Consider the following 57,671-nt stretch of genomic DNA (forward strand, 5'->3'; position numbering starts at 1 on the left):
TGGATTAAATCCGAGCACTTAATTTGCTATGCTCAGTTTAATCCGGCGAGGGTGGTTCAGTTTGCCCGGCTCATCCAGCCAATGCAAAGGACATACCGGCTACTCCAGCACCAATTATCGCAAGCCTATCACCCTTTTTTATTTTTCCAGTTTCAAACGCTGCATAGAATATGTTTAGCGCCCTTAATTGTTGGTTATACACCGTCATTCCAGGTTGAAATATACCTAATAATACATCCTCTGTTTTCGGAACGATGAATTGCTTTAAGTATTCTTCTAGCTCTGCTGTCTTCAATATTATTAAGTTAATCTCTAATAAAAAGGTTTAGATAAGCTGCAAACCCATTTTCTCATTTCTTTTCATGGTTGTTTACAAACATGCGTGTCTAAATATCAAACTCAATAAATATAACATTTTCTGTACATTTTTACTTACCTGTAAAGTCACAAAAAACATGTAAAAGTTTTAAACACAAGGTTCCTAAGAATTAATCTTTTGTAGAAACCAAAAGCTCCCGTATATCCACATCCAGAATTTGGGCAATTCTTTTGAGGTCTTTTAGATGTGGTTGAGATTTGTTATTGCAAATTGAAGTTATCGTATTTGGGTTTCGTTCCATTTTAACCGCCAATTCTTTTTGGCTCACCCCTTTTATAACAAGCACTTCTTTTATTCTATTTATTCTTTCAGCCATAGCCTAAAGCTAGGTATAATCAAGACTTTGAGCAATAAGGTGATTTTACAGATATAATCCAAAATAGTAAAAACATTGTTTTAAACAATATTAATATAATTTTAAAGTATAAAACTAATTTTCATTTTTATAATAAAAACCTATATTTATATAGTTTTCACCTGTATTAATATGTAAAAAATTAATAAAATAGTCCCAAAATGAGCTTAAAAGTAACTGACCTACATCCCCTACTCTCTTATATTGAAGAATGCCACGAAGGAGACCTTCTTTCTTTTTCTAACAGTTTGGACAAGGCTATTTTTATGTTCCACTTTCTTGTTAAGGATAACTTTACTGATTTTGAAAGGCAAAATTGCTGTCATGTTTTAATGGAACTTAAAGAGGCCGTTATGGAGATTTACCAAAAGAATAGCAAAAATGAATATTGATTATTGTAATTGTTAAACAACACTAGCTTTTATGATTCTCAGAATAATATGGGCTATTCCTCATCATCGATAGATGCTATCAATTTTAAACCAGAATTATCAATTTGAAATTCCATTATTTTGAAATCTGGGCTTGCAATATCCTCAGATTGAGGTAACTTCAATTCGAGATTTTTTAAATCCGAAAAGTCGGATTTTAAGTCCATTTTATTAAGCCCATCTGTAGCAAGTTTTGCCAATCCTTTCTCCAAACCTGGAGGAATATTATCAATTTCCAAATAAGTCATTGCAAAATTAATATCTAAAGGGAAATCTTCCTCATTTATGATTAAAGGAACTAGTTCAATAACAGTACTTTCAGCGAGTACAATAGTTCTAGTAAAAAATTTACTAAACCTTAACTTCACCCTAAAATTGCAGGAAATTGTATTATTTTCTGTAAAAGAAAAGCTCTCTAGCTTCTCCAATACTAGTTCTCCCTTCTTTTTATACTTGAGTTTAAGAGGTATTATTCTAGGGTGGGCAAGTACACTATCAATCAATTGTATTAAGAAGCTATCTTTTACATAAAATTCTGCATCAATGTTTTTAATTTCTGTAGACGGTGAATTTGGAGGTGAAGGAAAGTTAGTGGCATTTAATTCACTTAACCCTAACGGTAAATCAGAGAGGCCATCTAATTCTCTATCAATTTTAACTATAGATATTATTCCAAGAACAATGAATAGTGCTATAAGAATACTAATTATTATCTTCCTCATTTATTTTCGATTTTGCTTTTAGAATTAAATAATCATCGCTAACAAGTATGGCCATATCATCAGAGTCAATTTTAACCTCCTCATCAATCTGAAAGTCTAAAAGACTTGTAATATCGCTTTCAATCAAAGGTTCTTGAAACAATTCTTTCTGAACATACCAAGCAAGGGCTCTATCCATATCTGGAAATGAATGTTTCATATTAAAGAAGACCATTCTCTGCCCCATTTTTAATATTAATTTGTCACCCTCGCTAACGATGTATGGTAGTAATTGAATTTTAGCTGATTTAATAGTAGCTGAACCTGTCAAGTCTCCCTCATAAGATATTGTTCCGTTTTCAATTTGAAGTATCAGACTATTAATGTTTTGTTTGAAATCCAATGTTCCGCTTCTAAAAACAACATAGTTGTTAGGGTTTTTTGGAACTTTTTTACCGTCCACTTCCTTTGTGTCAAAGTAAAACTTCTGGTTCATGAACCTTTCTATTACCACCTTCGCATACCGTTTAGAAAGTCTGAGACGAATATCTTCAGTTTCCATCCCTAGTTTTGGATTATTCACAATTGGAGGAAACCCATTCACTCCTAGACCAAGATACGTAGCTAGATTCTCAGTAAAATCTCCTAAAAGTACTTTAGCCTCAAAATTTAGTTTTAGAACATCTATAATTGAATTTTCGACAGTTCTCATTGGCAACTCTGTTTTGCTATTAAAATCAGCAAATTCATCACCTAAACCTTGAGACCCTTTGACTTCAAATATTCCAAAGTTAACCCTCCATTTACCTTCCGGAGTTAGTAAATTAAGGGCATCACGCTGTATACCTCCAAATACTTTTTTTACAGAATTGAGATCATTTAATCCTTGTTCCCCTATTTCAACGAAGGATCCTCCAATGTCACCTTGAATTTTTAGACTTCTTCCCTGAAGTTTAAGACTTGTGTATAAACCCTTTTTTGTTAATTCTTCCATTTCCTTGTAAGCTTCATTTACAAATGGCGGCGTGTGTTTTTTAGTAGTCCCTTCAGGCAATGGCACAAGTGGGGCGATAGGGTTAATTTCGACTGGCCCAATTTTAATTGTGAATTGAGCATTGGTATTGGAAAAAGTAAGAACCAATAGTAATAAGACTAATTTTTTCATTTTTATATGTCCATTTGGTTAACTTAAAAGTAGAACAAGCATTATGGTAATGATATACCCTTAAATGGGTATTTTGTTTGGGGGAGTAAACTGTAGGAAGTCAATACTTTGAGGAGCCTCAATATAGAAAATGATTACCAAAATCTATTACACAAAAACCTTAGAAATTCTGGGGTTTTTATCCATTTCATGCACTTTTGCTCCCTACCCTACGGGTTTTTAGGCAAAAAAGCATTCCATTACCTTGTTAAAGAAGTTTTTGAGAAGAAATTTTTAGAAAGTGCAATACAAACTTTCGCTTTTACCAAAGCTCAAGTTACACCTGCCTGCCGGCAGGCAGGTAACGCAAGAACATTATAGTACAAATGCCTTTGTTCAGTTTTTAGCTGGTCTTGGTGTAATAATTGGATTTGTTTTAGCCTTCACTTGCTTTCTTATCAAATATTTCAATGCCTTTCTGGATGACTAAATTGGTAGGGATGGTCACTTTTCTACCATCGTCAGTTTTCATAAAAAGGTAAAAGGCGCTAATGTCTTCTACAACTCCGGTCCAGTCAAAATCAGCATCCAAAATCCGAATTCTGTCCCCTAGACGAAGCGGATGGCTAAAAAACAAGATGACACTGGCAGTTATGTTGGACAATATGGACCATTGCGCAAAAAAGCCGACTCCCAATATGGCAAGTACAGAAGCCATGAATACTGCAAAGTCCTCCAGTTGCACTCCCCAAATAATAAGCAAGATAGTGATGGAAATGAGGTAAATCACAAGATAGCTAAAATAGAACACTACCTTTCGACTATTGACATTTATGGCGGCCAATCTGCCAAAGCGTTTGATGGCACCTTTTACAATGGAAATAAGTAAGATTGTACCTGCAATCAATATGATGGTTACCAGTATTTCGGTCTGATAGTTGGCCATATTTTATTTTTTACCCGCAATTGAAGGTAGTACAAAAATCAATAGCATTTAACAGATTCCGACGGATTACTTTTTGAGCAGGTACTGCAAAAGTTGATAATATTCCCGAATGCAAAAAACAGAAACCGAAAACGACTAAAATTCACTTTTATGGATCCTTCAACTTTATAAATAATAGGATCATTAAAATATTATGGTGCCATTTATGGAGATATAGTAATTTAATTTTTGGCAAATGCCGGTACCACGGTTTCAAAAATGGGCTTCATAATTTTGTCATCATCCCTGTCAAAACCTGAAATGACCATGGTCAAATCCAATTCTTCCACAACGATAACACGCTGTCCACCGCCTCCCCAAGCCAAGGTCATATCATAGCTTTTGTTCCCAACCTGTACTGGAGTATAGTACCAAAAATATCCATAACCATAATTCTTGGGCATCCAATCTATGGCAGGTCTTACAATACCGCTGGTAGCTTTTTCTAGGTAGGCTGCAGAAATGAACTGCTCCCCATTCAATTTACCCCCGTTTTGCACCAAATGCCCAAACTTGAGCATGTCACGGGGCATAATACGGGCCTGCCATCCCGCTTGTGGCAAACCACTGGCATGATTGGACCATTGGTAATTGGTAATACCGAGTTTGTCAAGAAATTCTTCCTTAATAAAGTCCTCAACCGTACCGGGCACCACGGCGTCAATGACCGTCATGACCATCATGGGATTAAAATTGCCGTATAAATAGGTCTGGGTCTCCTTGGTTATGGGAGCACTACGTTCCAGAAGTGTCTGTACCAGCCCCTGCCCTTTCAAACGAACGGAATCGTTTTCTACCTCTTTCCATTTTTCGTTGTCGATGGTGAGTCCCCCCTGCATGGTCAATGCTTTATGAAGGGAGATTTTATCAGCTCCTGCTGTGAATTTTGTAGGGTCTAGGTCTTTCAAGAAATGAATCACGGGTTTGTCTAGATCCTCCATGCTTAAATATCCCAGCTCAATGGCCCTTCCCAACACCAAGCTGGTATACCCTTTTACCGCTGAGGCCTGTCCGTGTGGCAAATTGACACGCCCCTTTCTGTAATAGGATTCATAGACCAGTTTGTTCTTGTGTGAAATAAGCAATGCATCGTAATTTCCATAGGTACCCTTAAAAATCTCCTGAGATACCTTTAGGATTGCATTTTTATCAGCTTCAGAAATGTCCAACTTCCCTACCGCTATACCATCTTCCCTATCTTCCGGAGCTTGGGTAATATAGGGGTTGTTTAGGTGCGGAATGGACCAGAACGAGACCTCCTTGCTATCCCTTGAAATATGATTCATTGCAGATGACAACCAGGCAACACTGCGAACCGCCGTCATGGGGAAGGCCGTACCATGGTCACCATCTATTACTTCTTTATATACGGACAAACCGCCATCCCTTCTTTCATTTAATAGCTTAACGAACGCATCGATAGGTTCCACCACCGATTCTTCTTCTAAGGAGCCGTATGCAATAAAAACATTGGCATTTAGACTTGAATTTTTATTGGACGACTCATAGGGCCCAAACTTGGTGTTGAGGTCCTTTAAGTAATCCAGTTCACCTCTCACCGTTGGACTACCAATAATGTAATTGTTAAAGGTGTCAGGTTGACTTAGTAGTATATAGGCTCCAAATTCACCGCTCAGTGAGTATCCAAAATAGGTGCGACTGTTTGGGTCGGTGCGGTAGGTTTTATCAACATAGGAAATGACATCATTGCGAATAAAATCCAGATGATCATTGGCTTGGCCAAATTGATATTTGTTTTGAATTTCCGGATCGCTGTGTTTGGTCATGGAGTAATCACGAAACCTACTAACATGGTCTCCCCTTTCGTTTTTCAGGTCTTCATTGATATCCAATTGCCAGGAAATTCCAACCAGGATAATATCTTCCAACATGAATTCTGTAGCTCCGGACAGCATTTCGCGATGCCACACGGCATCTGTATAATACAGGACAGGATACTTTTTATCCGGGTTCTTGGCATAATCTTCTGGCAACTCTATATAAAGTTCATAGTTCCGTTCTGTTTTTGTGTCTTTTATAGGAACTACCTGGATCTGTGGTAATACCAAGGAAGCGCTCATTGATGCTGTTGCGGTTTCTTTTTTGCCATTCTTCTGGGCAAAGGCATTGTTTGCTAGCACAAGAAGAAGTGCTAGTAGCCCTTTGGTTATGCTTTTCATTGTTTTATTTGTTATATCTGAACGATAAAACTACCGTATAAACCCTGCCGGAAATTGGAAACAGGACAAGCCTATCGATTAAATGATGAAATCACTTCATCATTGATATAAGCGTTTTGCAAGAAATTATGAAGGTTTGTGTTTGAACGTGGTACTTTTGTCCTTAACCGTAAGAGTTTATGTTGCAAAAGTCTTTGAAGAATACCATCCTCATTAACCTGGGTGCCTTTGTATTGGTGCTCACCCTTGAGCTATTGGGTGGATGGATGCACATAGATAAATATGACTCGCTTTATGCCTTTTATTTATGGGGACTTAGTTATACTATAAGTATCATGACAGTGATCTGGATAAATCATTTTATCCTTATCCCCTATCTTTTTGATAAGAAAAAATATGTTTTATACGGATTCCTACTTATTGGAGCCATATTTCTTGGAGTGAGTATTAAAATATATCCAAAGTTCAACTGGATCGGTATTACTAAAATGTCTTCTTTTCTTATTTACACTACAGGTACTGGTATGGCCGCTTTCTTTTTAAGGAGAAGTGCACTCATACAAAGACAAAAGGAAGAAAAAGAAAAATTGCAAAGAGAACTGGAATTGAACTACCTAAAGGAACAGGTAAACCCCCACTTTTTATTCAATTCATTGAATAGCATTTATGCCCTTTCCAGACAGCAATCCACAGAAACTCCTGAGGTCGTGATGCAACTTTCGGAATTAATGAGATATCAATTGGAAAGTGCTAAAAAGGACTTTGTTTCGCTGAAAGAAGAGTTGGAGTTTATTGAGAATTATTTATTGCTAGAGGAAAAACGGTTGAGCAAACGGTGTGCCATTGAATTTTTAATTGAAGGAGAATTGTCAAATTATAAGATAGCACCAATGCTGTTAATACCGTTTGTTGAAAATGCGGTTAAACATGGGGCCCAAGCCACCAATGCACAGAGTACCATTGACGTGAATGTTTCCATAAAAAATTCCAGGCTTTATGTTCATGTTGTAAATTCAAAACACAATGTGGCAACCCAATCGACAAGAATGGGAACGGGACTCGAAAATGTAAAGCGGCGACTGAATTTATTATATCCCAATGCTCATGAATTAAAGATCAGTGATATGGAGGCGGCATATCAAGTAAATTTAACGATTGACCTAACAGAATAGTAGGAATGATGAAAATTGCCATTGTTGATGATGAACAATTAGCACGGGAAGTGCTGGAAGAGTATTGTTCCAAAATAAACAACTTTGAATTGGTCCTAAGTACCGGGAACCCGATTGAGTTCGTGAATTTTATTCAGCAACATAAAATCGACCTGGTTTTTTTGGATATTGAAATGCCGGAACTCAACGGCATGGGAATTTTACGTTCCATGATACAATCCCCTAAAGTGATTTTAACAACGGCATATTCCGAGTATGCCTTGGAAAGCTATGACTTTGGGGTGTTCGATTACCTATTGAAACCCATAAAACTTGAACGCTTTTTACAAGCCATAAACAAAGTTTCAACTTCAACAATAGCAGAACCCAAACCGAATAAGAAACAGGAAGAACTTCGGATAAAGCATGATGGGTTGCCGATTGCCCTTCCGTTGAAATCAATTAGCTACATTCAAAGTTTTGGGAATTATTTGAAAATTTTTACGGATGCCAGAATGTATCTTATCTCGGATACACTTATTAATATCACTACCCTGTTACCAGAAAATTTTCATCGTACGCATAAATCCTATATTGTCAATTTGGACAGAATTACAAAAGCTACCCGAACCCATTTACTGCTTGAGGATAAAAAGATTCCTGTGAGCGCTATGTACAAGGTGGTTGTTTTTGAAAAATTGAAAGGTTTGGCGAAGCCGTAAATACACCTCCCTACCCTCCTTCTTCGCTTTTCAAGCTTCGAAGGATTCGCTAGGTTCGGCAGAAACCGTATTTACTCGCATAGCTTTGTTTATAAATTGATTCCCTTGAACCCTAAAGGGATTCTTTACCTTTTTAAAGCGTACTAGTAATTGCATGCTTTAACCTCTTTATTAATTCATAAATTTCTTCCTCGGTGTACGTAGCAAAACCAATTCTAATTGCATTGTGCCCTAATTTGGCTGCATCATACTGCCGCCAATCTCCAATTTCCAATCTGTGTTTTCTTGCCGCTTCGGAAATGGTATCCCAAGAATGATCCGGATGCAACTTTGTCCAAACCGCCATACCGCCCTTTGGTATTTCAAACTGAAAAAAACCTCCTAATTCATCGTTTAAAAGTTTACAGAACAGATCACGTCGTTGCTGGTAAATTTTCATCACTTTACGAATGTGCCTATCCAAATCGCCAGACTTTATAAAGCTCGCGAAGGTCAATTCTAAAAGCGCATCGCCCTGTCTATCTACATAACCCCTTAATTTTGCGGCTTCATCCACAAACTCTTTGGAAGCAATTAAATACCCAACCCTGAAAACTGGGGCGACCGTTTTACAAACAGAACCAATGTAAATTACGTTACCGTTGGTGTCGTGACTTGCCAATGGTAGAATTGGAGCATGATTGTAATTAAAATCATAATCGTAATCATCTTCAATAATCGCAAAATTATAGTACTGTGCCAGGTTTAAAAGGTGGATTCTTCTTTTTGCAGAAAGCGTTACCGTGGTTGGATGGTGATGATGGGAGGTTACATATACCGCTTTTATCTGTTGTCGTTTACATAGTTTTTCAATGTCGTCGGTTACAAGGCCATTTTTATCTACCGAAACGCGTTCCAATTTTGCTTGTTGATTTAAAAAAGTGAAATCAGCGGACACGTAATTGGTATTACCGACCACTATAATATCTTCCTTTTGAAGCAAAAGTTTTGCCGACAACCAAATTCCCATTTGACTGCCACGGGTAATCAACACATTTTCCTTGGTAATGTTAAGCCCCCTGGTCGAATTCAAATATTCCACCAACACATTTCGTAAGGTCTCATTACCATAGGTAGAACCATAGGACAAATGTTCGTATATACTTTTTTTAGAAGAAACACTTCTGTACGTCCTTGCAATTTCATCAATGGGAGTTAATCTGGTATCCGAAATGCCATCATTCAGGTACATAAAGTCTTCCCGCTTTTCTGTGGGTATTTTTGGTAGGATACTGGTCTTATAAAAAGAAAAATCAGCATTCTTATTTACACCAAATGCTTCATCATCATTTAATTTTTGCTGATGTAGCACAGGTAAATTACGATGTACATAAGTTCCCTTTTTAGGAATACTCTCAATCCAACCCTGAAGCAATAACTCTTCATAACAAGCCACTATTGTTTTCCTGTGCACGTTTAACTGCTCTGCCAATGTTCTGCTTCCAGGAAGTCTGGTATTGGGAGCTAACTTTTGGCTTTTGATCAATTGAATAATTTGATTGGACAATTGAAGATACAGCGCCTGATTGCTTTTTCTATCAAATTGAATACTGGTTTTAAATGGAAACATCTGGACTATTAATTATATCCATTCTGGACGATTATGACAGTCCACAAATATATTACTTTCGAGCTATAATATCATAAAAACACTAAAATGAAACCTTACAGGTGACTTTGATGTACTTATAGTTTTTGAGGCAATTAATAAATATAATATGTTAGAAATAAGACCCAATTGCGAGCACTGCAATAAAGATTTGCCAAACACCTCGACCGAGGCAATGATTTGCTCCTATGAATGCACTTATTGTAGCACCTGCGCTATGGAAATATTTGAAAATGTATGTCCCAGTTGTTCAGGAAATTTTGTTCCACGCCCCATAAGGCCACAAAAAGAAATTGAGCAATATCCTGCTTCCATCAAACCCATATTCAAACCTAAAGATTTAAAGAAAGCTAGGATTAAAATAGCTCGATATAAAAGCATTCCTCCAGAAAAAAGATGAGTCCATTAATAATTGATACCATAGGTTATGCAGCATTGGTTATTAATCTGTATTCAATGTCCACAAAGGGCGAATACAAACTGCGATTGATTTCACTGATAGCAAACATAGGCTACATTATCTATGGTTTATTAATTAGTGCCGCGCCAATAATAATAGGGTGCACCATAGCAGTGTTTTTGCACGGCTTTCACTTAAGAAGATTACAAATAAAAAAACAGCAATGATCAAAATAAAAACAGCTAACGAGGCAGATCTTGACATATTGGCCCTTTTGGGAAGAGTAACATACGCTGAATCACACGGTCATTTTATTGATAATAAAAACGACTTGTCGGCCTATCTCGATGAAGCTTTTTCAGTCGAAAAAACCAAACGGGAAATTAACAATCTGAAGCATCTGTACTATATCATTTATGTTAATGACCTACCCGTTGGTTATGCCAAATTGGTAGTAAACGCATTTCACAAAAATGTGGTCTCACAAAACAATTGTCGATTGGAAAGAATCTACATTTTGAATGACTTCATACCCTTAAAAATTGGACAACACTTTCTAAATTTTATTGAAAAGAAAGCCAGAGCTCTGCAATTGGATACGATGTGGCTTTCAGTTTACATAAAAAACAATAGGGCCATCAGATTCTATCATAGAAATGAATTTAAGAACGTTGGAGAATTAAATTATCTAGTCAACGGTAAAGGTTATGAAAATGCCGTTTTGTCAAAAGAGTTATAAGCATGAAAGAATATCCAAAATCTAAACTAAACAGGGTAAAACGCGGTCATAACAGAGCCACTTATGATGTTGAAATTATAAACGCCATTTTAGATGCTGGTTTTATAGGCTATGTAAGCTACATGTATAAAAACAGGGCAATTTCATTACCCATGGGGTATGGGAGAAAGGACAACAAAATTTATTTACACGGTTCCCAAGCCAACAGAATGTTGCTGGCATTATTGGAGGCCAAAGAAATGAGCCTAACGGTAATGCATTTAGATGCTTTGGTTCTGGCACGATCTGGTTTGCACCATTCTGTAAATTATCGCTCTGCAACCCTATTTGGTTCAACAAGGAGAATTGAAGATGCAACGGAAAAAGAAGCAGCGCTGTTCTGTGTTATGGAACAAATGATGAAAGGACGTTGGGACGAGATTAGGCCAATGGACCAAGAAGAATTGGACAGAACCATGGTGGTAGAAATGACTATTGAGACAGCATCAGCAAAAATAAGGGATGTAGGTGTTGCGGACGAACCAGCAGATTACGATTTAGATGTTTGGGCCGGTTTGGTACCTTTAAAGCAAATAGCGGAATACCCAATTGCTGACAAAGGTTTACCCCAGCAAATGGAAATTCCTAAACATGTATTGGAATATTATCAGCAAAATCAATGAACTATCACAACAAACGGTTTAGAGTAGTTGAGAGCACAGCAAATGCAGAAACGACCGAAGAAACCATATTCGCATACCAGCAAACAGAAAATATTATAACATCTGAATATAAAGGTGGAAATATCTTAAAAGGGCATTTAATCGGATTAGTAGACAAAGATGGATCTATCGATATGCGTTATCATCAAGTCAACCTGGAAGGGGAACTAATGACAGGAATCTGTCATTCAACCCCTGAATTGAACAAAAACGGAAAAATAAGACTTCATGAACGGTGGAAATGGACCTCAGGAGATATGTCCAGTGGAAAATCTATTCTTGAAGAGTTATAGAGAAAGCCAGTTAAAGAATCTTGAAAACACTAATTGTGTACATTTTAAATTGCCATCCTTGATTTGGGAAGCTTTGAATACATTTTAATTAATCACTTACAGTCCTATAGTGAATTCCCAACTCGGTCATGGAACTTTACCTACTTGGACTCAATCAACCCTAAAATGGACTCAAAAAACTCTTCATTGTATCCTTCAAATATACCAATGATTATGCCATTAGGGTCAATAAGAAAGGATTTTGGCAACGCCTGAACACTGTACAATTTGACAATACTATCATTCTTGTTTCCTTGTGCTGAAAGGTTCGTCCAGCGGATACCATCTTCTTTAGAAGCAGCTTCCCAAACCCTTTGATCCTTATCAATCGAAAAACTTACAAGCCTCAAATTTTCTGGGATAGTTTCGAAATTTGTATTGAAAAATCTGTTTTCCAGGCGGCAAGGTTTGCAACTTCTGCTCCAGAAACTCAAATATATATGGCTTCCTTTAAGTGATGATAGCTCAATAGACTCACCTTCCAGCGTAATTCCTTCAAAATCAGCGAACAAGTCTCCTTTTTTTAATTCAACTTCTTTTCCATTAACATATTCAGCCAATGCCAAGGCATCTGGCACCTTTGAATATGGTACATCCAGATTGGCCAACACCTTTTCTAAAGTACTTTTGGATATCGATTTTCTGTTTCTAAACAATAGATTCAAGGTGAAATAAGAATTGGGATTTTTAACAATAAAGTCTTTCATAACTTCCTTGGACTTGGCGACATTTTTTTCATATCTGGCGATTAGTTCTTTTTTGTGATCTTCATCCATGTAAAGCTCTTTGGAAAGGCTATCACCAACTTTCAAATACCGAGTATCATATTCTCCGGTTAGCCCCCACAGTCTATTTTTAAGACCCTGTTCAGGTCCGCCTTGGACTTTTCGCTGAAAATAGATGTCGGCATAGGTTGACTCAAAGGTTATCCTGGTATTTTCCACAATAAGATCCGCATACTTGTTCTGGTTGGGTATTATCAAGACACAGTGCGTAGGGTGGTCTATTTTTCCTTCCATTACAAATTCATCATTCTTAACAATCGCAGAATCAATATTCGATTGAAGTTCCATATTGAATAAGTAGATCTTTGTATCACTAGGAGTTCCCTCAATATGCCCGACTATATTATACCCTTTGGATTCTTTTTTTTTCTTGCAACTAAATGCAGCGAGCATGAAGAAAACTAACAATTTTACGATGAGAATCCTACCCTTTGCCATAGTGCTTTGATTTAGAGACCTGACTTTTACCTGTTATAATGGATTAAGTTGGCAATCAGGTTTTTACCAACCTTCCCGCATTAAGGACGGTTCAATAAAGACAATGTGACATTTATTCAAGATCAAAATTCAAGTGAACTTGGTCATATTTGATCGTTTCCAGGTTAATATTAGGATGGTAATAATGGAAAAGTGACCCCGATAATCTATCTTTTTTAGATGCTTTATCGGTGGTTCTCGAAAGACCAAATTGCTGTCATATCTTAATGGAACCCAGGAAGCGGTTATGGAGATTTACGTAAACCATAAAAAGAGCAATTAGCTCAGATACCCATTTAAAACTTAGTTGGTACGCTGGTAGGTTACCCTAGAACATTTGTCCGCGAGTAGTAAAATGTAGGAGGATTATGGTACAAATACTTGCTGCAACATTGAGCATAAATCATTGCAATTTTTTACTACCTTAAAACCTTAAAACCAACCGAACCATGGACACAAAAACCGAAAATCAAGTCAACCCTTCCAAAATAATGCAAATTGGAATGGGTTTTTGGGCGTCAAAAACCTTGCTTACAGCTGTTAAGATGGAGCTGTTCACCCATCTCGCAAACGGATCATTATCAGGGCAGCAAATCAAAGATAAACTGGGACTGCATGAAAGGTCCTTGTTTGATTTTCTGGACACCCTGGTGGCCCTGGGTTTTTTGCATCGTTCTGGATTAAAGGAGACTGCCTTATATGGTAATTCAGAGGATTCGGACTTATTTTTGGACAAGAACAAGCCCACTTATATTGGAGGCATTTTGGAGATGTCCAACAACAGGCTTTACCCTTTTTGGAACGATCTGGAAACGTGCTTAAAGACCGGCAAACCGCAAAATGAGACCAAGGACGGTGGCAAACCACTGTTTGAGGCCATTTATGCAAACGAAGATAGGCTTAGAGAGTTCATACACGGTATGGGAGGTGTCCAGGCTGGGAATTTTGCCAAGTTGGCCCATGATTTTGATTTTTCAAAATACAATACCCTTTGTGATGTTGGGGGCTCGGGTGCCAATCTTTCCATCCATGTTGCCAGAAACAACGACCATATAAAATGCGTTTCGTTTGACCTTCCCCCCGTTGGTCCAATTGCCCAAGAAAATGTTGAAACTTTCGGGTTGAATGATAGAATTGAGATTAGGTCAGGAGATTTTTTTGTTGATGAATTACCACGGGCAGACGTAATCACTATGGGGAACATTCTTCATGACTGGGGTTACGAGGACAAAGTGATGCTGATAAAAAAAGCCTACAATGCTTTACCTAAAGGTGGAGCGCTCATAGTTATTGAAAATATTATTGATGACCAAAGAAACAGGAACGCGTTTGGTTTGATGATGTCATTGAACATGGCCATAGAAACCGATAAAGGGTTTGACTTTACAGCTACCGACTTTGACCGATGGGCCAAGGAGGTAGGGTTTGGCCAAACGAGCGTAATGCCTTTGACGGGGCCATCAAGTGCCGTTATTGCCATCAAGTAGATGCTCGCCAACCCTAATGGGTTTCATTACCTTTTTTGAGAATATTTCTGGAAATTTTCAGGGAATGCCACACAGGCTTTCGCTTTACTTTATGCCTTTGTTTAGATAAATGGTAAGGAATTCTGTATTTTATCCCCAAGGTTGTGAAAAAACGAAAAACAATGAGTCAAAGATGAAGACCAAGCATCTTATTTTCATTTTAATCTGGTCTTTGAGTACATTTTCTTTATCTGGGCAAGGTTCCATGGAGATGGAAACGGATACTTTGGAGAAAAGAGACCTGTCCGGTAATCAACCCTCATTGGCCAAAAAAATGATTTTTCCGATGGCATTGACCGGGACGGCTTTGCTAATAAACAATAGTACCTATGAAAAGGAGCTTCAACCTAGAATAAATAAAAATCTATCCACCAATATTGATGATTATACCAGGTTTGCGCCAATCGCTGGAATGTACTTGGCTGATGGTTTGGGCGTGCAAGCTGAAAACCATTGGTTTGATCAGACAAAAAACGCTGCTTTCTCCTTGCTGTTCACCCAATTGATTACCACTGGATTAAAGGTAAACATAGATAAAGAACGTCCTAACGGGGCAAACAACGAAGCTCTTCCTTCCGGACATACCTCCTTAGCTTTTGCAAGCGCCACCGTATTCTATGAAGAGTTTAAAAACACAGAGCCACTATTGGCTTATTCTGGATATACTTTTGCACTGGCCACAGCCTATCTACGAATGGCCAAGAACAAACATTGGTTCTCAGATGTAATACTGGGTTCAGCGGTTGGCATGGCAATAACCAAACTCGTATACCATTTGGACCATCTTTTTGCTTGGAATCCCTTTTTGAAATCGGAAAGATTTGTATTCACGCCCAGCTTCGGTAGCGGGAGAAGTGGCTTCTATTTGGCTATAAGATTTTGATGCCTTGCTGGCTAATTCTGGACTTCACCAGTACTTTCAAAATGGTATTCGCATTTAGACGGATGGACGCCCCTAACCACCTACTGCTCAGGCACCAAACGGATAAGCCTGCCAGGACCCTCAACCACAACATACAGATAACCATCTGTGCCCATTTCTGCATCCCGTACCCTTCCTATACCTTCCAATAAGTTTTCATGGCCAACCACTTCGTTGCCATTCATTCGTAAACGATGGAGGTATTCAAATTTGAGCGAAGCGACGAACAGGTCATTTTTCCAATTTCCATAAAAATCGCTGGACACAAATGTCATTCCGCAAGGAGCAATGGATGGAGTCCAGTAATATATGGGTTGTTCCATGCCAGCTAACTCAGTAAGGTCAGTGAATGTGGTGCCATCATAATTGATACCATATGAAATAACTGGCCAACCATTGTTTTCTCCCGCTTCCAAAATATTGATTTCATCTCCTCCCTGGGGGCCATGCTCTCCTTCCCAAATCTCTCCAGTATCTGGGTGCAAGGTCATCCCCTGGGGATTTCGTGTTCCGTAGGTGAATATAGAAGTGACCGCACCGGAGGTATTATAAAAAGGGTTGTCCGTTGGGATTTGACCGTCGTCATGGATGCGGTGTATTTTTCCATGGGCATTGTCCAATTCTTGGGGGTAGGCATCCCTATTTCCTCGATCACCAACAGAAACATATAGGTAACCATTGTTATCAAATACCAATCTTGAGCCATAATGATGGGAACTATTGAGATATGGAAGTGCTGTAAATATGTTCTCTACGTCCATCAAGCTGCTACCTTCTAGCCTGCCTCTTGCCACTGCAGTGGTCCGCTCGGAGGCATTAGATGGGTTAATTCGTGAATAGGACAGATACACCAAGGCATTGTTTTCAAAATCGGGGTGTATAATCACATCCAACATTCCACCCTGCCCTTGCGAAGCAACAGCTGGGACACCACTTATTTCTATCAATTGCTTATCATTATTTACCAAATAAAGTCCTCCCCCGCGTTCGGTCACCAATATTTCTCCATTGGGCAATTGCTCAATGCCCCAAGGAATACCAGGAATCTCGTCGGTTAAGGTTTCCAGTCGAAAAGTTAGGTCATCGGAAGAAATCAAACCGGACAAATCGGGGTTCTCCTCCTCCAACATCGCTTTTGTTTTTCCATCGATTTCGGTAAGGATGTAGCTGGTCAAATCCTCAATTTGTTGTGCACTTAGCGCAGATCCGTATGCTGGCATACCATTGTCCGCATACCCATCTGTTATGGATTCTATAACATCTTCCGAAGCATTGCCATAGGTCCAATCCCGTTCCACAAATGAACCCAGGTCTTGCCCATGGCATCCTCCACATTGATTTAGATAAATAAGGGCAACATCTCCCTCAATTACTTCATCGTCTGTATCATTATTTTCTTCTTCGGGCAATACGGGTTCCAATGAATTGTTACAACTCAACAGCATCGACATAAAAAGCAATAACACCAATTTCGTTGATGTTGTAAAGCATTTGTAAGTGAACCTTAATTTGAAAGTTGGGTCAGCAAAGGGATTTGAGGTGATTGGGGCCATAATTATCCATTTAAATGGGGTGATGAAAATTTATAGCTTGAATTACCAAAGACAGGGCTAATTTATAGTGTCCTAGTAATTAGCGCATTAACGTTACATTATATGTAACGTCATTAATGACAATAAAGTATTGGCTTAGTATAGCAAAAAGTGCTTATTATTAGCAGATTACGGTAAAGTAGTTGTGCAATTTCAGTAGAAAATGACCATTCGCATTATAAACACAATAACTTTTTAGTGAACCAACCCCATCCTTGAATGTAAGCCTTGTTACTTTATAAATTGGTAATTTAACCGGTCGATAGCTTAAAGCCCAAACGCTTTCTATGATATGGCGCCAGAACAGGATCAATAACCTTTAAAATGAACTTTTTCGCATACTTTCTGGATAAATTCCTGATTGGAGAACACTTCAAAAAAGCAGTTTTTGAATTCCTTTCAAACAAGAACATCAAGATATGTATCCCGTTTTTTCTGTTCTTCTGTCTCGGGTCTGTTTCAGCCCAAAAGTTTGTTGGGGATTTTGAAGTCACCCACTTTAAATTACCCATTGAGACTTCTACAAATGCAATCTTGGAAGACTCTTATGGTTTCGTATGGATTAGTTCAACCAATGGCTTATGGCGGTATGATGGAAGCACCTATAAAAACTACATTAAAAACGAAAATGACCACACAAGTATCACTGATAATCACATTTCCTATCTGTACGAAGACCAGCAAAAAACACTGTGGATAGGCACCTACGGCGGTGGGCTCTTAAAGTACGACCGTAATTGTGATTGTTTCCAGCGGTTTATACATGATGAGCAAAACCCAAAAAGTCTAAGTTTTAATGAAATAAAGGTCATCTATGAAACAAGGGACAATGATTTTTATGTTGGAACAGATGGTGGTGGCCTGAACCTAATGGATCGCTCAACAAACACTTTCAAATCCTTTCAATATAGCGCAACGGACCCTTTGACCATAAGTCACAACAATGTTCTGGCGTTGGAAGAGGACACGGAAGGGAATCTTTTTGTTGGTACTTGGAAAGGGCTGAATATTTTTAACAAACACACCCAAAAGGTTAGACGTATTTTCAACGACACCCCAAAAGAATCCCAAAATCACTTTGAGCTGGCCTTCTTTAATGGCAAACTAATTACCACATACAATGGGGGTTCCATTTATGAATCTGAAAACAATTTCTCCCGAATCAACCTGTTCAACAACTGGTTAAGCAGAGTTAAAAAGGAAAGTAACGGAATATGCTGGTTTACCAGTGGTAACCGTGTCCATATTACCGACGCCAATTTTAATGTGCTCGAAAGCTTGGATTTGGGCAATTTGTTTTATCCCGAGGGAAATTTTGCCCTGAACAACATATACCATAAAAACAATAAGAACGTAACTTGGGTTTTGGATGCTTCGGGGAATTTTTTCCTTATCGAGAAAAAAACCACTGCTTTTAAGTCGTTTGCAGAAGAAATCACTCAAGCTTCCATAGCTAAAACCGATATAAATTATTGGTTCACCCAAGGCGATAACATTTTTCTCTACAATTCGGAAAATGGGAAACTGAAAAGATTGCAAACAAAATTCAACGGTAGGCCTATTGTTGCAACGAACGGGAATCAAAATGTATGGGTTATCGACACCCAAAATTATTATCAGTTCTCCCCTATTGGTGACTTGATCCAACAAAAATCAAGAAATTCGATGCCTAGCGCCGCCCTGTTATCCAGTCAAGGTGAATTGTGGGCTGGGGAAATTTTGGGGGTTACCCACTACCTTCCCGATTCCAACAAGATGACCCATTTTGAATGTGACCCAAATATCCCTAATGGCATTGGTTACTTTCATCATGCTTCGATTTTATTTGAAGACTCAAAGGGTGACATTTGGATAGGCACACAGGGAGATGGATTGAAAAAATACAATCCTGACGGGAATGGGTTTGTTCATTATAGGCACAAAATTGGTGACAAATCAACCGTCAGCAACAACTTTGTAAATGAAATCTTTGAAGACAACAAAAACACCCTTTGGATTGGAACAAGCGCAGGATTATGCAAATTGGATCCTACCACCAACGCCTTTACACAAATTGAAAATCCCCTGATCAAGGATAAAATCATCAATTCAATTGAACAGGATTCGCAAGGGAATTTTTGGGTCGGAACCCTAAATGGTTTGGTCAAATTCAACGAAACCAGCAACGAAGTCCGCATCTTAAACGAACAAGACGGACTCCCCTCCCATAAAATACTGTCTTCAAGTTTAGCATTGGATTCTGGAGAACTCATTTTCTCCACGGACAAAGGTTCAATGATATTCGACCCAGAAAAAGTTAAGGCCAGTAGTGTGGAATCTCCACTTTATATCTCAAAACTGTGGGTAAACAATGAGCTGGTCAAACCCCATAGCAAATACATCACCAAAAATATTGAGGTTGAGGAAAAAATCGAATTAAACTATGATGATAGGAAATTCGAATTTGAGTTTCAGGTCATCAACTACAACAACAATGGGCGTTGCAAGTTTGCATATAAATTGGACGGCTATGACGAGGATTGGACCCAAGCCCATACCAATCAAAAAGCCACATACACAAACATTCCTTCAGGCAGTTATTCGTTTTTGGTCAAAGCAAGCAATGAAGATGGTATCTGGAGTGACAGCACCACGAAAATTGACGTTTTAATAAAACCCCCATTTTGGGAATTGTTATGGGTACGGGTTCTGGGATCCATCCTACTTCTATCTCTTTTTGGTATACTGATATGGCTCATTATCAAAAGAGAACGGACCCGATCTAAATTTGAAATAGAAAAACAACGTGTTTTGCAATTTGAGGAAGTTGCAAAAATGAAATTGAAATTTTTCACCAACATCTCCCATGAACTACGCACCCCGCTAACCCTTATCGCATCTCCCCTGGACAAATACATCAGGGAAAAAACAAAACCGAACAACAACGTTCTGGAGATGATGTACCGCAACAGTACCCGTCTTTTGGAACTTGTAAATCAGATTCTTGATTTTAGAAAATTGGAAAACAATCAAAAGCTTCATATTTCCCCTCAAAAGGATCTTTCCGTTTTCAATAACATAAATGTATCCTCTGCTTATTGGTCCAAAGAGAAAAAAATCAACTATGAGTACCTGTACCCAACAGATTTCGGAACCTTGTTTTTTGATATTGATATCATTGAAAAAGTAGCGACCAACCTTCTTTCCAATGCTTTTAAATACACCCCTGAAGGAGGTACCATTAAGTTATCCGTAAGATTTATGGACATGAATATTGATTCAGAAGGGAAAGCAACTTCGGGCGACATGGAAATCAATGTTATCGACAATGGAATTGGAATACCCTTGGAGCATCGGGATAAAGTATTTGAGCGATTTTATCAATTGGATGAAAACCCCGAATTTGGATATAGCAGTGGAATTGGCCTAGCACTTACAGCAGAACTGGTAAAGCTCCATAAAGGTTCCATACACCTATTGGACGGTACAGAAAAAGGGTGTCATTTCAGGGTGAAAATACCTATGGGATACAAGAATTACGAAACGGAGAATTCGATAATAACCAATGGCCTTTCCCATATTGATTCCAGTAAAACCCTGATATTAATTGTTGAGGACAATCAGGACATTAGAAAGTATATAAAGGGAGAACTAAAAGAGCAATATCAGATTCTTGAGGCCACAAATGGAAAAGAAGGCTTGCAAATGGCCATAGCAACCTTACCAGATGTTATTATTAGTGACATTATGATGCCGGAAACCGATGGCATTCAATTGGCGAATCAGCTAAAGAGTAATGAGTTGACGGCCCATATTCCTTTTTTATTCTTAACCGCAAAAACAGGAGCGGAAAATAAAATTACTGGCTTATCAACTGGAGCGGACGATTACATCCAAAAACCATTCTACATATCAGAAATACAACTTAAAATCAAAAATCTACTGGAGGGTAGAAAGCTATTGCTTAAAAAGTTGAAAAAAGACCTTGCCAACAATTCAGAACCTGATTATGAAAGGAAGGATAGATATCTGGATAAGGTGAACTCCATAATTGATGAAAACATGGAAGATACCAATTTTTCGGTGGACCGACTTAGCGCTGAATTGGGCATTGGGCGTTCCCAATTATATCGAAAAATTCAGGCCATAACTGGTAAATCCATCATTGAATACATCAACTTCCACAAGCTCTCCACCGCAATGAATTTGATTAAAGAGGGCGATTATTCTTTAAAAGAAATCTCATTCAGAGTGGGTTACAACGATAATCGATATTTCAGTAAATCATTTAAGAAGGAATTCGGGAATCCTCCTTCACATTACCTTCCAAAAAGATAAAATACCCTGAAAAGGCATTTTTTCCACCTCTTTGGACAATAATTCCACCCCAATAAATGGAATGCTCAATAACTTGGGCGGTAAAATAATACCATACCCATACTTTTTTAAGAACCACTTAAAATGAAGCATTCAAGAAGGTCTTTTATAAAAACAACTGCATTGTCCACCGCGGCACTTTCCATTCCAACACAAGGGTTTACCATTTTGTCAAAACCCAAGTTGCATGAACAGATAATTGGTCATGGAGATTTTAAGTATAGAGTTCATAAATCATGGGGGAACTTAGACCCCAATACCACACCAGTCTTAAACTGCCATGAAATGGTCTTGGACTCCAAAGGAAGGTTGATCATGATTACTGATGAGACCAAAAACAATATCATTATATATGATAAATCTGGCAAACTGCTAAAAACGTGGGGACATGAATACAAGTCTGGACACGGATTAACGCTTTTTAAAGAAGGTGCTGAAGATGTGTTGTTCATAACGGATCCAAGTAGCGGTAGAGTTACGAAAACCACCGTTGACGGTACTTTTTTGATGGAATTGCCAGACCCTAGAAAAATTGGAGTTTACCAAGAAAAGGACAACTACCGCCCTACTGAAACCGCCATTGCTCCAAACGGGGATATTTATGTGTCTGATGGCTATGGGTCCGATTGGATTTTACAGTTTGACCACAAAGGGGAGTTTATTAGAAAATTTGGTGGAAACGGTCATAAGGATGAACAATTGAACAATGCGCACGGGGTGGCCATAGATGATAGAGATCCCAATAATATCACTTTACTGTGCACCTCCAGGATGCATAATTCCTTTAAGAGATTCACTTTGGATGGAGAATACTTGTCAACCATCTTTCTGCCGGGAGCCTATGTATGCAGACCGGTAATTGATGGGGAAAATATCTACTCAGGTGTGTGTTGGTCCAGATTGAAGTATTTGGAGCGGATGCCGGATTCTGGCTTTGTAACCATCTTGGATAAACAGGATAAAGTCGTATCCAATCCCGGAGGGACAAAACCCAGTTATAAAAATGGAGCACTTGAAATGATTGTTCAGGACACGCCCCTTTTCAACCATTGTCATGACGTGTGTGTGGATGAAGATAAAAACCTTTATATCTGCCAGTGGAACGCAAACAAATCTTATCCCATTAAACTAGAGCGAATATAAATGAAGACCCAGAATTTCATAGGTGTTTTGTTACTATTGGCCATTTGTACTTCATGCAGGGACAGTGCATCGGACTATGGCAGTGTTGCGGACAAGAAAATGCCCAAGGTAATTGACTACAATTTTGATATCCGCCCCATACTTTCAGATAAATGTTTTGCCTGTCATGGACCAGATGCGAACAAAAGGGAAGCAGATTTAAGATTGGATACAAAGGAAGGTGCTTATGCAGCCCTAAAAGACCATGCGAACAAATATGCCATAGTCAGTGGAAAACCAGAAGAATCTGAAGTGTATTTAAGAATCACCTCACCAGATTCAACCCAATTGATGCCTCCTTTGGAAACAAACCTGAAGCTGAACGACCATGAATTAAAGCTCATTAAAAAATGGATTGAACAAGGGGCCGAATATAAAAGGCATTGGGCATTTACAGCGCCAATACTTCCTGAAAAACCAGCAGTAAAAAATGGTGAATGGCCAACATCCGATCTGGATTTCTTCGTCTTAAAAAAAATAGAGGAGCTTGGGCTCAAGCCAAATGAGCGTGCTGATAAAGCACGACTTTTAAAACGGTTGTCATTTGATCTAATTGGCCTCCCTCCCACTTTGGAAATGCAGGATGAATTCTTAAATGATAATTCAGTGGATGCCTATGAGAAAATGGTAGATCAGCTTTTAAGCAACAAACATTATGGCGAAAAAATGGCCGTGCATTGGTTGGATATCGCACGATATGCAGACTCCCATGGCTATCAAGATGATGGTTTAAGAACCATGTGGCCCTGGCGAGATTGGGTGATACACGCATTCAACGAGAACTATTCATTTGACACCTTTTTGACCTGGCAATTGGCTGGGGATTTACTTCCGGAAAAAAACATAGAGGCCATTTTGGCCACTGGATTTAATAGAAACCATAAAATTACCCAGGAAGGTGGAGTCATAGATGAGGAATATCGTATTGAATATGTCACGGACCGTACAAATACCTTTGGCAAGGCCTTTTTGGGGCTGACTTTTGAATGCGCCAAATGCCATGACCACAAATACGACCCTATTTCCCAAAAGGACTATTACAGCACGTTTGCCTTTTTTGACAAAGTACCTGAAAAAGGGCTTTATGGTACCATTGATGCCTCATTTGCAGATCCCCCTAACATGAAGATCACCAATAAGTTGATTGACAGTGTTCTTTCATTTGTCAACAATAAGTCTCCCTATCCTGTGGACGTTATGGTCATGAAGGACTCAGTAGGTATTAGAACCACCCACATTCTAGACCGTGGGGTTTATGATGCCAAGGGAGAGGAAGTTTCCTTTGATACCCCGGAATCGATATTGGCATTTGACACAGAAAAATACAATCAGAACAGGCTGGGCTTGACCCAATGGCTATTGAGCCCGGAACATCCCCTGACCAGCCGAGTCTTTGTAAACAGGATTTGGCAAGAGTTTTTCGGAAAGGGAATCGTTAGAACCTCGGGAGACTTTGGTATGCAAGGAGACCTCCCCACCCATCCTGAACTTCTGGATTGGTTGGCTGTGGATTTTCAAAAGGACTGGGACGTCAAAAGATTGGTGAAGAACATAGTAATGTCTTCCACCTATACACAATCCACAGTTGTTTCCAATAAAAAATTAAGGAAAGACCCAGAAAATAAATTCTATTCCCGCATGTCCCGATTACGGTTAAATGCCGAAATGAGTCGTGATATGGTTTTGGCCAGTAGCGGTTTATTGAACACCGAAATCGGCGGAGAAAGTGTAAAACCTTATCAGCCTGAAGGGATATGGGAACAAGCAACATCAGGCAGGGGATTGCTTCAGGAGTATATTCAAGATCACAATGAGGCCATATATCGCAGGGGGATGTACACCTTTATCAAACGCACGGTACCACCTCCAACCATGCTAACCTTTGACGCTTCGAATAGGGATCAATGTGAGGTTAGACGGTTGACAACCAGTACCCCTTTGCAAGCTTTGATCATTTTAAATGACCCCACGGTGCTCGAATCTGCAAGGGTGCTATCCGAAAAACTAAGTGGCCAAGAGCTTACTGATGATGAGAAAGTAACAACAGCGTTCAGAAGCATCGTTTGCAGAATGCCCAAAAATGAGGAACAGGAATTATTGGTGGACTACCTGAAAGAACAAAGGGAGCATTTTACCAAAAATCCAGCACTTGCAGAGGAATTTATTAACGTTGGGGAATATCCTGCCCAAAAAAATAGGGATGCCATCAATGTGGCTTCTTTAATGCAGGTAATCCATACCATGTACAACTTGGAAGAAACAATGACTAGAAGTTAATTCGCAGAAATGGAAAAAGAATTTTTTGAAAACAGGCTAAATATCAATCGTAGGCACTTTCTAGGAAAAACGGCCTTAGGTTTGGGAAGTGCGGCGCTTGGCTCTTTGTTGCTTCCGGATTTGTTCAAAGGCGGGCAGAATGATTCAGATGAACTGCCCCTGGGCATCAAACACTTTGCTTCGAAGGCAAAGCGGATTATTATGCTTACCCAAAATGGGGCACCTTCACAATTGGAAAGCTTTGATTATAAGCCTTTGCTCAATAAGATGTTCAACGAGGACTTGCCAGATTCCATACGAAAAGGGCAAAGAGTTACAGGGATGACATCCAATCAGGAGCGATTCCCCTTGGTTGGATCTAAATTTAAATTCCAACAGTACGGTAAAGCAGGAACATGGGTGAGTGAGATATTTCCTCATATTGGAGAGATAGCTGACGATATCTGCGTGATCAAGACCATGCATACCGAGGCAATAAACCATGATCCCGCATTGACGTTCATTCAAACGGGTGCACAGCAAGGTAACAGGCCCAGCATGGGCGCGTGGATGAGTTATGGTCTGGGAAGCGAAAACCAAAACCTTCCCGCATATTGCGTGCTATTATCCAGAGGTAAAGGAAATGGACAGGGTGTTTATTCCAAACTGTGGTCCAATGGTTTTCTGGATAGCATCCATCAAGGAGTACAGTTCAGCGCAAGCGAGGATCCCATACTTTACTTAAACAATCCAGACGGAATAGACATGAAAAGTCGACGAACTATGTTGGATCATTTGGCAGCCTTAAACGAACAAGGATATCAAGAGTTTGGAGATCCCGAGATTCATACAAAAATTAAGCAGTACGAAATGGCCTACCGCATGCAAACTGCGGTTCCAGAGGTGACCGACATGTCCAAAGAGCCCGATCATATCATCAAAATGTACGGCTCTGATTGCATGATTCCGGGAACTTATGCCGCCAACTGTCTTCTAGCTCGAAAATTGTCAGAGTCCGGGGTGCGGTTTGTACAGTTGTACCATCAGGGGTGGGATCAGCACGGAAATCTTCCCAATGAAATGGCCATTCAAGCCAAGGATGTTGACCAAGCGTCCGCAGCACTGATCAAAGATTTGAAACAAAGAGGATTACTGGATGAAACCTTGGTAATTTGGGGTGGAGAATTCGGTAGAACCAATTATTGCCAAGGAAAACTTACTGAGGACAATTATGGACGGGACCACCATCCAAGATGTTTCAGTATTTGGATGGCAGGTGGCGGAGTGAAATCTGGGCTTACCCATGGAGAAACTGACGAATTTGGTTATAACATCATCAAAGACCCAGTCCATGTGCACGACCTTCAGGCCACAATTTTACATCTCATGGGAATCGATCACGAACAACTTACCTATAAATATTTGGGTCGAAGGTTTCGATTGACCGATGTTCATGGCCACGTTGTTAACGATATAATTGCATAAATGCTAAGATTTAAAAGAGTAAGCAGGGCAATAGTTTTTAGCCTATTGACCTTGACCACAATATTGCTGATTTTTGAAGAGAATGTGGTAATTCCCTACTGGTTGGAACCTTTAGGGCGATTACATCCATTGACCCTTCACTTTCCCGTTGCTTTTATTGTGCTACTGGTGATTTTAAGCCTATTTAAAAAAAGCTTGGATGAACCATCGTTTGAAAAAATACATGCGTTTTTACTGTCGGTTACAGCATTGACCACCGCCATTGCTGTTATAATGGGCTTTTTTTTGCATTTGGAAGGTTACGGGTCCACCTCCATGGCTGTGCATAAATGGACAGGACTTGCGCTGGGTTATCTATGCTATATCCTAGTGTTGACTAATTATAGCACTTGGCTACACAAAGGTGTGCTTTACATCTCATTTGTCACCGTAATTGTTGCTGGTCATTACGGGGCCAATCTAACCCATGGGTCGGATTTTATAACACAACCGCTAGCAGAAGCCAAAGATCAGGAATTTGATGCCACCCAACCCTTATTCGCAAACATGGTTCAACCCATATTAAAATCTAAATGTGTCAGTTGCCATAATCCTGATAAACATAAAGGAGGACTGGACCTTTCTTCATTGGCAAGTATAGAAAAAGGGGGTGACAATGGCCCCTTGTGGTTGGCCCATAATGTGGATGAAAGTGCCATTATCCAAAGAGCCTTGCTCCCAATTGAACATGAAGATCATATGCCTCCTGAAGGCAAAACACAACTAAGTGCGCAAGATCTTGCATTGCTGCAGGCTTGGATAGCCCATGGTGCAAATCCAGAAGTTGCACTAGCGGAAGTCTCTAACCAGGACAGCCTTTATAGTATTGCCTCCCAAATCATTGAAAAATTCAATAGTGGGCCAGAGTATAGTTTCGGTTTTGCCGACAAGAAAACGCTTGAACATTTGAACAGCCCATTTAGAAACGTCATTCAAAAATCGATTTCCTCACCAGCCGTCGAGGCAACCATTTTTGGAAGAAGTACGTTCAAAATTGACTACCTAAATGAGCTATCCAAAATCAAAGAACAGCTGACCCATCTAAACTTATCCAATTTACCCATTTCGGATAATGACCTAAAGCTTATTGCCCAATTTGAGAATTTGGAACATCTTAATTTGAACAATACGGATATTACCAATGAAAGTATTCAACTCTTTTCGTCGTTCAAAAATCTCACTTCGCTTTCATTATCCGGCACTTCAATAAATGAGGAGGTTTTGGACGATTTAAAGTCCATAGAAACTTTGAGCGAGGTTTATTTGTGGAACACTTCCATTACAGATTCCATGTTGATTCCTTACAGGAAGAGCATGCCGGAACTACGTTTTGAGTTAGGGTTTGTTCCTTCCGCGGAAGACAAAAGCAAGCTAACCCCCCCTGTACTACCCCAGAAAAAACATTATGTCGTTGACAATGAAAAAATAATCCTCGAACATAAGTTTAAAGGTGTGCAGGTGAGATACACTACGGACGGGTCTGAACCAGATAGCTTATCTACAATATATTCCGAACCATTTCCCTTAGGGGATTCTAAAATCATAAAGACATACGCACATAAAGAAGGTTGGGAAGACAGTGAGGTACAAACTTTCGAATTTATCAATAAAGGGCATGTCCCGGTAGACGCGAAGTTAAAATATCCCCCCCCTCCAAATTTAGCCGGCAAAGGAGTTTTAACGCTAATTGATGACATCAAAGGAAATGACTGGATTGATCCGCTTCAATGGATCGGGTTCAGTGAAAAACCCCTACATGCCACTATGGATTTTGGTTCTAACCCGCCAGAAACCGAAAAAATAGTGGTCAGCTATGGAATAAGGGAATATGGAGAGATTGTCCCTCCTAAAAGTATTGAGGTTTGGTCTGGTAACAATATGGACTCCTTGACACTTCTACTCAAAAAAAATGTGTCTTTTGCAAAAAGTGATGCCAAGGGAAGAAAGCTAAAATCTGAGATACTTTCCTTCAGTAAAGTTTCCCATAGGTTTTATGCCATAAAAGTGGAAGCTTATGACAAATTGCCCAATTGGCACAAAAAAACCGGAAAACCTGGATGGGTAGCTGTAGATCAGATTCTTTTCCATTGAGGTCAATCACATATTCCAAGTTGTGAGGGAATTTTCAATTCTGATGCCATTGACTATCCCTTAAACAGGAACTGGTTCGATGGTCGTTGAAAATTGAAACTGAAATTACTAAAATTCAGATTTCATATTCTTACAATTGCCGTTTAAAAGGCTAAAAAGGCCGTTATTAAAAATGCAATTTCTGTCTCTTCTGCTAAAATTTGACATTGATGACTTATCTTTTGAAATGGCGAACACTAGATAAACGACCTATTCTATGGCAGAAAACTCTATAAACGCCGCCTGTTTAAAAATGTTTATTCCAGCATTTCCAATTTTGTCGAGAAAAAGGTTATAGGTTTTGTTATCATATGTAATTTCATATTTATCACCCTCATTAAGTTCATAGGATCCTATTAATCTATCTTCAGAACTTGTGGTATCGTATAGTTTAAAAATCACATTTTTATCTGATCCTTTTAGATCTACACAACTTAATTTCAATCCTTGATTTATCTGAATAAAGTACCCCTTTTTTAACCATCCATTAAAACCAGCAGCTGATTCTAGCACACCAAAACCAGGATCTGTGGGTTTTGGCCTAGTCGCAGCAACCAGCCTTCTGTGATTGTCTAAGTCTATTGCAAAGTACGCTTCATAAACTGCTCTTTTAAAGGCATCATAAGATATATATACGTAGCCAGAATTTCCAGAATTCGGACCGTAAGAGTTTAGCAGCTTGAACTCTCTATTGTTGTCATTGTATCCTACGCATAAAAGTGCATGATAATAATATTTCTTGGAAGTATCGTTCAATGGGTTTCTCCAAACGTACTTTGGTTTATTTGGTCTTGCGTCATCCAAAAACCTTGCGATATTGGAATCAAGCCATACTGCCACTGCGACTGGGTTACCTTGAAACAATTCATGTTTTATGGGGTAAATATCGGATATAGGACTGTTTTCACTGGCGTAGATAGTTTTCCAGTCTTGTATTTTATACCTGTTAGCTTTACGTTGAGCAGACAATGTAGGACCATTGTTGCATTCTTGTTCCTTGTACGGCATGTCTACCAACTCGCAGATTCCTTTAATGCGCAAAATGTCAAATCCTTCATAGAAAAAAATACCCTCATCACATCTTCCAGAAAGTCCCTTTGCACTATTAAAAATAAAGGCAGGGCTAAAAACTAAATTCATATTGTTTTCTTCTACCCGTTCTTGATAGCTTTTCAGGCCATATCCTATAGTCCAAGCCACACAACTTCCCTGAGTTCCCTGATTACCCGGGATTGGCATCCAACTTGACAAGTCTCTCGAATTTCCAATTACCAAGGGCCGAGCTGGAATAAATTTTTGTTTCGGCAAAGAATCCAAATATTCTTGAGAAGGTATTTTAAGTCCATACGGGTTATTTTGGATCGTTTGGGAAACAGCTATTTCGGCCACCAGAAAAATGATGGATGCGATTATCTTTTTCATGTTAAAATGAGTAATTAAATCCTATATAAAAACCTCTTGGTGATGTAGAAAATTCATATGTCAAATCCTCTTCCAAAACACTAGTGGAGTCTACAACATCATCAATGTCTAAATCATTCAATTCTGGGTTCCAGGTCCATATAGGACCTATAGAAATGGCAAAGTTGTTTGTTGGGATGGATATGCCTCCACCAACGCACAAATATGGCCTTTCTTTTGTTGGATCGACGCCAATTTGGAACAAGGGAGAGATGAATTGAGAACCGATATCAAAATTGAAATTTAAAAACACACCTGTTAAGGCAGTGTTTTTATCAATATCATTTTTCGTTACTATTAATTCGTCATTGTCATTGGTGGCTACTCCGAAGCTATTTAACGACGCACTGGAATAAAAAACTCCTGTAGCAATTTTGGGGGTAACAAAATCGTATTTCTGTATCAAAAGATGATGCTCTTTTATTTTGCTCTTTTCCACAACGGAAAAGTCATCTTTTAGTTCAAGTTTTGATATTGAAATGGATAGTTCTATGGAATTCCCACGCTCCAGCTTTAGGGTTTTAATACGATAATGATTGTCGAAATCCAGTGCCTCTTTTTTTAAAGAAGATTCTATTTGACCCAAATACGTTTTTAGAAGTACTACCAACTTTTTAATATTATCATAGGATGATGAAATGTTTTGATGCAGATTTTGCATTTTTTGTTTAAGAACTTGCATACTATCATCTTCTATGGCTTCAGATTCTTGATTTAGATAAAACAACCTTGCAATAATCTCTTTATCGCTATCATTTAATCTTTTAATGATATCAATACCATCCGAATGGCTTTGCAGTGCTTCACTTGGAGTTTTCGCAGCATAGATACTTTTTATAATCTTTTTAATTTTTTCTTCTTCCTTATTTAAATCAAGGTTTAGCGTAGCATACATAAGTTGCCAATATTTGCATAAATCGGTTCCAGCATTGAAACTACCGGCGGGAAAACTGTTATATACTTCAGGAAAAAGTTTACTGACCTTGTCTTGTCCGTTGATATTTGAACAATCTAGAGGCCTTATATTGGATGAAGTGGCTTTCAATAACGAGGTTCCTCCTGCGAGTCCAGTAAAATTTTCTTTGAAATACTTCTTAATCTCCTCAATCCTCGGGTCATTAATTATGCTGTCTTGAAAGATAATTTTGTATTGAAGGGGGTTTACCCAGTTTAGATAGATATCAATACTATTTCTTTTCAGATTAATGTTGGTTTCTTGTCTTATTGGTTCCGTGTTGCTTTTAAAATTCTTGTCTAAAACCACATAAGTTTCTTCTTCGTTTATGGTTAAAAAGAAGTTTTCATGTTTACCTATTTTTATTGAACTTTTTTGTCCCTGTACTGGTAAACAGAAGATTAACAACCCAATGATAAAAAGCCTATTCATTTGTTTGATTTAAAAATTTCAAACTAAATTCCAATTCATAGGATTGGATTACAATACCCACTAATAGGTATTTTCTTTCCTTCAAAGACTTACAACAAACTGATGAAGATCGACGCCTACGATTAGATTTCTAACAAGACTATGCTTGCTTGCTCCCTCTCCTTCACTAGTCAAAAATTGTTCGACAAAAACAAAAAAATGGGAATTTGTGAACGGAGATCAAAAGCGGAATTCATACATTTAGAAAAACAAAAAAATGATGCGCAATACCTTCATAGTTTCCCTACTATTTTCGCTCTGTTTGGCGTCTTGCAAAACCGACAAAAAAACTGAAGACTCCACTTGGCGGACGAAAAAGTTGGCTGCTGAAAACCAGGTTCACAATCAATTGTTGGATGTGGAAAAAGAACAGGGCTGGGCATTACTTTTCGACGGCAAAACCTTGGATGGCTGGCATCTTTATAACAAGGCCGACTCCACCCAATATTCTGCTTGGGAAGTACGTGACGGCAATCTTTTTTGCAACGCCACGGATGAAAGCAAAGTCTTTGGGGATTTGGTGACGGATAAAGCATACGAAAACTACGAACTGATATTTGACTGGCAAATGGCCCTAAGAGGTAATGGTGGCGTATTTATCAATGTGCAAGAGACCCCTGAATATACGGCCACCTATCAGACTGGACCGGAATACCAGCTATTGGAACCTGCCCATATGGATACCAAAACTCCTCTCAAAAGACCGGGTTGTCTATGGAATTTGTCCCCCCAAATAAATGAGGTGGAGGCCAATCCTGTAGGACAGTGGAATACTGCCAAAATTGTTCAGCAAGATGGCAGACTTGAGTTCTATCTTAACGGAAAACTCACGGCCAAGGAAGATTTGACCTCCAAGGATTGGAAAAATAAAATAGCCGAATCAGGTTTTAAGAATGCGCTCGGGTTTGGTAAGGCCACTAGCGGGAAGATTGCACTTCAAAACTGGTATTTTGAGGCCTGGTTCCGAAATATGAAGATTAGAGAACTTTAGCTTAGATTTAATCCAACACCAGGCAATCCACATTGTTGTGCTTCCAGAGATAACTGGCAGGACATCTTGGGTGTATCACTTGGGAGAAAAATTGCTTTTTTGCTTCCTCTTTGCCTGCTCCTGAAATCAGCAGGATAATCCGTTTGGACGCCAGAATATCCTCCATACCCAGCGTTATACCCCTGGTGGGCTTTTGGCTTGACCCTTTAAGCATTTGATGCTGTTGGGATTCCAACGTTAAATCAGCAATATGACAATGAGGTTTCAAGATGTCGGATGGCTCGTTAAGCCCCAAATGTCCGTTCCTCCCTAGTCCCAATACACATAGGTCAATGGGGCCTTGCTTGTCCAAAATGGCTTGTATTCGAAAACATTCTTCTTCCAAGTTCCCTGCCAACGGCTTAAATGCAAAGTACTGACTGCTTGGAATTTTCAAAGGCCTTAAAAGCTGTTCTTCCAAATACGCACGACAACTACCTTCCACACCGGACAGACCAATCCATTCATCCAAGGGAATGATGCGCAACTGCTCAAATTGCACTGGGTTTTTCTTTGCTTCCATTGAGAGCCTCTGATAAATAGGTAAAGGAGAACTTCCAGTAGCTGCGCACAAAAGAAGATTCGGTTTAATCGTGAGTTCATCCAAAAAGATGGAAGTGGCATGTTGCCCCATTTTCATGATATCAGTGAATCTATGAATTCGCATCAGCTTCCTGTGTTTGGGTTGATGCCACAAATTTTAAAGTGAGCCAACCGCAAATTGCACCGACCAACATTAATATAAAAGCACTTCCATACCTCCCTAAAACCGCATGCCCTACACTGAACAAAATGCTGTTCAAGAAAACTACTCCAATAAGAAAGCCCAACCATGAACCTTTGGAAGAACTTCTGTCCACCAAATCGGGTACCTGTTTGGCAATAGGTCCCCACCACCCTTTGGGTCGTACTTTGGTATAAAAATGCAATAATGTGGCATTATCCACCGGTTTCGTCATAAAGGTGACCAGAATACTGATGGCGGTGCACAGCACCAAGAGCACAGTTGCACGTATCAACGCTACATCTTCATGATACCAGCCATTTACCATCTCCAAAACCGAATCATTTACCCATCCCCAACGATGGATCCATTTGATCCATAAAAAACCATTGGCCAGGATCAAGGCAGAAAGCATACTGGCAATTTCAGACCACGCGTTGATGCGCCACCAGAACCAGCGCAGCATTAAAATTATGGCAATACCGGAGACAATCTCGATGATATAGATCCATGCACCGGCTATGCTATCCATCTGCCAGGCCGCCACCGAGGAAAGCGCCAACAAAAGCACAATACTGATTCGGGATACCAACAGATAATGCCTGTCGTTTCCATCGGGACGGATAAACCGTTTGTAAATATCATTGACCATATAGGAACCTCCCCAGCAGAGATGGGTATCAACTGTGCTCATAAAGGCCGCCATAAATGCTGCGACCAACAATCCCCTGAGCCCAACAGGTAGAACCTCATTAATCATCATGGGATAGGCCAATTCGGGATCCGCCAATAGTGCTTCGGATGCCTCTGAAATGGGAAGTATTACCACTGAACCGAGACCCACCACTATCCAAGGCCAAGTAAGAATTACAACCCCAGCCACTGCGAACCAAAGCGAAGCCTTAATAGCGTGTTTTTCGTTCTTTGCAGAGAACAAACGTTGCACAATGTACCCGTCTCCTTGGGCCTGCCCCAACCAAAGGATTCCAATTAAACAGACAAAGGCTATCATCTCCGTAGGTCCAATATGGGATAAATCAGGGAGCATGTCCATTACTCCTGCCGGGGCATCTGATCGTGCTGCGATTTGCTCGGCCAACTCTGTTGGACCACCTATTTGGACCAAAACCAGAATCGCCAGTATTATGGTACTAATGGTTCCAGCCGAGAAATGTAGCATGTCCAATATAACCACTCCTTTGATTCCTGAGCTCAAGGTATGTAAAAGGGCAAATGCCAATGTGATTCCCAACGCAAATTCTGCGCTCCATCCCAACATGATGTTGGAAAATTTCAGCATGGCCAACATGATCCAACCAAGGGAAATACAATTCTTGAAAATCCCAAAGAAGGCTGCTGTGAAACCTCTTAAGATGGAAGCAGACCTACCACTGTACCGGAGCTCTATCATCTCAGCATCGGTCAAAATCTCTGATCTACGCCAGTACTTGGCATAGAAAAACACCATCATCATGATTCCAGTGCCCAAATACCACCAAAGCCAATTCCCATAAATACCTTTGCTTCTAACAAGCGCTGTTACTGCCAGCGGAGCGTCCGTGGCAAACCAGGTCGCTGCAATTGAAGTTCCCAATAACCACCATGGTAAATTTCGACCCGCAACAAAAAAATCGGTGATGTTCTTGGAGTTATGTTTGACCACAAATACACCAATACCAATACTTAGCAACAAGTATCCTACAATGACGGCCCAGTCCAACAGCGCTAAACCCATCTATTTTTTTACAGTATTGATGTTGTTCATATGGTTCAATTGATTTCCGGCAAAACTTCTTTTTGCAATTCCAGCATTTCATTGCACATGTCAATCGCGTTTCGGTATGAATTAACGGTTGGTTCCAAAAGAATGGCCTGTAGCAGTTTGTCTTTGGATTTTTCCTGATAAGCCTCCACCAAAAGCTGATGGATACTGGCATGCAAGCGTATGGTTGCTGCAATCCCTTCAGGAATTGGTTCCATGGATACAAGCTTAATACCAGAGGCATCGGCATAAGCCGGAGCTTCCACCACTAATTCATCGGGCAAATTGGGAATGGCGCCCATATTGGGCATATTCACAGCTTCAAGCCACTGCTTTTTATCAGAAATTATGGATTCCATGATCAGTGTGGCGATTTCCCCTGAACTTTTAAAACTGCCATCCTCGTTTTCCAACTGTATTTCTTCAGTGGAACCAACGGGTAATAGCTTCTTGTTCCAATCCTTGGTCCATTCCCGTTCGTAATCCACACGATCCACAGTATACACGCCTTCGGGAATTTGGTTGTTTTCCCACGGATGTCCTTCGGCAGGGTCATAGAAAAATTGCAGTTGGGGAATCACAAATTCCTCTGCCCATCTAAGGTATTCCCCATAATGATTGGATGCTGGTGAGGGCCATTGGCCAAATCTGCGAAACAATATTCGTCCCAAAGCAATTTCGTGCCATTGGGCCAGCCAGTCTCCCTGGAGTTCAATTTCTTTGAGTTTTGGATACAAATCCTCTCCACTTGATTTTTGTTTGACCTCTTGAAACCATGTAAAATGGTTGATACCGCACGCTTTGGTTTGAAGGTCATCCAAGGAAACCTCAAGTAGTTGGGACAGTTGTTCCCTCCCCATAAATACACCATGGCACAAACCCACAGTTTTGATTGTGGTCAATCGGGTTACGGCCTCACATATTTTGTGTTCCGGATTGGAGAAGTTAAGCAGGGTGGCATTTGGGCAGAGTTTTTCCATACTACGGGCCAGTTCCATAATTACTTTAATGTTTCGCAATGCATGGAAGAGCGACCCCACTCCCCCATTTTCGCCATACACTTGTTTGAATCCATACTTCCGGGGTATATGAAAGTCTTGGGACCAGAATACATTTCGGTCCTTTTCCAGGGCACAGATGACAAAATGGGCATTCTTTATGGCTTCATCCCTATCTGTAGTAGCAAAAATCTTGGTGTTTCGCGAGAGCTTTTGACTAACATAGGTTCCATGTTTAACCACATGATCCAAATGTGAACGCTCAATGTCCATCAAATGAATTTCCAGGTCGTTACCCGTAAGCACATCACTCATCAGAATATCTTGGACAATGACGGGTCCGAACTGTAAACTTCCTGCACCTATATAGGCGATTTTGATCATACCAGCTGGTTTTATAGTACATCTAATTGATTACTATAATATTACGCTATTTAAATTTACCTAAAGAAAAAGAACCAGATAATTACATGGTCATTCTATGCCAAAAAACCATTGGATACTGTCCGCCCAAAACGAAAGCTTAACGTTTCTGCCTAATGTGACATCGTTACTTAACTAAGATTTTTAATAGTTGACAGGATATTTCTTATTGACAGAAACCAAAGGCAAATTTGGCTACTAGATAAAAATTAAGAAGAGTAGCTGTGGTAAACAGAAATTTAAAGGACAGGTTCCTGTGCTACAGCAGGGTTTGTCTTTACTTTCTTATCAATTTGGTGAACGAGGCCGCTCAAAAATTTGCCTGGTCCGATTTCTGTAAATTCTGTGGCACCGTCTTCAATCATGTGCAGGATACCATGTCGCCACATTACGGGAGAAGTCAGTTGATCTATGAGGTTTTTCTTTATATCCGCTACGCTGCTCACTGGGCGACCAGCAATGTTCTGGTAGACTGGACAGGTGGGCTCTTTAAACTGTGTTTTTTCAATTGCTTGGGTAAATTCATCCACTGCTGGTTCCATAAAGGGGGAATGAAATGCCCCGTTTACGGTCAGTTTTACAACTCTCTCCGCTCCATGCTTCAATTTTTGACTTGCTTCATCCAAGGCCTTCATTTCACCAGAAATCACTACCTGTTGTAATGTGTTGTAATTTGCAGGTACCACAATGCCATCTACTTGTTTACATACATTTTTTACGATGACATCATAAAGACCCACTACCACAACCATACCTGTATTCTCGAGCTTGCACAGTGATTGCATTGCAGAGGCGCGGGCACTGATAAGCTTTATGGCGGACTCAAAATCCAATGCTGAGGCTGCGGTCAAAGCGGATATCTCACCTAAGGAATGACCAGCAACCATGTCCGGTTGAAATTTATTCCCAAGGATTTTGGCCTGGATATAGGAATGCAGAAAAATTGCAGGTTGGGCATGTTTGGTTTGCTTCAAATCTTTAGCAGACCCATAAAACATAACATCGGTAATGGAATAGCCCAAAAGTTCATTGGCGTGTTCGAAGTAATCCCTCGCCAAAGCTGAACTCTCGTACAACTCTTTTCCCATACCGGGAAATTGTGTTCCTTGTCCTGGAAATAAATATGCGTGCATGGATTCAATTAGTACCTACAAGATTGAGGATACCAGTGAAAATTGGAAATATATTCGATAAATGTCTGATAAACATGTTGTAACGATTGTCAAAACAAAAGATTCCTACATTTATCGTTTTGGGAGCAGGGCGATTTAAGAGTTATAGAGCAGAATTATGCATTGATCTTGAATTGACTCCTATATTGAGAAGGGGTCTTTCCGGTTTTCCTTTTAAAAGCAGTATTAAAAGTGGACTTTGAGTTAAAGCCCACAGTATAACAAATCTCCTGAATGGTCATAGCAGATTGCAAGTCATCTTCCAAGATTTCCCTAGAAGCATCAATCCGTAGGGAATTAATAATATTCAAAAAACTATCACCGTGGTGATGACTTAGGTATCTTGAAACATGATGAGGAGAAACCCGAAGTGCCTTAGCCACTTTTTGCAGATTGATCAGGGCATCCGTGTATACCTGCGGTTGGGTAATATAGTTGGTGAATTCTTTTTCTAATTTTAGCACAACTTCAACAGGCAATCTTGAAGACTCATTACTACCTGTTCTAAATTTCTTGGTAGATAGCGTATACGTAAGAAACAGCAGTGAAACAACTATCATAATTTCGGAAAGTATAAACAGCACCCAGGCCCAAGTTTCTGAAATGATTCCAAATTGGGACCATAAAAACAGTTCCGAGAAATGCAGCGCATACGCCCCCAACCATAACATCATAATTACCCATTTGATGTTAGTGCCCATTTCCCTTCTTCTTCTGTTTGCTTGGGACAGGATTAGCACCGCATAACCTACAAAATGGAGCTGGCTTATCATCACTAGCAAAGTAGAGTCAAGAACACCAAAAAACAAGAGCAAGAGCGCCCCCAAAGCTGGCAAGAAATGCAGAAGCTGCAACTGTCCATATGGCCTCTTTTGGTCCAACACCAAAAGTGAAGGCCCAAGAACAAAATTCAAAATAAAACAATACTCATATAGCAATCCAATCAACGGATTGGCATCGTTTATCCAGATGGTAAATCGCAAAAAGCCAAAAAAATGGATAATTAAAATCAATAAAACAGGAAATGACCAAAATCTGTTCAATCCCTTTCTTTTCTGATATGCGAGAATACCCAAAACCAGACCGGAAAGGCAGATAACCACAAAGTTAAGTAGACTTTTTATCCAGAAAAGTTCAAGCATTTAACATCTAAATTTTAGTGCCTATTTGAGGTTCTAATTAAATAATTCGAACAAATATATGACGATATTCCATTAGAATTGGGACATGAAAAAATTCATAAACCTCGTCAGTTTTACTTCCAATCAGGTCAAAATAGAAACCACAAATCAACGCTATCAGCACTTGAAAAAAATCTATGCTTTCTTGGCAACCTTACTAATCTGCAATGGGAGTATCGCCCAAAACACCTCCGACCTAAAACAACAAGCCAACCAATATCTAGCGGAAATGGAACAGTTTTTATGTACTACCAGCGATTCTATCTGGACCTTTTCTGAACCCACCCTTGGGGAATACAAAACGGTCAATCTTTTGAAAGAAATTTTGGTTGACCAAGGATTTTCAATAAGAGATTCAGTAGCAGGTTTTGAAACCATGTTCATTGCCGCTTTTGGGACAAAGGGGCCAACAATTGCTTTGTTGGCAGAGGGGGATGCCGACAGTCCGTTGGTTCCTCAACAAGGATTTTGGTTACCAGACTCCCAATACGGTCAAGCTGCAGGGCACCATTTATTGGCCACTGGCAGTTTAGGTACCGTACTGACGCTGAAAGAGCTCATAAAAAATGGTGGTTTAGAAGCCCAATTGATGTATGTTTTCAGCACCGGGGAAGGTAGTTTTGGAGGAAGGGTTCCGCTGGTTAGAGCGGGATATTTTTCTGAGGTGGATTTGGCCTTTTTTTGGCACCCAGCACCAGTAACGACAGCGAGCCTTTCACAATGGGATGCGATTTTGGATGTTGAAGTTGCATATCCAAATACCCAGGAATCCCATAAAAATATCCAACAGCTATGGGCCCTCGCAGACTCCATTAAGCAGGAATACGGGAACAATCTCTTGCTCCGAACCAAAATTAAAAACACCGCATTTGACCTTGCTATTCCAAATGACAGTCTAAAAATCCACCTTAGAATTGAACATCCAAATCAGGAGCAAGCAGTGGAAATATATCATAGGATTGTTAAAAAACTAAGGTCGGATAAACCCGACTCTCCACATTTTCAGGTTTTCCGGGCCGTACATGAGTTTATCCCAAATTTGGCTGGCAACCAATTGGCCTATTCAAATATGACCAAACTTCCTACAAGAAAAATCCTGGATTCAGATTTAGAACTTGCCCAAAAAATATGGCATACCACCCAAAAGGACGATGGCAGATTTCTTACAAATGTGCTCCCCTTTAAAGAAAACAAGACCAAGAGTTTGTATGGTTATGGAAGTGATATTGGTGATGTGAGCTGGCATGTTCCCTTAATTAGTATTGTTACCAGTTGTTTTCCTACGGGTGTATCCATGAGAAATTGGGAAGGTGCCACTTTTGGACAAACACAATATGCCAAAGACGGTATGTTGCATGCTGCCAAAGCAATGGTTTTTACCAGTATAGACTACTTGACCAATAAGGAAATCCAAAAACAAATACATGGGGAATTTGAACAACGCGTTCGAAATCGAATCTATCAGGATTCTATAGGAATTAGAACTAATGAGTTTTCGTATAAACGAAGAAGTTATTGAATCGTCTGTTGTGAGCTTCAAGGCAAACCTGAATATCCGGTTACCAATTAAACCAATGAGTGAATTTTAGCGTGAGTGACCAACTCTTTCCGATTAGGGGATCCAACAATTGGGTATTGGTATACACCAAGAATAGGTCTGAAGCCGGTTTATATCGCCATTGAAACCGTGAATTCAAATTAAAATTCCTCGATTGTTCATTGTACTGGAACAAGGTCGCAAAGAACAAGGTATTGGTAAAAGTGACATCCACCTCTGAGCCGATCAACCAAAATTCGGTGTCGTTCCAAGGAGCTGGTAAGCTGATATGGTTATAGCTTAGGTTCGCATTGAGGCTCACATGGGGTTGAAAACGATATCCCAATTCTCCATTGAGGTTGATGCGCCTTCCATCTAGATAATAACCTCCAAAATAACCTCCAGCAGTGTAAGTGAACATACTTTGGGGCTTGGAAGCGTAGTCAAACCGAAGGGCATTCCAACTATGCCTTGTACCCGTTGCCAAGGAATCCTTGCCTGAACGTGTGGGATCAAACGGAGCCAAAAGCTCTACATATTCATTTACAAATCCAAGCTCGAAACTACTACGGTTTCGGAAACTTAGTAAGTATTCCAGTTCGGTAAAGTTATCTGTACGCTCCCATTTTTGATTTAGGAAATAACTACTATTGATTTTTGGACCATGGCTTACCAGTCTTCCCTCGTCATTTTTTGGAAAAAAGGTATGACCTAAAAACGCATTTATATTGATAAAGTCTTTTCGAGGAACGAATCCAACTTCTGCGGTATAGTTTTCTCCAACCGATTGTTCCTGTACACCCCAGTTCCAGATCCGGCTCTTATATTCCAAATGCGCTGCCTGGGTAATCCCATTTCCATTCACACGGCCGGGAGCAAAAGATTTCAGCATGAACGCCTTTCCTGTCCATAGGTTATTGGAAGAGGCCAAATTATATTCCACTCCCAAATTCCGATTGAACTTAGGGAACAAGTTTCGCAATGAATCTGCTTCATGTGGATATCGAAGTGATTCCTTGTCCACAAAAAGAAACCCAAGGCTAGATCGGCTGAACATTTTGCGTTGTAAAGAGACCACGGCAAAATTCTGGCTGGGCCTTCCCTCTTCGTCCACCTTTGCGGTCTGCATATCCATGACGCCCAAGCGCCATTTTTCGTTTAAGTTTCCGCTCAATCTGGCTCCTGCCCTAATGGGAACTCCCAATCCAATACGCCTTGAGAAAAACGGACGAATTGTTGGATAACCAAAGTTGCCGAACAAGTCTGCGTTTTCCAGGAAAAATTGGCGACGTTCAGGAAAAAACAACTCGAAACGGTCCAAATTGGTGACTTGACGGTCCACCTCCACCTGGGAAAAATCAGGATTTATGGTCAAATCTAGATTAAGCGAAGAACTTAGGCTGAATTTTATGTCGCCCCCTACCCTTTTTTCAAAGTCGTCTGCTTCATCAAAATCTTGCACTACTTCCCCCAACACATACGGAATCACCGAAATATTGGTTTTGGGAGCTGGAGGTGGCGCGTCCCATACCAACACACCGGTATAGGCCAGGGAAGCTGTAGGGAATTGTCTCGGTATAGGTGTCCAGCTGGATTTTTCACTGGATTTTAAATCCAACCTACTGAAATTGATGCCCCATTCGGTAACGCCATCTTCATACCGAATGGATTTAAACGGAATGGCTATTTCCACCACCCATTTGTCCGGATCCTGTTTTACCTTGGAAATCCATTTTGTATCCCAATTCAAGTCCACACTGCCTCCGCCAAACATGGTACCGTCCCACTGCGCCCCTGCGGCATTGGAACCAAAGGAAAAACCAGTGGTTTGATTGTTAAACGGATCCATGAACAGCAAAAAATTATCGTTTTTTCCGAAGGAAAAATCCCTTCTAAGCGATTCCACAAAATACTTGCCGTGAACACTGTTAAAAAATGTAGCCGCGAGATAAATGTTCTTTTCGTCATAAGTCATCCGAATCTCCGAAAGTTCATTGGCCTTTCCAGTATCCATGGGCAATACCATAAAGAAGTCGTCCGCTACATCTGTCTCTAGCCAGGCTTGCTCATCCACCACACCATCAATAACAATGGGCTGTGTTGTTTTACGGATATGGTATCGGAAATCAGCGTTCTTTTTTTGGGCATGAACCTGAAAAACAAAGAACATGGCAAAAAAAGGGAGGCCTAAATCCCTTAGAAATAAATAAATGCTTTTGGAACCCATGGTTGATAAGGCATGAAATTAGGGCTTTCAGAGGGGAATTCCCCGAAATTTTATCTGAATGACAGTATTGGGAACCTAAAGGACACGAGCACTACCTTTTTCCAAAAAGTGCGCCAAGGAATGAATTCTAGTTTTTTCAAATTGTAAAACTTCCCAGAAACCTATTGACGCTCCTACTTTGTTTTTCGTGCCTCTTATCAGATTGATTTAAGGGCGCAAACAGTGCTCATGGTTAGTCGTCCCGTAGTGCTTTGACGGGATTCATGGTTGCCGCCTGAAAGCTTTTCCATCCAATGGTTCCAAGTGCTATCAACAATGTAACGCATGCCGCCAAGACAAAAAGCCACCATGGTATTGCTATCCGATAAGCAAAGCCTTCCAACCATTTACCCATTAGATAATATCCTAGTGGGAAGGCTATCAAAAATGAGATAAAAACCAACTTGGAAAAGTCTTTAGAGAGCATCATAACAATTTCGATTACAGATGAACCCAATACCTTTCGTATTCCAATTTCTTTAAACCGCTGTTCCGCGGTAAAGGTAACGAGGCCCAATAAACCTAAACAGGCAACCAAAATGGTCAAAAGAGCAAAGACATTTAGTACAGTTCCCATTTTTTGTTCCCTAACATAGGTCTGCCGATAGGAATCATCCAACAAAGTGTATCCGAACGGCTCACTGCTACCAAAGTTATTCCACAGGGTATTGGCATCTGCTATAAGGCCTGACATGTCGGAAGTTTTTGCTTTGATGATCAACCCACCATAAGGCGCGTACATCAGAAATAATGGATCTATGGGTTGGTGCAAGGACTTAAAGTGAAAATCCTTGACCACTCCAATCACGGTTCTAGTGTTGTTATTTCCTTCCGTTATGGTTTTACCCAATGGGTTTTCGCCAAGACCCAGAATCTTTGCGGCGGTCTCATTAATAATCAGGTTTGTGGAATCAGCTCCAAATTCCTTGGAAAAATTTCTTCCGGCCACCAACTCCATGCCCATTGTAGGGATGTAGTTCTCATCTATGTTGTACACAGGCATTCTCCTAACGAATTGACCGTCATTTGAAATCAAAGTCTGACTATCATCTGAATCCCCGGCTGGTGCAAAGGCAGATTGGGTAATGGATGCTACCATGGGATTTTTCAGCATTTCATTTTTGAAAGCTGTTTGATGATTGCCTAAGAGATAGGCTTCCCTAATAACAAGTAATTGATCTCTGTCATAACCAATATCTTTATTCTGAATATACTGCATTTGCTGGTTGACCACTAGGGTTGCCAAAATCAATCCAGCAGAAATGATAAATTGAAATACAACCAGACCACTTCGTACGCCCCTGTTATAGCTACTTCCCAAGAACTTGCTCTTTAGAGCTGCAATAGGTTTAAAGGACGACAAAAAGAAAGCTGGATAGCTCCCTGCCAACAAGCTGACAAAAAGCGTTAAGAGCAAAAGAGACACCAAAATCATAGGTCGCCCAAGGAAGGAAAGCTCCAGTTCCTTCCCGGAAAGTTCATTGTAATAAGGTAGTGACAGAAAGACTAAAATAGCAGCCAGAAACATTGCAAACAATGTGGCAATGAATGATTCGGCCAAAAATTGATAGAGCAATTGATTTTTGTTGGAGCCCAAAACTTTTCGAATACCCACCTCTTTGGCCCTTTTTGCGGCGGTAGCTGTTGACAAGTTCATGAAATTAATACAGGCGATTAGTAGCATAAACAGGGCTATAGCACTAAAGATGTAGACGTACTTTATGTCGCCCCCCTGCTCCAGTTGATCATTGATGGCATTGTCTGCATATAAATGGATATCCAACAACGGGAACAATTTAAACCCTAATCGGTTTTCCTTAATGAATTCCTCATAAGGCATGCCCAACACCTCTTGCATATTGGGGCCCATGTATTTTTCCAAAATGTAGGGCAGTTTACTCTCCAGGTTTTTATGGTCTGTTCCTTCTCTTAAGAGCAGGTAGGTAAAGAAACTTCCCTCAAACCAAGAGTCACTTTTGGCCTCTGGAAGCCCTTCCATGGAGGCAAAAATGTCAAAATGAAAATGTGAGTTTCTCGGTACCGCTTGGATAACACCAGTAACTCTAAAGGGTTGCTCATTCCCATCTACATAGAATGATTTACCAATGGCGTTGGAAGCTCCAAAGAGCTTTAGGGCTTCTTCCTTGGTGATAACTGCCGTATAGGGTTCATTAAGAGGAGTTCTGTTGTCCCCTTCAATAATCGGAAGTGTGAATACATCGAAGAAGTTGGCATCGACAAATGCGAATTTATTCTCCCGGAACACTTGATTGTCCACTAAGATCTTTGGGGCATGGCCATTTCTGATACGTGTGGCATCCACCACTTCAGGAAATTCCTGTTTCAAGGTCTTTCCAACAGGTGCCATTATAGAACCTTCCTTAATCTCTTCCCCACTCACCTTTGCCCTAAAGGCAACAGTTACAATTTCATCGGCCTTTTCATTGTAACGGTCATAACTAAGCTCATCAACAACAAAAAGTAGGATAACCAAACAAGAGGCAATTCCCAATGCCAGGCCAACAATATTGATGGAAAATATCCACTTGTGTTTTATGCTATTTCTCCAGGCGATTTTTAGATAGTTCTTGATCATGATATTCGTTTTTTGAAGTGTGGGACCTATTGATTAGGAGGTCTCGAAAAATTCCATAGGAATTTTGCAATTGCCACAGCTATATGTGTGCCAAATTATTAATCATTTGATTGTTAGTTAATTATAATGATATTGGCAAAAAAATACAGCCAAAACTGTAAAAAATATTTACAGGAGGTGTCCATTATTTATACGCATAGCGATTAAGAAATTCCAATATCCCCACATGCTAAGAAGTGTACGAACCCTAAATCCATATATCTGAAAAAGATCACATGTGGATGTCTACCGATTCAGCCAAGTTTTAAAGTCATTGGTTTTGGGTCTGCTTACCACAAACTCTTGATCCCTGGCATTGGTTATTCCCAATTTCAATCGGTGGTTAAAATACCGTTCAATTTTTAGAATGGAGGGCTTTGCCACAATTTGACTTCTATTGATTCGAAAGAACTGATTGGCATCCAAGGTTGGATATAATTGATCCAAGGTTTCATCAATTATTACCCTTTTGTGGGCGGTCACCCCGAAGGTTATACTATCCTCGGAATAGGCGTACAACAAATCAGAAATGCGAAGTTGCGAAAAACCATCGCCTTCTTTTACCAAAATGCCCTCACGCTGGCTGCCTTTGCGCATGTCGGCCAAAAAGTTTTGAAGTGTTTCATGGCTTATGGTAAGCTCTTGGGTAGAGCGCTTAAACTTATCCAAGGCCTGTTCCAAGTCTACTTGCTGTATGGGCTTTAACAAATAATCCACACTGTTCACCTTAAATGCGCGAATGGCATACTGATCAAAAGCCGTGGTGAATATGATAGGGCAAGGCACTTGTACTTTTTGGAAAATTTCAAAGCTTAGTCCATCTGCAAGCTGAATATCCATAAACACTAAGTCAGGCGCCTTGTTATTTTGAAACCAGTCCACGCTTTCTTCCACCGTGTCCATGATTCCCAATAGGTCATAATCAAACGCTAACGTTTGCAACAAGTTCTGTAGTTGGTTGGCCGCCCGGGCCTCATCTTCAATAATCAGTATTTGCATGCGAATGTTTTTGATCATCATTCTTTAACAAAGGCAACTTTACCTCAAAAAGGTTATTTGCTTTGGATATTGCCACCTGTTGTTCCGATATAAGTGCGTAGCGCCGCTCAATGTTTTTCAACCCCAATTTGGTAGTTGGCAATTGGGTGGACTTGGGTTGTATTTTGTTGACGACCTTCAAATTTCCATTAGCAACAGTAACATGGATGCATAAAGGCTTGGCTTTGGAAACAATGTTGTGCTTTACAGCATTTTCCAATAATAATTGTAAACTCATGGGAATTATCAATAGCTTTTTCGCTTCTTCTGAAATATTCCAATCCACTTGGAGGTTTTCTCCAAAGCGCTCTTTTTGTATGTGGATATAAGCTTCCGCGAACTTTATTTCATCCTTTAAGGGGATAAGGTTTGCATTTCCAGAGTCCAATATAAACCGATATATTTCAGACAAGCGATTTACAAATTCCTTCGCTTCTTCCCTCGTGTTTTGATCAATGATATCGCGAAGCGTGTTAAGGGTGTTGAAAAAGAAGTGTGGCTGAGCCTGATTCCGCAATGCGTCCAATTGTGCCTGCACAATGGCCTGTTTGGCCTGCTCCTCTTCTCGGATGGACTTCTTTAACCAAACATAATAATATATGGCCTCGTAAATGGCCATGGTCATGGTACTGATCAAAATAACTGGGACCACAATTCTTGCCCTGGTGGGATGATTATAGCTATCGTTGAAGATGGTACCCAATATGGTACTTCCCGCATAGTCCACTGTAATCACTGTAACCACAATAGAAAGGAAAAACATGGGGATTCGTTTTTTGTTATCCTTTAGACTTGGGTACCTTTTACGCAAAGCAATGAGAATTGTACGAATGATCAACCAATTGATTGTTGCAAACAGGAGGGAAATACTCCAATTGATGGTGGCTTCAACAAACGGCCACCTACTAAAGGAGCCGCCGGAAAATAGAAAATCCGTTATAAAGCTTAGGAGCACAATACCTCCCAGCATGAACCATAGGTCGTTAAAGGCCAAATATTTTATCCGATTTGCTTTGTTTAAAAGCCCCATAGAATCATTGGTTTAAAGCCCTACCAAGGGTAGGCCCTGTTTGGCCTGATAAAAGGTGTATGCAATCCAAGAGGCATAACATAGTCCAAAAAGGATCACCACTAGATTTTTGGCCATTTTGGATGCATTCCATTTTCTGGTAACCACTACTGCGAATAAAGGAATTATTTGAATGCCGTGCAATCCGAAAAAGTGTGCTACACGCAAATCACCCGCTATGGTGCTCCAGTTGAGCAAGGGTAATCCCTCACCCCCATCTGCCACTCCTACATTGTGTGCCATTTGTCCAATCATCTGGCCACCAACCCAGCTACCGAACAACACTACCATCCAGCCCAACAAGATGCCCCATTGCACTGGTCTGGGCACTTGCATTTTTAATCGGATGGTTTCCACAATATAAAAGACCATGGTGAACACCACTATGCTTATCAGCAAGCCCATTATTGCAAAAAGTATCCCATCCAATAAATTGGATTGGTTGTAATGTGATTGCACCCCACGGGAAGCTTGCATGACCACGATGATAATCTCCAACAATAAAGGCCAAGAAACCAGATTGTTTATAATGTTTCGCTTTCTTCTGGAAAATGGATATAAGGTGGCCAAATAACCAGAGGTGAGCAGATAAATTCCTCCAGAAATGGAGAATTTGAGAGGTTTGATCCACACATTGATTCCGACCAACATTCGGTCATCAATAAAAAAACCAATAATACAAACGGCTGCAAGGATAAAGTGGAACATCCCTATTGCGTACAAGATGGGACTGTGCTGTTTTATAGTACCGAGTACTTCTTTTACGCTTTTCATGACCTTTCAAGTTTTATGGTTCGGAGTAACATGAAGAGCAAAAAGCCCACGGGTCCAAGCATAAAGGTGGCAAAAAGGCAAGGTGCCATCAATAGCTGATGAATTCCCAAATTTTGGTTTTGGTTCAGCATCCACATCCCTATTAAAAGGTCAAAAGCCAAGTAATGCACCCAACCTGCCAATACTGCTTCTTCCTTAGTAAATAAAGACATCACAGAGGATAAACTTCCAAAGTCAAGACTACCACCCGATTGTAGGTGCAAGATGATGTAACACGCATATATTAAGGACAGTAGGATTGGAATTACCCGACAGTCCATCAAAAAGCGGGTCACCTTCCATTTGGGAAGAAAGATCATTAAAAGCCACATGGGCATTGCCATCATACCGGCAATCGAAAAAACTTCTGTTGTTGACATTGATGATTGGTTTTAGAGTTTTACACCCTCCAAAAATCAATGATCACCTAGGTTTGCCGAAGGTCTTTATGTTGTACCATCGCAATGGATGGTTGAATTGTCACCAACCAAAGTTTGAGGATATTTTCAATAAAAAATGGGAAGCCTGTTTCAACAAGCTTCCCATCCTTTATGTTTGGGTGTTATGGTTCGGTTCCTAAAAAACCTGGTCCAATAATTCTTGTAAACTGGCCCAAGATTTTTGATCAGCCTCGGCATTATACTCCAAGGGCAACTGGAACTTTTCGCCGTTGGCATCCGCTTCTTTGGAAGTAAAACTATGTTTTACTCCAGGGTAAGAAATGTATTGGTACTTGGCTCCAATGGAATCCATGGCCGAGGTAAAGGCGGTAATGGATTCAGCGCTGATAAACGGGTCATCGGCTCCGTTGCACACCAGTACCTGCGCTTTGAGGTCCTTGCCGGGCATTACAGGTAGGGAGACCCCACTATGGAAAGCAGCTACGGCATCAAGGTCGGCTCCACTGTTGGCCATGGTCAAGGCCACACTTCCTCCAAAGCAATACCCAATGGCAGCGAGTTTTTCTGTATCCACGGATTCATGTTGTTTTAACAATTCTACAGCGGCGTTAAATCGAGCTTTGGCTTCGGGTAAATTGCTCATAACGCTCATCGCAAACTTTCCGGCATCATCTGGATGGTCAGCTTGCTTCCCATCCCCATACATATCCACCGCCAAGGCCGTGTATCCAAGCTGGGCCAACATGTCGGCCCGTTCCCGAACATAATTGTTGTGACCCCACCATTCGTGTACAATTAGTATTCCAGGGCGTTTGTCCTTATTATTCTCGTCAAATGCAATATACCCTTTCAGGTTGGTGGAATCTGAAGCATAGGCAACTTCAGCTCCCTTTACTTTTACCTCTAAGGGTGTTGGCTCCGGAGTGCTTTCGGTTTTGGCTTTTTGCTTGCATGAAAAGCTGAGCAACAAGGCAACAAATAGAACGGAAGTGGATAGTGATTTCATTGCGAATTGTTTTTGATCCTATAAATGTAGTGATTGCCTTTTTTGGGGGCAAATCAACCCTAATTGCAATGCAATTTGCGTTAGCTATATGAATTGCTTCAAATAAGTTGATGATGGCATCTTTTTCGTTGGATTGGCCAAATCTTGAATCTTTCCCCGTAATTGTTTTGTGAACCGCCCTTAGGCAATAATTAAAGGCATTTTACCTAATAAATGTCAGTAAAATCTTCATAGTTTACTATTTTAGGCTGCCAAAAACAAAATCAACCCATACCAAATACCTTATGCGAAACATCCTCATCCTACCCTTGCTATTGCTTTCCTTCTATCTTGGCAATAGCCAAGTTTCCATTACCCCAGAACCCAGTTGGATTGTCAAGGAAAAACACGACCCCAATGCACAAGCCCCTGAAAATGGAGTGAGTGGAGGTACCCATGTTTTGTTGTACACGGAACAGATACATATGGACCGAGAGGAAGTCTATATTAAAAGTGTTTCCAAGGCAGTTGAATACAGTGGCATCCAAAATATTTCGAGCGTGGTGGCGGATTATGACCCCACCTATCAAAAACTGCGTTTTCACCGAATTGATGTGATTCGTAACGGAGAGGTGATCAATAGATTGAGGCAGCAGGACATTCAAACCGCTAGAAGAGAAACCAATGCCGAGAACTATATCTATGACGGAACCATATCGGCCTTTGTCAATATTCCGGATGTCCGTAACGGAGATATTGTCCTTTACAGTTATAGCAAAAAAGGCTTCAACCCGATTCAAAAAGGTAAGTTCTCCACCAGCTTTGTACTGAATTCCACTCAACCCATAGACAAGATTTCGGCCCATGCCTTTAGCAAGGACCCGTTGCACTATCAGTTAATCAATACGGATTTGGAGGCTGTTCATAAAGTAAAGGCAGGTGTCAACCATTATGCATGGGTCCAAGAGGATGTACCGGCTATTCTTTTGGAAGAACAAACTCCCACATGGTACGTTCAAAATGCCTCTGTTTTGGTTACCGAATACGACTCCTGGTCTGATGTAATTGCGTGGGGAAGGGACATTTTCACTTTTGAGGAACCTTTGAGCCAAGAGCTTCAGGATGTTATTTCCGAAATAAGAAACACCAATAAAAAAGAGGGAGATAGAATCCGAGCGGCTTTGGCATTTGTGCAGAATGAGGTGAGATATCTGGCCATTCACTCCGGTATTGGTGGCTATAAACCCAATCCACCCAATAAGGTCATGGCACAACGGTTTGGGGACTGTAAGGATAAAAGTGTGCTGTTCTCCGCCATGTTGAACAATATGGGCATTGAGGCCTATCCCACTTTGGTGAACACTTCCTTAAGGAAGATACTCCCCACTTTGCCACCCTCTTCCAAAGTTTTTGATCACTGTATTGTAAAAGTGGTGGATCAAAATGGTTCCACATTATGGTATGATCCCACCCTAACGGACCAAGCTGGTGCTTTTGACAATGTATACATGCCCGACTACCGCTATGGCTTGGTCTTGGACCAAAACATGACAGCCATGGATACCATTTCAGACTTTAGGAACAACCTGGTGGAAACCTTTAGTACGTTTAAGTTGGATGAAATGGGTAAAGGGGCAGAGCTAGAGGTTCGTACACATTATTATGATGGCGAAGCGGATTTTATGAGAGCCATTTTCAGAAACAACAGCAATGATGTTATTGCAAAAGAACTAATGGCATTCTATACGGAAACATACGGCAGTACTTCTTCCTTGGCCGCGCCAACTATTATTGACGATGCTGCGAAAAATGAGTTTGCCTTGTTGGAACGCTATAAATTGGATTCCATTTGGAGGCCCTCGTTGGAAAATACCAACCATATCAACCTTTCCATCTACCCTACCAACCTGACCTCCGTGCTCACCATGCCATCCCAATTGGAACGAACAACCCCGTTTGCCCTTTCGTACCCTATGGTGCGGAAGCAACATGTGAAAATTATGTTGCCAGAGTATATCAGGGCACAGGCAGAATCTGTGACCATAAACTCAGATTACTTTTACTATGATTTTAGTTCCAATTATGATGCATCAGAGAATATTCTGACCTTGGATTACTATTACAAAAACCAGGATGATCATGTACCCGCTTCAGGGTTTGATGCCTTTTATAAGGACATGGTGCAACTGGATCAACAAATAGGTTACTTTATTATCTCCAATAAAAACGGTGGATCTTCTGTCGATTCCATCGCCTATAATTTGGGTACGGTTATCGGATATGCCATGGCAGCCTTGATTCCTATTGCGTTGATTGTGTTGGTTATAGTTCTTGTGATAAACCGTAAGAAGAAAAAACAAGCTTAAACGTCTTTTATCTTATGGCATCCATGCTAATTGTTGGTGTCGGTGTCAAAAAAAGCCGTCAATTCATCAGCAAAAGGCAGTTTGTCCTTGTCATAACCGTAAAATTCGGCTACCACAATTCCATTTTTATCTATTAAAAAACTATTAGGGATACCCCTTATGCCGTAGGACATTGGCGCTATGCCAGTAATTCCTTTTAGATCGGACATGTTTATCCAGGTGATATTGTCCTCTTTGGAGGCATCTTCCCAATGACTCCTGTTTTTGTCTAGGGAAAAACTAACTATTTCCAATCCCTTCTCCCGATATTTTTCATAGAGCTCTGCATACTGTTTGCTCTGCCAACGGCACGGGCCACAACCGGCTGCCCAGAAATCGAGAATGGTGTACTCGTTTTGAGGAATGATGCTGGAAAGGTCTATTCTTTCACCCTCTAAATTTTCTCCAGTCATTGAAACCATCTTATCTCCTTCTTCTACAATTTTATCAATGGCAATGTAGTTTTTTAATGCTAGGCCATTGGCACTTTGCTTAAGTTCCTCATCCAGTCCATCATAGATTTTTCCCAGCTCATCTTTAGAGAATTTATTGTTGATAAAGGTTAGCTGTTCCAAGCTCACTAGATTGTTAGGCTTTTGTCTGACAAATTCCATGGACATAGCACTGGTTATACTATCAATTTGAAATATTTGAGCTCTCAAGCTATCTCTATCTCCTAAATTTGCCTGGATGGAATCCACCAGTTTTTCCCGTTTCTTGTCCAAATCTGCACGGGGAGACGAAAATTCCCAAGCCAGTTCGTGGATTTTGGACCCTTCTACTTTGGAATATCTAAAGTTCTCATAATCTCCTTTGATGGTTATGTCTGAATTATCAATCCAGAAAAATAAATACTTAAAGGACCACTCTGGATTTGCCGGGTCATATTTTGTTTTAAGCAGGTAGCGACCTGTTTCTTCTACCTTTCCCTTCAGCGTAAAACTATTATTGACCACTAAAACACTGTCGATGGTTTTTGATAGGAAGAGATCATCCAAGAGCAGCATCGTACTATCCTTAAAATGGGCTAGCTGACCATTGATCACATATCCAGATTCGTCATCGGTTTTGATTTTTTCGGAACAGCCCAATGCTAAAAGAGCGATTAATAGAAATACAAATCTCATGTCTGTAGTTTTTTAATTGATGAATAAACTATTTTAGATAATACACTTGCCGGTCGTATAGTAATCCCTGACTAAATTCTTCTAGAAAAATCAAATACTTGCTAGAGTGTTTTTTGGACAATTTTTTTTGGTTGAGCATCAATTCTTGATTTTCCAAAATGCGAAATACAACTTGAACGGAATCAAATTTGTGATGTACCAGACCATCTCCCTGTAACTCGCGAATCATTTCTCCAAGAAATTCCTGGCTTTCTTTGGAATGCATGGGTTTTAACAAGGGCATGGCATCAGGATATTTTCTCTTGTAATAAGCTACCTCGTTTGCCGGTACCTTTATCCCGGAAACATAGATTCCCCCAAATGGCGTCATTCTAAAGGAAGTATTGAAAGCTTCTTCAGTAATGGGTTTCCCTGCGCCATGGTTTTCCAAAACTTCTTGAAGAAATTGATTCCATTGCTCGGGATCCTTTGTCCTCCGAGCCATGTGTTCCTGGTTCAGTAATTTATCCTTATAAACAATCTCAATGATATCTCCCTTGTCCGTCTCTTTGTATTCAAAGTTGTCCGCCAATTCATCGTTCCGCAACACACCATCTTTGTAAAAGTCTTGTGTACCATCGTTATGGATGTGCCATTCACGGTGTTCATCAGGATGAAAAACCATATCTCCATTATCCTCAATATAAAACCAGGGGTAGACTTTAGTGCCCTTTGTTATTACATTGGGAGCAAGATTCTTTTTGGCCATGGTACCAAAGCCTAGGGAAATAACAACAAAGAACAAAACCAAGGAGGAAAAAATAAACTTGTACTTTTTTTGATATCCGCTCTCTCCCAAATGAAAGGTGGTCAAGGATTTGACACGGGACAAAACATTACGGTCGCCAAAAGCCAAGGCCAGACGGTAATGCAATTGATATGATCGTTCCAAAGTTTTGGCATAATCCACTTTGTCATATCCTTTGCTAATTACCATTAGGTCGCAGGAGGACTCCCTTTCATTTTTGACCATTGAGGACATATGCCTAACAAAGGGATTAAAAAAGAACATCACCTCCAAGAACACCTGAAATAAATTGATCAGGTAATCATTTCTTTTAATATGCACCAATTCATGCATTAAAATGATTTCCAGTTCCATTCTACTGAACCCGGTAAGCGCCTCCAACGGAAAATAGATAATGGGCTTCCAATGCCCCATGGTAAACGGATGGCTAATATTATGGATAATGTTTAGGTCAACCTTTTTTTTGATATTGAGCTTTTGGGCCAAGTTGCTAACCAAAGATTCAAGTTGATAATTGAGTTCCACGCTTGTCTGAATTTTAAGCTGGTTTTTGTGCATTATTATTTTGGAACCAAAGAACAGTATTCCCATCAACCAAAGTCCAATGAACCAATGCGTGTTATCCAACATAAAAACCTGCATACGTTCCCAAATGCCCAGGCCATATTGGTGATTTTTCCAGTCTGTCAAGACAACAATTACTCTGGGTTTCAACCATAAATTGTAAATGGAATCACTTGTGAAAAACGATAATGAAAGGACAACAAAAAAACCAAAGAAAACGGCCAGGGAAAGGTAATACCTAAGGTTACTATGTTTTGGGTGAATCAACCTTAGGAAGATGATCAAAAGCAACCAAGATGCGGCTCCAATCCAGAGGGAATCAATCAAAAAACCGAGCAGTCTTGTGAAATCCAAGTCAAGCATCCTTCTCCATTTGTTTGATCATGGCCTTAATGGCATCCAACTCCTTTTTGGTGGGCTTGGCATTACCCAGAAAACTTTGTGCAAAGCCTAAGGTAGAGCCCCCAAAAAGATTTTGGATCATATTCCGCATACCATTGCTCTGTGCCACTTGCTTTTCAATATTGGCCCGGTAGACATGCTTCTTCCCCTCCTTCTCTCTTGCCAACAGACCTTTATCAAACATGATCTGCATTAATTTAAGAGTGGTCGTGTATCCTTTATTGGAGTCCAAAGCTTCATGGACCTGCTGTACCGAAGCTTCTTTCAAATCCCAAAGAACAAGTAAAATCTCTAATTCTTTATTGGTGTATGCTTTCATCTACGAATAATTTCGTAACAAACATACGAAAAGATTCGTAATAAACAAATACGAAGCAAATACTAGTTTCGGTGTACCCTTAGCGCACTCCCATATTCAGTTTGATCAGCTTCAAGACACTATCATTATTGGCAACCAGTAGGAATTCTTCCCCAGTAACGTTAATCCTTGCCAATCCTTTGACATCCCCATCCATATAAAGCCCACTTTGATAGGGATACAACGGGTAAAAATCCCCTTGTCCATTTCCTTTTAGGAATGTACCAAAACTGGCATCGTTTCTAGGTGTTTCCACTTCAGAAGTGTATAGGTTTCCAGCCAAAATCACGTCAAGATTGCCATCGGAGTCAAAATCGTCAACCTGAATATCGTTTACGGACGAGAATTGGGCCAAGTTTGGAAGTTTGGTTGATTTAAAGGTGCCATCCCCCTTATTTTGAAAATAGGTAGTTGCAAAGGTGTTTGCCTTAAGTTGCACGGATTCCTCCAAGCTTTTTTTGCCTACCATATCCAAGACCGTGGCCCCACTAAAATCTTTGTAGGTCTTAAACTTGTGCTTTAGATAGGGCATTTGCTGCGAGGAACACTCCTTACCCCTTACTGGATATACTTTGTCATCAGCCTCAAATCCCAAAATGATATCATTCCTACCATTTTTATCAAAGTCGGAACCGAATACCATGAACGGGGATTCAATAGAAGCTCTATATTTATAATTTAATCCCAAATTTCCAGCAATAATGTCCATATGCCCATCCTTGTTGAAATCCGCCACTTCAATGGAATACCACCAGCCTTCTGTATTTTCAAAGCCCAATTGTTCAGGGTTCAATTTTTTAAAAAAACCCTGTTCGTTCTCAAATAAGGTAAGAGGCATCCACTCCCCTACCACTAATAAATCTTTGTCCTGGTCGTTATCATAGTCCATCCAGACCGCGTCGGTTACCAATCCCAAATCCATTAGTCCAATGGCCTTGCTATCGGTTACATCCACGAGTTTTCCTTTTTTATTTTCATAGAGATAAGAGGATGCGGGCATGGGGTATTTTTGTGGGATCAGTCGACCAGCGACAAACAAGTCCAAATCCCCGTCCCCATCATAATCACAGGGTGTTGCCCTTCCCCCACTAAAGGCATTATCTGGAATAAGTTCTGATGAATCTGTGAAATTTCCATTTCCTCGATTCAGATACAATCTGTCTTTTAAAGTTGCAGTTCCATTAAGAGTTTCATTCCCACCGTTGACCACGTACAAATCATCTAACCCGTCATTGTTGAAATCAAAAAATACAGCCGAAACTTCTTCACTTTCCTTATTTCCCTTCCAAGGACCATCAATTGACAAGAATTCCCCATTTTTCTGTTGGACAAACATCTGTCCTTCCTGACCCATGGCTCCACCAACATACACATCGTCCAGTCCGTCATTGTTGATATCCGTAGTGGCTAATGCAGGACCAAGCTGGGAGTATCTATGTGGTAGGAGCACTTCCTTGGCAAAGTCATTGTATACATTCTCCCTATGTTCAAAATCCAATCCAAAAAGCTGTCCGTTGGTTTCAAAAAGTTGGGGAGTTTCTATCCTTTTTTGTCTTGAAGTATCCCCGGCGTCTTGATAATTCAAAGTGATGGTCTGGTTGTGGTTTACATATTCCAAGGTCTGTTCCATACCATCTGGCCATCTTACGGTCAAGGAATCTATAAGTCTATTTTTTCCCAATCCAAAATGGACTATGGGTTCATGTGAGGATAGGTAACCCCTTACGGTCTTAAATTCTTGATACTGCAGTTCTTTTCCAATCTTCAAGGTGATCTTCGTCCCTAAACCAGTGACATTGTTTTGCGGCCCTTTTAGTTTGATTTTTAGATAATTCCCGGCATTGGAATCGGAACTGGTATTCTGAAACACAAAGGCTTCATCATCCAAATTATTGATGACCATGTCTAAATCCCCATCATTGTCCAAGTCGGCCACCGCTGCCCCGTTTGAAAAACTCTTTTCCTTAAAGCCCCAATCACTTGAAACATCCTTAAAGTTGAGTTCTCCCAAATTCTTATAGAGGTAATTGACTTCCTTTATCGGTTTGTACAAATTGATAATTTCCTCACTCTTTTGGGCAATCAATTCTTCCGCAGATTGGAATTTGGGGCCGTTTTGCTCAAAGAATTTGGTAAGGCGCTTTTCAATATCCTTATCAAAAATATCCCTTTTGTATCCATTGGTGACCAACAGATCTTTATAACCATCATTGTCAAAATCCGAAGCTAGACCTGCCCAGCTCCAATCCGTCTTGTCAATACCACTCAACTTACCCACTTCACTGAACCTGGTCTTACCCTGGTTTAGATGAAGCATATTATGCATGTATTGGTGATGGAAACCCAAATCCAATAATTGGTTAAAGCCCTCTACATCCATGGAAGGCATGGACTGTTTGGCCCGTTTATGGTCAGATGGAAGCATTTCCGTGACAAAAATGTCCTCCAAACCGTCGTTGTTGATGTCCATGATATCCACGCCCATGGAA

44 protein-coding genes (1 of these 44 running past the window's edge) are annotated in these 57,671 nt (G+C 40.2%); 17 read left to right on the plus strand and 27 right to left on the minus strand.

Annotation, left to right across the window (positions count from 1 at the left end; genetic code table 11):
* Positions 1-70 precede the first annotated feature (70 nt).
* Together ACRHOZ_RS19140 and ACRHOZ_RS19145 are read right to left on the minus strand one after the other, a co-directional pair.
* Positions 71-295 (minus strand): hypothetical protein, encoded by a 225-nt coding sequence (locus ACRHOZ_RS19140; protein ID WP_431129249.1) that lies wholly within the window; start codon positions 293-295, stop codon positions 71-73.
* 193 nt (positions 296-488) lie between these two features.
* Positions 489-695 (minus strand): helix-turn-helix transcriptional regulator, encoded by a 207-nt coding sequence (locus ACRHOZ_RS19145; protein ID WP_431129252.1) that lies wholly within the window; start codon positions 693-695, stop codon positions 489-491.
* 200 nt (positions 696-895) lie between these two features.
* Between ACRHOZ_RS19145 and ACRHOZ_RS19150 the strand changes: the two genes are divergently transcribed.
* On the plus strand, positions 896-1,126 hold the full coding sequence (locus tag ACRHOZ_RS19150) for a hypothetical protein (protein WP_431129255.1): 231 nt from the start codon (positions 896-898) through the stop codon (positions 1,124-1,126).
* 53 nt (positions 1,127-1,179) lie between these two features.
* Here ACRHOZ_RS19150 and ACRHOZ_RS19155 read toward each other — a convergent pair whose 3' ends face one another.
* The 4 genes from ACRHOZ_RS19155 to ACRHOZ_RS19170 form a co-directional block, all read right to left on the minus strand.
* On the minus strand, positions 1,180-1,887 hold the full coding sequence (locus ACRHOZ_RS19155) for a hypothetical protein (RefSeq protein ID WP_431129258.1): 708 nt from the start codon (positions 1,885-1,887) through the stop codon (positions 1,180-1,182).
* Positions 1,868-3,031, minus strand: a complete 1,164-nt coding sequence (locus ACRHOZ_RS19160) for a hypothetical protein (protein ID WP_431129261.1) — start codon at positions 3,029-3,031, stop codon at positions 1,868-1,870. The genes ACRHOZ_RS19155 and ACRHOZ_RS19160 overlap by 20 nt, the downstream gene beginning before the upstream one ends.
* A gap of 415 nt (positions 3,032-3,446) precedes the next feature.
* Positions 3,447-3,956 carry a mechanosensitive ion channel domain-containing protein gene (locus ACRHOZ_RS19165; RefSeq protein ID WP_431129264.1) on the minus strand — a complete coding sequence of 170 codons (510 nt, stop codon included), beginning with the start codon at positions 3,954-3,956 and terminating at the stop codon, positions 3,447-3,449.
* A gap of 221 nt (positions 3,957-4,177) precedes the next feature.
* The gene (locus tag ACRHOZ_RS19170) at positions 4,178-6,175 is read right to left on the minus strand and encodes a serine hydrolase (protein ID WP_431129267.1); all 1,998 of its coding nucleotides are present in this window, start codon (positions 6,173-6,175) and stop codon (positions 4,178-4,180) included.
* A 179-nt stretch (positions 6,176-6,354) separates the two neighbouring features.
* Between ACRHOZ_RS19170 and ACRHOZ_RS19175 the strand changes: the two genes are divergently transcribed.
* Positions 6,355-7,347 carry a sensor histidine kinase gene (locus ACRHOZ_RS19175; RefSeq protein ID WP_431129270.1) on the plus strand — a complete coding sequence of 331 codons (993 nt, stop codon included), beginning with the start codon at positions 6,355-6,357 and terminating at the stop codon, positions 7,345-7,347.
* Between the two features lie 5 nt (positions 7,348-7,352).
* Complete coding sequence (locus ACRHOZ_RS19180) at positions 7,353-8,048, plus strand: LytR/AlgR family response regulator transcription factor (protein ID WP_431129273.1); 696 nt, start codon at positions 7,353-7,355, stop codon at positions 8,046-8,048.
* 133 nt (positions 8,049-8,181) lie between these two features.
* Here ACRHOZ_RS19180 and ACRHOZ_RS19185 read toward each other — a convergent pair whose 3' ends face one another.
* Positions 8,182-9,657, minus strand: coding sequence for a PLP-dependent aminotransferase family protein (locus tag ACRHOZ_RS19185; RefSeq protein WP_431129276.1), 1,476 nt, complete (start codon positions 9,655-9,657; stop codon positions 8,182-8,184).
* A gap of 148 nt (positions 9,658-9,805) precedes the next feature.
* Between ACRHOZ_RS19185 and ACRHOZ_RS19190 the strand changes: the two genes are divergently transcribed.
* From ACRHOZ_RS19190 to ACRHOZ_RS19205, 4 genes are all read left to right on the plus strand, one after another.
* Positions 9,806-10,096 carry a DUF1272 domain-containing protein gene (locus ACRHOZ_RS19190; RefSeq protein ID WP_431129279.1) on the plus strand — a complete coding sequence of 97 codons (291 nt, stop codon included), beginning with the start codon at positions 9,806-9,808 and terminating at the stop codon, positions 10,094-10,096.
* A gap of 223 nt (positions 10,097-10,319) precedes the next feature.
* Complete coding sequence (locus tag ACRHOZ_RS19195) at positions 10,320-10,835, plus strand: GNAT family N-acetyltransferase (protein WP_431129281.1); 516 nt, start codon at positions 10,320-10,322, stop codon at positions 10,833-10,835.
* A 2-nt stretch (positions 10,836-10,837) separates the two neighbouring features.
* The gene (locus ACRHOZ_RS19200; protein WP_431129285.1) at positions 10,838-11,497 is read left to right on the plus strand and encodes a pyridoxamine 5'-phosphate oxidase family protein; all 660 of its coding nucleotides are present in this window, start codon (positions 10,838-10,840) and stop codon (positions 11,495-11,497) included.
* Positions 11,494-11,829 carry a n-acetylglutamate synthase gene (locus ACRHOZ_RS19205; RefSeq protein ID WP_431129288.1) on the plus strand — a complete coding sequence of 112 codons (336 nt, stop codon included), beginning with the start codon at positions 11,494-11,496 and terminating at the stop codon, positions 11,827-11,829. The genes ACRHOZ_RS19200 and ACRHOZ_RS19205 overlap by 4 nt, the downstream gene beginning before the upstream one ends.
* A gap of 140 nt (positions 11,830-11,969) precedes the next feature.
* On the opposite strand, the gene ACRHOZ_RS19210 is transcribed toward ACRHOZ_RS19205, so the two are convergent.
* On the minus strand, positions 11,970-13,091 hold the full coding sequence (locus ACRHOZ_RS19210) for a DUF4369 domain-containing protein (protein WP_431129291.1): 1,122 nt from the start codon (positions 13,089-13,091) through the stop codon (positions 11,970-11,972).
* 488 nt (positions 13,092-13,579) lie between these two features.
* Here ACRHOZ_RS19210 and ACRHOZ_RS19215 point away from each other — a divergent pair, with 488 nt between their 5' ends.
* Positions 13,580-14,617, plus strand: a complete 1,038-nt coding sequence (locus ACRHOZ_RS19215) for a methyltransferase (protein WP_431129294.1) — start codon at positions 13,580-13,582, stop codon at positions 14,615-14,617.
* A gap of 172 nt (positions 14,618-14,789) precedes the next feature.
* On the plus strand, positions 14,790-15,539 hold the full coding sequence (locus ACRHOZ_RS19220; protein WP_431129297.1) for a phosphatase PAP2 family protein: 750 nt from the start codon (positions 14,790-14,792) through the stop codon (positions 15,537-15,539).
* 80 nt (positions 15,540-15,619) lie between these two features.
* On the opposite strand, the gene ACRHOZ_RS19225 is transcribed toward ACRHOZ_RS19220, so the two are convergent.
* Positions 15,620-17,017, minus strand: coding sequence for a PQQ-dependent sugar dehydrogenase (locus ACRHOZ_RS19225; RefSeq protein WP_431129300.1), 1,398 nt, complete (start codon positions 17,015-17,017; stop codon positions 15,620-15,622).
* Positions 17,018-17,494: 477 nt separating this feature from the next.
* On the opposite strand from ACRHOZ_RS19225, the gene ACRHOZ_RS19230 reads away from it, so the two are divergent.
* The 5 genes from ACRHOZ_RS19230 to ACRHOZ_RS19250 all read left to right on the plus strand — a co-directional run bounded on the left by ACRHOZ_RS19230 (position 17,495) and on the right by ACRHOZ_RS19250 (position 28,579).
* Positions 17,495-21,487, plus strand: coding sequence for a two-component regulator propeller domain-containing protein (locus tag ACRHOZ_RS19230; RefSeq protein ID WP_431129303.1), 3,993 nt, complete (start codon positions 17,495-17,497; stop codon positions 21,485-21,487).
* A gap of 123 nt (positions 21,488-21,610) precedes the next feature.
* Positions 21,611-22,669: a 6-bladed beta-propeller gene (locus ACRHOZ_RS19235; RefSeq protein ID WP_431129305.1), complete on the plus strand. Its 1,059-nt coding sequence runs from the start codon at positions 21,611-21,613 to the stop codon at positions 22,667-22,669.
* The gene (locus tag ACRHOZ_RS19240; protein WP_431129307.1) at positions 22,670-24,985 is read left to right on the plus strand and encodes a PSD1 and planctomycete cytochrome C domain-containing protein; all 2,316 of its coding nucleotides are present in this window, start codon (positions 22,670-22,672) and stop codon (positions 24,983-24,985) included. It begins immediately after the preceding gene.
* Positions 24,986-24,994: 9 nt separating this feature from the next.
* On the plus strand, positions 24,995-26,449 hold the full coding sequence (locus tag ACRHOZ_RS19245; protein WP_420399651.1) for a DUF1501 domain-containing protein: 1,455 nt from the start codon (positions 24,995-24,997) through the stop codon (positions 26,447-26,449).
* Positions 26,450-28,579 carry a chitobiase/beta-hexosaminidase C-terminal domain-containing protein gene (locus ACRHOZ_RS19250; RefSeq protein ID WP_431129311.1) on the plus strand — a complete coding sequence of 710 codons (2,130 nt, stop codon included), beginning with the start codon at positions 26,450-26,452 and terminating at the stop codon, positions 28,577-28,579.
* Positions 28,580-28,828: 249 nt separating this feature from the next.
* Here ACRHOZ_RS19250 and ACRHOZ_RS19255 read toward each other — a convergent pair whose 3' ends face one another.
* On the minus strand, positions 28,829-30,040 hold the full coding sequence (locus ACRHOZ_RS19255; protein WP_431129314.1) for a C1 family peptidase: 1,212 nt from the start codon (positions 30,038-30,040) through the stop codon (positions 28,829-28,831).
* 1 nt (position 30,041) lies between these two features.
* Positions 30,042-31,466, minus strand: coding sequence for a hypothetical protein (locus tag ACRHOZ_RS19260; RefSeq protein WP_431129317.1), 1,425 nt, complete (start codon positions 31,464-31,466; stop codon positions 30,042-30,044).
* Positions 31,467-31,722: 256 nt separating this feature from the next.
* On the opposite strand from ACRHOZ_RS19260, the gene ACRHOZ_RS19265 reads away from it, so the two are divergent.
* Positions 31,723-32,496 carry a 3-keto-disaccharide hydrolase gene (locus ACRHOZ_RS19265; protein WP_431129320.1) on the plus strand — a complete coding sequence of 258 codons (774 nt, stop codon included), beginning with the start codon at positions 31,723-31,725 and terminating at the stop codon, positions 32,494-32,496.
* A 7-nt stretch (positions 32,497-32,503) separates the two neighbouring features.
* Here the strand turns inward: ACRHOZ_RS19265 and ACRHOZ_RS19270 are convergent, their stop codons facing one another.
* From ACRHOZ_RS19270 to ACRHOZ_RS19290, 5 genes are all read right to left on the minus strand, one after another.
* On the minus strand, positions 32,504-33,202 hold the full coding sequence (locus tag ACRHOZ_RS19270; RefSeq protein WP_431129323.1) for a galactosamine-6-phosphate isomerase: 699 nt from the start codon (positions 33,200-33,202) through the stop codon (positions 32,504-32,506).
* Positions 33,189-34,994, minus strand: coding sequence for a sodium:solute symporter family protein (locus ACRHOZ_RS19275; RefSeq protein ID WP_431129326.1), 1,806 nt, complete (start codon positions 34,992-34,994; stop codon positions 33,189-33,191). The genes ACRHOZ_RS19270 and ACRHOZ_RS19275 overlap by 14 nt, the downstream gene beginning before the upstream one ends.
* Positions 34,995-35,029: 35 nt before the next feature.
* Complete coding sequence (locus ACRHOZ_RS19280) at positions 35,030-36,403, minus strand: hypothetical protein (RefSeq protein WP_431129330.1); 1,374 nt, start codon at positions 36,401-36,403, stop codon at positions 35,030-35,032.
* A 278-nt stretch (positions 36,404-36,681) separates the two neighbouring features.
* Positions 36,682-37,575 (minus strand): ACP S-malonyltransferase, encoded by an 894-nt coding sequence (gene fabD, locus ACRHOZ_RS19285; RefSeq protein ID WP_431129333.1) that lies wholly within the window; start codon positions 37,573-37,575, stop codon positions 36,682-36,684.
* Positions 37,576-37,730: 155 nt separating this feature from the next.
* The gene (locus ACRHOZ_RS19290) at positions 37,731-38,756 is read right to left on the minus strand and encodes a helix-turn-helix domain-containing protein (protein ID WP_431129336.1); all 1,026 of its coding nucleotides are present in this window, start codon (positions 38,754-38,756) and stop codon (positions 37,731-37,733) included.
* Between the two features lie 85 nt (positions 38,757-38,841).
* Here ACRHOZ_RS19290 and ACRHOZ_RS19295 point away from each other — a divergent pair, with 85 nt between their 5' ends.
* Complete coding sequence (locus ACRHOZ_RS19295) at positions 38,842-40,314, plus strand: hypothetical protein (protein WP_431129339.1); 1,473 nt, start codon at positions 38,842-38,844, stop codon at positions 40,312-40,314.
* Positions 40,315-40,354: 40 nt separating this feature from the next.
* Here the strand turns inward: ACRHOZ_RS19295 and ACRHOZ_RS19300 are convergent, their stop codons facing one another.
* The 7 genes from ACRHOZ_RS19300 to ACRHOZ_RS19330 all read right to left on the minus strand — a co-directional run bounded on the left by ACRHOZ_RS19300 (position 40,355) and on the right by ACRHOZ_RS19330 (position 49,560).
* A complete protein-coding gene (locus ACRHOZ_RS19300) occupies positions 40,355-42,559 on the minus strand; it encodes a DUF5916 domain-containing protein (RefSeq protein ID WP_431129342.1) in 2,205 nt (734 codons plus the stop codon).
* Positions 42,560-42,791: 232 nt separating this feature from the next.
* A complete protein-coding gene (locus ACRHOZ_RS19305; protein WP_431129345.1) occupies positions 42,792-45,194 on the minus strand; it encodes an ABC transporter permease in 2,403 nt (800 codons plus the stop codon).
* 285 nt (positions 45,195-45,479) lie between these two features.
* Positions 45,480-46,232 (minus strand): LytR/AlgR family response regulator transcription factor, encoded by a 753-nt coding sequence (locus ACRHOZ_RS19310; protein ID WP_431129348.1) that lies wholly within the window; start codon positions 46,230-46,232, stop codon positions 45,480-45,482.
* On the minus strand, positions 46,213-47,301 hold the full coding sequence (locus ACRHOZ_RS19315; RefSeq protein WP_431129351.1) for a sensor histidine kinase: 1,089 nt from the start codon (positions 47,299-47,301) through the stop codon (positions 46,213-46,215). Before ACRHOZ_RS19315 ends, ACRHOZ_RS19310 begins: the two co-directional genes overlap by 20 nt.
* Positions 47,302-47,313: 12 nt before the next feature.
* The gene (locus ACRHOZ_RS19320) at positions 47,314-48,114 is read right to left on the minus strand and encodes a hypothetical protein (protein ID WP_431129354.1); all 801 of its coding nucleotides are present in this window, start codon (positions 48,112-48,114) and stop codon (positions 47,314-47,316) included.
* The gene (locus tag ACRHOZ_RS19325; RefSeq protein ID WP_431129357.1) at positions 48,111-48,533 is read right to left on the minus strand and encodes an ABA4-like family protein; all 423 of its coding nucleotides are present in this window, start codon (positions 48,531-48,533) and stop codon (positions 48,111-48,113) included. The genes ACRHOZ_RS19320 and ACRHOZ_RS19325 overlap by 4 nt, the downstream gene beginning before the upstream one ends.
* Positions 48,534-48,729: 196 nt before the next feature.
* Positions 48,730-49,560: a dienelactone hydrolase family protein gene (locus ACRHOZ_RS19330; protein WP_431129359.1), complete on the minus strand. Its 831-nt coding sequence runs from the start codon at positions 49,558-49,560 to the stop codon at positions 48,730-48,732.
* 284 nt (positions 49,561-49,844) lie between these two features.
* Between ACRHOZ_RS19330 and ACRHOZ_RS19335 the strand changes: the two genes are divergently transcribed.
* Entirely contained in the window at positions 49,845-51,905 is a 2,061-nt protein-coding gene (locus tag ACRHOZ_RS19335; RefSeq protein WP_431129362.1) for a DUF3857 domain-containing transglutaminase family protein, read from the plus strand.
* Positions 51,906-51,931: 26 nt separating this feature from the next.
* Here the strand turns inward: ACRHOZ_RS19335 and ACRHOZ_RS19340 are convergent, their stop codons facing one another.
* From ACRHOZ_RS19340 to ACRHOZ_RS19355, 4 genes are all read right to left on the minus strand, one after another.
* Complete coding sequence (locus ACRHOZ_RS19340) at positions 51,932-53,071, minus strand: redoxin domain-containing protein (protein WP_431129365.1); 1,140 nt, start codon at positions 53,069-53,071, stop codon at positions 51,932-51,934.
* Positions 53,072-53,099: 28 nt separating this feature from the next.
* A complete protein-coding gene (locus ACRHOZ_RS19345) occupies positions 53,100-54,785 on the minus strand; it encodes a M56 family metallopeptidase (protein WP_431129368.1) in 1,686 nt (561 codons plus the stop codon).
* Positions 54,778-55,143, minus strand: a complete 366-nt coding sequence (locus ACRHOZ_RS19350; RefSeq protein WP_431129371.1) for a BlaI/MecI/CopY family transcriptional regulator — start codon at positions 55,141-55,143, stop codon at positions 54,778-54,780. Before ACRHOZ_RS19350 ends, ACRHOZ_RS19345 begins: the two co-directional genes overlap by 8 nt.
* Positions 55,144-55,222: 79 nt before the next feature.
* Positions 55,223-57,671 carry the 3' portion of a VCBS repeat-containing protein gene (locus ACRHOZ_RS19355; protein ID WP_431129374.1) on the minus strand. Its footprint extends 854 nt past the window's final position, so only the last 2,449 of its 3,303 coding nucleotides appear in the window; the start codon falls outside the window, past its right edge; the stop codon is at positions 55,223-55,225.

Source organism: Flagellimonas flava (assembly GCF_050617915.1).
Taxonomy (GTDB): Bacteria; Bacteroidota; Bacteroidia; order Flavobacteriales; family Flavobacteriaceae; genus Flagellimonas; species Flagellimonas flava_A.

What these genes read in the sequence shown, in the direction of transcription:
- ACRHOZ_RS19310 (WP_431129348.1), bottom strand. Translation starts at nt 46,232, where the DNA reads ATGCAAATACTGATTATTGAAGATGAGGCCCGGGCGGCCAACCAACTA.
- ACRHOZ_RS19280 (WP_431129330.1), bottom strand. Translation starts at nt 36,403, where the DNA reads ATGATCAAAATCGCCTATATAGGTGCAGGAAGTTTACAGTTCGGACCC.
- ACRHOZ_RS19295 (WP_431129339.1), top strand. Translation starts at nt 38,842, where the DNA reads ATGAAAAAATTCATAAACCTCGTCAGTTTTACTTCCAATCAGGTCAAA.
- ACRHOZ_RS19245 (WP_420399651.1), top strand. Translation starts at nt 24,995, where the DNA reads ATGGAAAAAGAATTTTTTGAAAACAGGCTAAATATCAATCGTAGGCAC.
- ACRHOZ_RS19145 (WP_431129252.1), bottom strand. Translation starts at nt 695, where the DNA reads ATGGCTGAAAGAATAAATAGAATAAAAGAAGTGCTTGTTATAAAAGGG.
- ACRHOZ_RS19165 (WP_431129264.1), bottom strand. Translation starts at nt 3,956, where the DNA reads ATGGCCAACTATCAGACCGAAATACTGGTAACCATCATATTGATTGCA.
- ACRHOZ_RS19330 (WP_431129359.1), bottom strand. Translation starts at nt 49,560, where the DNA reads ATGAAATCACTATCCACTTCCGTTCTATTTGTTGCCTTGTTGCTCAGC.
- ACRHOZ_RS19190 (WP_431129279.1), top strand. Translation starts at nt 9,806, where the DNA reads ATGTTAGAAATAAGACCCAATTGCGAGCACTGCAATAAAGATTTGCCA.
- ACRHOZ_RS19150 (WP_431129255.1), top strand. Translation starts at nt 896, where the DNA reads ATGAGCTTAAAAGTAACTGACCTACATCCCCTACTCTCTTATATTGAA.
- ACRHOZ_RS19290 (WP_431129336.1), bottom strand. Translation starts at nt 38,756, where the DNA reads ATGCTTGAACTTTTCTGGATAAAAAGTCTACTTAACTTTGTGGTTATC.
- ACRHOZ_RS19195 (WP_431129281.1), top strand. Translation starts at nt 10,320, where the DNA reads ATGATCAAAATAAAAACAGCTAACGAGGCAGATCTTGACATATTGGCC.
- ACRHOZ_RS19215 (WP_431129294.1), top strand. Translation starts at nt 13,580, where the DNA reads ATGGACACAAAAACCGAAAATCAAGTCAACCCTTCCAAAATAATGCAA.
- ACRHOZ_RS19350 (WP_431129371.1), bottom strand. Translation starts at nt 55,143, where the DNA reads ATGAAAGCATACACCAATAAAGAATTAGAGATTTTACTTGTTCTTTGG.
- ACRHOZ_RS19315 (WP_431129351.1), bottom strand. Translation starts at nt 47,301, where the DNA reads ATGGGGCTTTTAAACAAAGCAAATCGGATAAAATATTTGGCCTTTAAC.
- ACRHOZ_RS19320 (WP_431129354.1), bottom strand. Translation starts at nt 48,114, where the DNA reads ATGAAAAGCGTAAAAGAAGTACTCGGTACTATAAAACAGCACAGTCCC.
- ACRHOZ_RS19265 (WP_431129320.1), top strand. Translation starts at nt 31,723, where the DNA reads ATGATGCGCAATACCTTCATAGTTTCCCTACTATTTTCGCTCTGTTTG.
- ACRHOZ_RS19325 (WP_431129357.1), bottom strand. Translation starts at nt 48,533, where the DNA reads ATGTCAACAACAGAAGTTTTTTCGATTGCCGGTATGATGGCAATGCCC.
- fabD (WP_431129333.1), bottom strand. Translation starts at nt 37,575, where the DNA reads ATGCACGCATATTTATTTCCAGGACAAGGAACACAATTTCCCGGTATG.
- ACRHOZ_RS19175 (WP_431129270.1), top strand. Translation starts at nt 6,355, where the DNA reads ATGTTGCAAAAGTCTTTGAAGAATACCATCCTCATTAACCTGGGTGCC.
- ACRHOZ_RS19220 (WP_431129297.1), top strand. Translation starts at nt 14,790, where the DNA reads ATGAAGACCAAGCATCTTATTTTCATTTTAATCTGGTCTTTGAGTACA.
- ACRHOZ_RS19205 (WP_431129288.1), top strand. Translation starts at nt 11,494, where the DNA reads ATGAACTATCACAACAAACGGTTTAGAGTAGTTGAGAGCACAGCAAAT.
- ACRHOZ_RS19300 (WP_431129342.1), bottom strand. Translation starts at nt 42,559, where the DNA reads ATGGGTTCCAAAAGCATTTATTTATTTCTAAGGGATTTAGGCCTCCCT.
- ACRHOZ_RS19170 (WP_431129267.1), bottom strand. Translation starts at nt 6,175, where the DNA reads ATGAAAAGCATAACCAAAGGGCTACTAGCACTTCTTCTTGTGCTAGCA.
- ACRHOZ_RS19230 (WP_431129303.1), top strand. Translation starts at nt 17,495, where the DNA reads ATGAACTTTTTCGCATACTTTCTGGATAAATTCCTGATTGGAGAACAC.
- ACRHOZ_RS19235 (WP_431129305.1), top strand. Translation starts at nt 21,611, where the DNA reads ATGAAGCATTCAAGAAGGTCTTTTATAAAAACAACTGCATTGTCCACC.
- ACRHOZ_RS19155 (WP_431129258.1), bottom strand. Translation starts at nt 1,887, where the DNA reads ATGAGGAAGATAATAATTAGTATTCTTATAGCACTATTCATTGTTCTT.
- ACRHOZ_RS19340 (WP_431129365.1), bottom strand. Translation starts at nt 53,071, where the DNA reads ATGAGATTTGTATTTCTATTAATCGCTCTTTTAGCATTGGGCTGTTCC.
- ACRHOZ_RS19275 (WP_431129326.1), bottom strand. Translation starts at nt 34,994, where the DNA reads ATGGGTTTAGCGCTGTTGGACTGGGCCGTCATTGTAGGATACTTGTTG.
- ACRHOZ_RS19335 (WP_431129362.1), top strand. Translation starts at nt 49,845, where the DNA reads ATGCGAAACATCCTCATCCTACCCTTGCTATTGCTTTCCTTCTATCTT.
- ACRHOZ_RS19250 (WP_431129311.1), top strand. Translation starts at nt 26,450, where the DNA reads ATGCTAAGATTTAAAAGAGTAAGCAGGGCAATAGTTTTTAGCCTATTG.
- ACRHOZ_RS19160 (WP_431129261.1), bottom strand. Translation starts at nt 3,031, where the DNA reads ATGAAAAAATTAGTCTTATTACTATTGGTTCTTACTTTTTCCAATACC.
- ACRHOZ_RS19185 (WP_431129276.1), bottom strand. Translation starts at nt 9,657, where the DNA reads ATGTTTCCATTTAAAACCAGTATTCAATTTGATAGAAAAAGCAATCAG.
- ACRHOZ_RS19260 (WP_431129317.1), bottom strand. Translation starts at nt 31,466, where the DNA reads ATGAATAGGCTTTTTATCATTGGGTTGTTAATCTTCTGTTTACCAGTA.
- ACRHOZ_RS19240 (WP_431129307.1), top strand. Translation starts at nt 22,670, where the DNA reads ATGAAGACCCAGAATTTCATAGGTGTTTTGTTACTATTGGCCATTTGT.
- ACRHOZ_RS19255 (WP_431129314.1), bottom strand. Translation starts at nt 30,040, where the DNA reads ATGAAAAAGATAATCGCATCCATCATTTTTCTGGTGGCCGAAATAGCT.
- ACRHOZ_RS19180 (WP_431129273.1), top strand. Translation starts at nt 7,353, where the DNA reads ATGATGAAAATTGCCATTGTTGATGATGAACAATTAGCACGGGAAGTG.
- ACRHOZ_RS19210 (WP_431129291.1), bottom strand. Translation starts at nt 13,091, where the DNA reads ATGGCAAAGGGTAGGATTCTCATCGTAAAATTGTTAGTTTTCTTCATG.
- ACRHOZ_RS19305 (WP_431129345.1), bottom strand. Translation starts at nt 45,194, where the DNA reads ATGATCAAGAACTATCTAAAAATCGCCTGGAGAAATAGCATAAAACAC.
- ACRHOZ_RS19200 (WP_431129285.1), top strand. Translation starts at nt 10,838, where the DNA reads ATGAAAGAATATCCAAAATCTAAACTAAACAGGGTAAAACGCGGTCAT.
- ACRHOZ_RS19270 (WP_431129323.1), bottom strand. Translation starts at nt 33,202, where the DNA reads ATGCGAATTCATAGATTCACTGATATCATGAAAATGGGGCAACATGCC.
- ACRHOZ_RS19345 (WP_431129368.1), bottom strand. Translation starts at nt 54,785, where the DNA reads ATGCTTGACTTGGATTTCACAAGACTGCTCGGTTTTTTGATTGATTCC.